This window comes from Bacillus cihuensis (assembly GCF_000504145.1).
GTDB classification, from domain to species: Bacteria; Bacillota; Bacilli; order Bacillales; family DSM-1321; genus Peribacillus; species Peribacillus huizhouensis.
Genome location: NZ_KI632497.1, coordinates 435,928 through 493,598, shown reverse-complemented (window position 1 = coordinate 493,598; position 57,671 = coordinate 435,928). Strand labels below are relative to the sequence as shown.

57 protein-coding genes and 1 tRNA gene (2 of these 58 only partly in view) are annotated in these 57,671 nt (G+C 36.9%); 37 read left to right on the top strand and 21 right to left on the bottom strand.

Going from position 1 to position 57,671, the window contains the following annotated elements; all coding sequences use genetic code 11:
* From fabF to V179_RS0120565, 3 genes are all read left to right on the top strand, one after another.
* A protein-coding gene (fabF, locus tag V179_RS0120575) for a beta-ketoacyl-ACP synthase II (protein WP_028393146.1) crosses the window boundary here: on the top strand, positions 1-732 show its 3' portion. The gene continues 510 nt to the left of window position 1, outside the view; only the last 732 of its 1,242 coding nucleotides appear in the window; its start codon lies beyond the left edge, outside the window; the stop codon is at positions 730-732.
* Between the two features lie 695 nt (positions 733-1,427).
* A complete protein-coding gene (locus tag V179_RS0120570) occupies positions 1,428-2,192 on the top strand; it encodes a DUF2268 domain-containing protein (protein ID WP_051405061.1) in 765 nt (254 codons plus the stop codon).
* 200 nt (positions 2,193-2,392) lie between these two features.
* Positions 2,393-3,148 carry a YjbA family protein gene (locus tag V179_RS0120565; protein WP_028393144.1) on the top strand — a complete coding sequence of 252 codons (756 nt, stop codon included), beginning with the start codon at positions 2,393-2,395 and terminating at the stop codon, positions 3,146-3,148.
* A 227-nt stretch (positions 3,149-3,375) separates the two neighbouring features.
* On the opposite strand, the gene trpS is transcribed toward V179_RS0120565, so the two are convergent.
* Both trpS and V179_RS0120555 read right to left on the bottom strand, forming a co-directional pair.
* Positions 3,376-4,365 (bottom strand): tryptophan--tRNA ligase, encoded by a 990-nt coding sequence (gene trpS / locus V179_RS0120560; protein ID WP_028393143.1) that lies wholly within the window; start codon positions 4,363-4,365, stop codon positions 3,376-3,378.
* 119 nt (positions 4,366-4,484) lie between these two features.
* Positions 4,485-4,832 (bottom strand): DUF3899 domain-containing protein, encoded by a 348-nt coding sequence (locus tag V179_RS0120555; protein ID WP_028393142.1) that lies wholly within the window; start codon positions 4,830-4,832, stop codon positions 4,485-4,487.
* 340 nt (positions 4,833-5,172) lie between these two features.
* On the opposite strand from V179_RS0120555, the gene V179_RS0120550 reads away from it, so the two are divergent.
* The 9 genes from V179_RS0120550 to pepF all read left to right on the top strand — a co-directional run bounded on the left by V179_RS0120550 (position 5,173) and on the right by pepF (position 16,623).
* Complete coding sequence (locus V179_RS0120550) at positions 5,173-6,858, top strand: peptide ABC transporter substrate-binding protein (protein ID WP_028393141.1); 1,686 nt, start codon at positions 5,173-5,175, stop codon at positions 6,856-6,858.
* A 213-nt stretch (positions 6,859-7,071) separates the two neighbouring features.
* Positions 7,072-8,001 carry an oligopeptide ABC transporter permease gene (gene opp3b, locus V179_RS0120545; protein ID WP_028393140.1) on the top strand — a complete coding sequence of 310 codons (930 nt, stop codon included), beginning with the start codon at positions 7,072-7,074 and terminating at the stop codon, positions 7,999-8,001.
* Complete coding sequence (gene opp3C / locus V179_RS0120540) at positions 8,001-9,029, top strand: oligopeptide ABC transporter permease (RefSeq protein ID WP_028393139.1); 1,029 nt, start codon at positions 8,001-8,003, stop codon at positions 9,027-9,029. Before opp3b ends, opp3C begins: the two co-directional genes overlap by 1 nt.
* Before the next feature lie 16 nt (positions 9,030-9,045).
* Positions 9,046-10,089 carry an ABC transporter ATP-binding protein gene (locus tag V179_RS0120535; RefSeq protein ID WP_028393138.1) on the top strand — a complete coding sequence of 348 codons (1,044 nt, stop codon included), beginning with the start codon at positions 9,046-9,048 and terminating at the stop codon, positions 10,087-10,089.
* Positions 10,089-11,030, top strand: a complete 942-nt coding sequence (locus tag V179_RS0120530) for an ABC transporter ATP-binding protein (RefSeq protein WP_028393137.1) — start codon at positions 10,089-10,091, stop codon at positions 11,028-11,030. Before V179_RS0120535 ends, V179_RS0120530 begins: the two co-directional genes overlap by 1 nt.
* 381 nt (positions 11,031-11,411) lie before the next feature.
* Entirely contained in the window at positions 11,412-11,807 is a 396-nt protein-coding gene (gene spxA / locus V179_RS0120525; protein ID WP_028393136.1) for a transcriptional regulator SpxA, read from the top strand.
* 380 nt (positions 11,808-12,187) lie between these two features.
* Positions 12,188-12,859, top strand: coding sequence for an adaptor protein MecA (mecA, locus tag V179_RS0120520; protein ID WP_028393135.1), 672 nt, complete (start codon positions 12,188-12,190; stop codon positions 12,857-12,859).
* Between the two features lie 332 nt (positions 12,860-13,191).
* Positions 13,192-14,376, top strand: a complete 1,185-nt coding sequence (locus V179_RS0120515) for a competence protein CoiA (protein WP_028393134.1) — start codon at positions 13,192-13,194, stop codon at positions 14,374-14,376.
* 432 nt (positions 14,377-14,808) lie between these two features.
* Positions 14,809-16,623, top strand: coding sequence for an oligoendopeptidase F (gene pepF / locus V179_RS0120510; protein WP_028393133.1), 1,815 nt, complete (start codon positions 14,809-14,811; stop codon positions 16,621-16,623).
* A 1,448-nt stretch (positions 16,624-18,071) separates the two neighbouring features.
* On the opposite strand, the gene V179_RS0120505 is transcribed toward pepF, so the two are convergent.
* From V179_RS0120505 to V179_RS0120490, 4 genes are all read right to left on the bottom strand, one after another.
* Positions 18,072-18,977 (bottom strand): ClpXP adapter SpxH family protein, encoded by a 906-nt coding sequence (locus tag V179_RS0120505; protein WP_084552449.1) that lies wholly within the window; start codon positions 18,975-18,977, stop codon positions 18,072-18,074.
* A complete protein-coding gene (locus V179_RS0120500) occupies positions 18,974-19,378 on the bottom strand; it encodes a globin domain-containing protein (RefSeq protein ID WP_028393131.1) in 405 nt (134 codons plus the stop codon). Before V179_RS0120500 ends, V179_RS0120505 begins: the two co-directional genes overlap by 4 nt.
* A gap of 228 nt (positions 19,379-19,606) precedes the next feature.
* Positions 19,607-20,269, bottom strand: coding sequence for a lytic transglycosylase domain-containing protein (locus V179_RS0120495; protein ID WP_326929558.1), 663 nt, complete (start codon positions 20,267-20,269; stop codon positions 19,607-19,609).
* Between the two features lie 18 nt (positions 20,270-20,287).
* Positions 20,288-20,866, bottom strand: a complete 579-nt coding sequence (locus V179_RS0120490; RefSeq protein ID WP_028393129.1) for a CYTH domain-containing protein — start codon at positions 20,864-20,866, stop codon at positions 20,288-20,290.
* Between the two features lie 434 nt (positions 20,867-21,300).
* Here V179_RS0120490 and V179_RS0120485 point away from each other — a divergent pair, with 434 nt between their 5' ends.
* From V179_RS0120485 to V179_RS0120470, 4 genes are all read left to right on the top strand, one after another.
* On the top strand, positions 21,301-21,672 hold the full coding sequence (locus V179_RS0120485; RefSeq protein WP_028393128.1) for a UPF0738 family protein: 372 nt from the start codon (positions 21,301-21,303) through the stop codon (positions 21,670-21,672).
* Positions 21,673-21,948: 276 nt separating this feature from the next.
* Complete coding sequence (locus V179_RS0120480; protein ID WP_028393127.1) at positions 21,949-22,578, top strand: GTP pyrophosphokinase; 630 nt, start codon at positions 21,949-21,951, stop codon at positions 22,576-22,578.
* Between the two features lie 27 nt (positions 22,579-22,605).
* On the top strand, positions 22,606-23,400 hold the full coding sequence (locus V179_RS0120475) for an NAD kinase (RefSeq protein WP_028393126.1): 795 nt from the start codon (positions 22,606-22,608) through the stop codon (positions 23,398-23,400).
* A 15-nt stretch (positions 23,401-23,415) separates the two neighbouring features.
* Positions 23,416-24,327, top strand: a complete 912-nt coding sequence (locus tag V179_RS0120470) for an RluA family pseudouridine synthase (protein WP_034302101.1) — start codon at positions 23,416-23,418, stop codon at positions 24,325-24,327.
* A gap of 138 nt (positions 24,328-24,465) precedes the next feature.
* Here V179_RS0120470 and prpE read toward each other — a convergent pair whose 3' ends face one another.
* Complete coding sequence (prpE, locus tag V179_RS0120465; RefSeq protein ID WP_028393124.1) at positions 24,466-25,215, bottom strand: bis(5'-nucleosyl)-tetraphosphatase PrpE; 750 nt, start codon at positions 25,213-25,215, stop codon at positions 24,466-24,468.
* Positions 25,216-25,350: 135 nt separating this feature from the next.
* Here prpE and mgtE point away from each other — a divergent pair, with 135 nt between their 5' ends.
* The gene (gene mgtE / locus V179_RS0120460) at positions 25,351-26,730 is read left to right on the top strand and encodes a magnesium transporter (RefSeq protein ID WP_028393123.1); all 1,380 of its coding nucleotides are present in this window, start codon (positions 25,351-25,353) and stop codon (positions 26,728-26,730) included.
* A gap of 221 nt (positions 26,731-26,951) precedes the next feature.
* Here the strand turns inward: mgtE and V179_RS0120455 are convergent, their stop codons facing one another.
* The gene (locus V179_RS0120455) at positions 26,952-27,845 is read right to left on the bottom strand and encodes a cation diffusion facilitator family transporter (RefSeq protein ID WP_034302097.1); all 894 of its coding nucleotides are present in this window, start codon (positions 27,843-27,845) and stop codon (positions 26,952-26,954) included.
* Positions 27,846-28,123: 278 nt separating this feature from the next.
* On the opposite strand from V179_RS0120455, the gene fabI reads away from it, so the two are divergent.
* From fabI to V179_RS0120405, 10 genes are all read left to right on the top strand, one after another.
* Positions 28,124-28,897, top strand: coding sequence for an enoyl-ACP reductase FabI (gene fabI / locus V179_RS0120450; RefSeq protein ID WP_028393121.1), 774 nt, complete (start codon positions 28,124-28,126; stop codon positions 28,895-28,897).
* Between the two features lie 465 nt (positions 28,898-29,362).
* The gene (locus V179_RS0120445) at positions 29,363-29,650 is read left to right on the top strand and encodes a hypothetical protein (RefSeq protein WP_028393120.1); all 288 of its coding nucleotides are present in this window, start codon (positions 29,363-29,365) and stop codon (positions 29,648-29,650) included.
* Between the two features lie 14 nt (positions 29,651-29,664).
* Positions 29,665-30,264, top strand: a complete 600-nt coding sequence (locus V179_RS0120440; protein WP_028393119.1) for a hypothetical protein — start codon at positions 29,665-29,667, stop codon at positions 30,262-30,264.
* Position 30,265: 1 nt separating this feature from the next.
* Positions 30,266-30,631, top strand: coding sequence for a DUF1360 domain-containing protein (locus V179_RS0120435; RefSeq protein WP_034302094.1), 366 nt, complete (start codon positions 30,266-30,268; stop codon positions 30,629-30,631).
* 350 nt (positions 30,632-30,981) lie between these two features.
* On the top strand, positions 30,982-31,458 hold the full coding sequence (locus V179_RS0120430) for a hypothetical protein (RefSeq protein WP_051405060.1): 477 nt from the start codon (positions 30,982-30,984) through the stop codon (positions 31,456-31,458).
* 16 nt (positions 31,459-31,474) lie between these two features.
* Entirely contained in the window at positions 31,475-31,951 is a 477-nt protein-coding gene (spoVAC, locus tag V179_RS0120425; protein ID WP_028393116.1) for a stage V sporulation protein AC, read from the top strand.
* 2 nt (positions 31,952-31,953) lie between these two features.
* On the top strand, positions 31,954-32,991 hold the full coding sequence (gene spoVAD, locus V179_RS0120420) for a stage V sporulation protein AD (RefSeq protein ID WP_028393115.1): 1,038 nt from the start codon (positions 31,954-31,956) through the stop codon (positions 32,989-32,991).
* A gap of 18 nt (positions 32,992-33,009) precedes the next feature.
* Positions 33,010-33,366, top strand: coding sequence for a stage V sporulation protein AE (gene spoVAE, locus V179_RS0120415; RefSeq protein WP_028393114.1), 357 nt, complete (start codon positions 33,010-33,012; stop codon positions 33,364-33,366).
* Positions 33,367-33,479: 113 nt separating this feature from the next.
* Positions 33,480-33,614, top strand: a complete 135-nt coding sequence (locus V179_RS30235) for a YjcZ family sporulation protein (protein ID WP_084552448.1) — start codon at positions 33,480-33,482, stop codon at positions 33,612-33,614.
* A 262-nt stretch (positions 33,615-33,876) separates the two neighbouring features.
* A complete protein-coding gene (locus tag V179_RS0120405; protein ID WP_028393113.1) occupies positions 33,877-34,134 on the top strand; it encodes a stage VI sporulation protein F in 258 nt (85 codons plus the stop codon).
* A gap of 156 nt (positions 34,135-34,290) precedes the next feature.
* On the opposite strand, the gene V179_RS0120400 is transcribed toward V179_RS0120405, so the two are convergent.
* Complete coding sequence (locus tag V179_RS0120400; protein ID WP_028393112.1) at positions 34,291-36,573, bottom strand: ATP-dependent helicase; 2,283 nt, start codon at positions 36,571-36,573, stop codon at positions 34,291-34,293.
* Between the two features lie 252 nt (positions 36,574-36,825).
* On the opposite strand from V179_RS0120400, the gene V179_RS0120395 reads away from it, so the two are divergent.
* Entirely contained in the window at positions 36,826-37,092 is a 267-nt protein-coding gene (locus tag V179_RS0120395) for a hypothetical protein (protein ID WP_152534790.1), read from the top strand.
* A 55-nt stretch (positions 37,093-37,147) separates the two neighbouring features.
* Here V179_RS0120395 and V179_RS0120390 read toward each other — a convergent pair whose 3' ends face one another.
* The 5 genes from V179_RS0120390 to V179_RS0120370 all read right to left on the bottom strand — a co-directional run bounded on the left by V179_RS0120390 (position 37,148) and on the right by V179_RS0120370 (position 39,955).
* Positions 37,148-37,633, bottom strand: coding sequence for a spore coat protein (locus tag V179_RS0120390; RefSeq protein WP_028393110.1), 486 nt, complete (start codon positions 37,631-37,633; stop codon positions 37,148-37,150).
* A 138-nt stretch (positions 37,634-37,771) separates the two neighbouring features.
* On the bottom strand, positions 37,772-38,017 hold the full coding sequence (locus V179_RS0120385) for a hypothetical protein (RefSeq protein WP_028393109.1): 246 nt from the start codon (positions 38,015-38,017) through the stop codon (positions 37,772-37,774).
* A 156-nt stretch (positions 38,018-38,173) separates the two neighbouring features.
* Positions 38,174-38,599 (bottom strand): GNAT family N-acetyltransferase, encoded by a 426-nt coding sequence (locus V179_RS0120380; RefSeq protein WP_028393108.1) that lies wholly within the window; start codon positions 38,597-38,599, stop codon positions 38,174-38,176.
* Between the two features lie 2 nt (positions 38,600-38,601).
* The gene (locus V179_RS0120375; protein ID WP_028393107.1) at positions 38,602-39,123 is read right to left on the bottom strand and encodes a YjcG family protein; all 522 of its coding nucleotides are present in this window, start codon (positions 39,121-39,123) and stop codon (positions 38,602-38,604) included.
* A gap of 106 nt (positions 39,124-39,229) precedes the next feature.
* Positions 39,230-39,955: an alpha/beta hydrolase gene (locus tag V179_RS0120370; RefSeq protein ID WP_028393106.1), complete on the bottom strand. Its 726-nt coding sequence runs from the start codon at positions 39,953-39,955 to the stop codon at positions 39,230-39,232.
* Positions 39,956-40,436: 481 nt separating this feature from the next.
* Between V179_RS0120370 and V179_RS0120365 the strand changes: the two genes are divergently transcribed.
* Positions 40,437-40,508 (top strand) — tRNA-Val (locus tag V179_RS0120365).
* 196 nt (positions 40,509-40,704) lie between these two features.
* On the opposite strand, the gene V179_RS0120360 is transcribed toward V179_RS0120365, so the two are convergent.
* From V179_RS0120360 to V179_RS30820, 4 genes are all read right to left on the bottom strand, one after another.
* Positions 40,705-41,430, bottom strand: a complete 726-nt coding sequence (locus V179_RS0120360; protein ID WP_028393105.1) for a GntR family transcriptional regulator — start codon at positions 41,428-41,430, stop codon at positions 40,705-40,707.
* The gene (gene nagB / locus V179_RS0120355) at positions 41,423-42,178 is read right to left on the bottom strand and encodes a glucosamine-6-phosphate deaminase (RefSeq protein ID WP_028393104.1); all 756 of its coding nucleotides are present in this window, start codon (positions 42,176-42,178) and stop codon (positions 41,423-41,425) included. Before nagB ends, V179_RS0120360 begins: the two co-directional genes overlap by 8 nt.
* Positions 42,175-43,362 (bottom strand): N-acetylglucosamine-6-phosphate deacetylase, encoded by a 1,188-nt coding sequence (gene nagA, locus V179_RS0120350; RefSeq protein ID WP_407637260.1) that lies wholly within the window; start codon positions 43,360-43,362, stop codon positions 42,175-42,177. Before nagA ends, nagB begins: the two co-directional genes overlap by 4 nt.
* A gap of 324 nt (positions 43,363-43,686) precedes the next feature.
* Complete coding sequence (locus V179_RS30820; RefSeq protein ID WP_152534789.1) at positions 43,687-44,079, bottom strand: hypothetical protein; 393 nt, start codon at positions 44,077-44,079, stop codon at positions 43,687-43,689.
* 269 nt (positions 44,080-44,348) lie between these two features.
* Between V179_RS30820 and V179_RS0120345 the strand changes: the two genes are divergently transcribed.
* Together V179_RS0120345 and glpK are read left to right on the top strand one after the other, a co-directional pair.
* Positions 44,349-45,683, top strand: a complete 1,335-nt coding sequence (locus V179_RS0120345; RefSeq protein WP_028393102.1) for an FAD-dependent oxidoreductase — start codon at positions 44,349-44,351, stop codon at positions 45,681-45,683.
* Positions 45,684-46,041: 358 nt separating this feature from the next.
* Positions 46,042-47,532: a glycerol kinase GlpK gene (gene glpK / locus V179_RS0120340; protein WP_028393101.1), complete on the top strand. Its 1,491-nt coding sequence runs from the start codon at positions 46,042-46,044 to the stop codon at positions 47,530-47,532.
* 136 nt (positions 47,533-47,668) lie between these two features.
* On the opposite strand, the gene V179_RS0120335 is transcribed toward glpK, so the two are convergent.
* Entirely contained in the window at positions 47,669-48,649 is a 981-nt protein-coding gene (locus V179_RS0120335; protein ID WP_028393100.1) for a DMT family transporter, read from the bottom strand.
* Positions 48,650-49,088: 439 nt separating this feature from the next.
* Complete coding sequence (locus V179_RS0120330) at positions 49,089-49,541, bottom strand: RrF2 family transcriptional regulator (RefSeq protein WP_028393099.1); 453 nt, start codon at positions 49,539-49,541, stop codon at positions 49,089-49,091.
* Positions 49,542-49,713: 172 nt separating this feature from the next.
* Between V179_RS0120330 and hmpA the strand changes: the two genes are divergently transcribed.
* From hmpA to V179_RS0120305, 5 genes are all read left to right on the top strand, one after another.
* A complete protein-coding gene (gene hmpA, locus V179_RS0120325; protein ID WP_028393098.1) occupies positions 49,714-50,928 on the top strand; it encodes an NO-inducible flavohemoprotein in 1,215 nt (404 codons plus the stop codon).
* Positions 50,929-51,391: 463 nt separating this feature from the next.
* Entirely contained in the window at positions 51,392-51,790 is a 399-nt protein-coding gene (locus tag V179_RS0120320; protein ID WP_034302089.1) for a cytidine deaminase, read from the top strand.
* 162 nt (positions 51,791-51,952) lie between these two features.
* Positions 51,953-52,357, top strand: a complete 405-nt coding sequence (locus V179_RS0120315; RefSeq protein WP_028393096.1) for a GNAT family N-acetyltransferase — start codon at positions 51,953-51,955, stop codon at positions 52,355-52,357.
* Between the two features lie 478 nt (positions 52,358-52,835).
* On the top strand, positions 52,836-54,383 hold the full coding sequence (gene pruA, locus V179_RS0120310) for an L-glutamate gamma-semialdehyde dehydrogenase (RefSeq protein WP_028393095.1): 1,548 nt from the start codon (positions 52,836-52,838) through the stop codon (positions 54,381-54,383).
* Between the two features lie 386 nt (positions 54,384-54,769).
* A complete protein-coding gene (locus V179_RS0120305; protein ID WP_028393094.1) occupies positions 54,770-55,684 on the top strand; it encodes a proline dehydrogenase family protein in 915 nt (304 codons plus the stop codon).
* A gap of 83 nt (positions 55,685-55,767) precedes the next feature.
* On the opposite strand, the gene V179_RS0120300 is transcribed toward V179_RS0120305, so the two are convergent.
* Positions 55,768-56,553, bottom strand: a complete 786-nt coding sequence (locus V179_RS0120300; protein WP_200868690.1) for an SDR family oxidoreductase — start codon at positions 56,551-56,553, stop codon at positions 55,768-55,770.
* Between the two features lie 214 nt (positions 56,554-56,767).
* Here V179_RS0120300 and V179_RS0120295 point away from each other — a divergent pair, with 214 nt between their 5' ends.
* On the top strand, positions 56,768-57,671 hold the 5' portion of the coding sequence (locus tag V179_RS0120295; RefSeq protein WP_028393092.1) for a Gfo/Idh/MocA family protein. Its footprint extends 77 nt past the window's final position; the window shows 904 of its 981 coding nt (coding positions 1-904); the start codon lies at positions 56,768-56,770; the stop codon falls past the right edge of the window.

Genomic DNA, 57,671 nt, shown 5'->3' with positions numbered 1-57,671 from the left:
ATCGGTGATGCATTCAAGGCGATTCAACGAGGTGACGCTGATGCTATGATTACGGGTGGAGCAGAAGCCCCGATCACGAAGATGGCAGTTGCTGGCTTTTGCGCGAATACTGCCTTATCTACAAATCCTGATCCAAGTACTGCGAGCCGTCCTTTCGATGCAAATCGTGATGGCTTTGTAATTGGAGAAGGTGCCGGTATTATCATTTTGGAAGATTTAGAGTTTGCACAAAAACGCGGCGCCACTATTTACTGTGAAATTGTCGGATACGGATCAACTGGAGATGCATACCATATAACTGCTCCAGCTCCTGGCGGTGAGGGTGGAGCAAGAGCAATGAAACAAGCGATTTCTGATGCGGGCCTTTCACCGGAAGAGATTCAGTATATTAATGCGCATGGCACGAGTACAGCTTATAATGATAAATACGAAACAATGGCAATAAAAGAAGTTTTTGGCCAACATGCAAATAACTTGGCGATAAGCTCGACTAAATCGATGACTGGTCATTTGTTAGGAGCAGCAGGCGGTGTTGAAGCAATTTTTACCGCTCTGGCTATTCGTGATTGCATCTTGCCACCGACGATTAACTTGGAAAATCCAGACCCAGACTGTGACTTAGATTATGTTGCTAATACAGCTCGTAAAGCTGAGGTTACGGCGGCGCTAAGCAACTCATTGGGCTTCGGTGGTCATAATGCAACAATTGTTTTAAAGAAATATGAAGAATAATAAGTGAAACTTCAATCAGTGGGGGCTTTAACCCCACTGATTTTTAGTCCAGTTTGACAGTCGCTAAGATCTTTGCTTTCGCTTCGATCAACCGACAGTCAAACCATTTCAATGAGCTCAGACTAAGTAGCAAGTGTCCTATAGTCTTTCGTCTGAGTGACTCACATCCTGTGGCCTCAACTAAACGGCTGAAGTTCACAGCGTTAAGTCTTGACTTTTCCGTTAATACGGGATAAATAATCGATAGATTCTCTGATACATTTTAGGATGTCCGAAGGCTAAAGGCTGCACATTACTTCTAGATCATAGTGTTATATACACTTCATTTGAACGATTTAGTAGTTATGTTGTCTTATCCTTTGATTTCGGCATCCAAATGTGAAGAGAATCTTTTTTGCGTGTAGGACATGGGAACGGGATTTCGCAGCTTTCCCTAAAGCCAATTTTCTTAGGAGATATACTTATTTTTTTTAGTGAATATCTCAAAATCCGGTCCGTATCACCGCTATTGTGTATGAAGAAACGAAAAGAAGTTCGCAGCAATAAATCTAAAACTTCGATAACCACTACTCTTAATCATTCCTATGTATAGATGTTTGGAAAATCTATAAAACTATTTAGTGGAAATATCATACTTCGTCTGTCTCATCATATGCTTCCTAGCATATGATGGAAAAAACAGGGGCGAGGTGAGGATGATGGGAATTGTTGAGACGAATAGATGGCTGATGGATAATAATAACCCAATCGAAATATGTAAACAGTTAGCAAAAGAGTTCCCTAAAATGAGTCCTAATCACATTTACCAAATGTTATTGCAACATGGGATGTATAGAGATCCTTCGCAAGCTAAAAAAGATGCAGAAGTTCTAGTTTCAGATGATATTTGGCGGGAAATGAAGGTTATTTATCAGCGCTTTCAAAGATTATGGCAAGGTCCAGATATTCCGATATATATTTTTCCAATGAATGCTGGAGGATTATTTAATCGTGTGACCGATAAGAAATCTGGTTTAGCCTTTCGAAATCATATATTCCTCTTTGTCCGACCAGATATTAGTTTGAAGGAACTTACTGCAGTGTTTATTCATGAATATCATCATGTATGCAGGATAGCTGCAGTTAAGAAACATGAAAATGATTTCACTTTGCTTGATCGAATGGTAATGGAGGGTTTAGCGGAACATGCTGTCATGACCTATCTAGGAAAAGATTACTTAGCGAATTGGACCGACTTATATTCGGATGAGCAGCTTCAGCATTTTTGGAAGAAATATCTTAAAGAAAATATTCATCTGAAACGTATTGAGAGAAAACATGACCAACTTTTGCTTGGGAAATCACCATATCCGAAAATGCTTGGGTACACTGCGGGTTATTTTTTAGTAAGACAGAAAAAAGACCTTACAGTAAAAAAAACATTCGCGATATCATCTGAAGATTTTAGGTTGAAGGAATAGGAACGGGCTTTGGAGAAAGAGGGGGCAAAACTCTATAAACCAATGATTTGTATGAGGGGAAAACCTGTAAAGTAATGTAATTCAAGTTACCTTTGTTACTTAAAAAAGAAAAATAATCAACTACCTAAATAAGGAATAATATCTCTCAAATCTGCCTATACTGATGGACAAATAGAACTAAGTAAGCGAGGGGGCAAATGATGTTATATCTTCATGATGTTTGGGTGAATTGGTTTGAAGGAGAAGAAAACGGCTACAATATTTGCCATTTTCATGAATGGAGAAAAGATGACGGAATTGAACTACTCGATCAAGTTCCGCTTTTGAAAATTTCGTCTACACTTTTTCATTACATAGAAAATGATCTGTCTGAATTACCGAAAGCGCTTCTCAATGATATTTATCAAAAAGCCTATGCAAGAAAGAATCATGAAAGAATCCAATTGGATTATTGTTTTGTCATTACAGACGGAAGTGGAATACTGGCTATTGATACTATTGGGTATCACATTCCCATTCGGAAAAGTAGGCTAATTCCACGCCAAGAACAAATTGTATATGACATGATTGAAAACCATCCTGCTTTAGAATACACATTTAATGAAAATGAGCCATCTGAAAAAGAATATCATATTTTATCTCCATCACCGAATTATATGAAAGGTCTCACTCGCAAAGAACGCCAATTAAAGCAACTTTTATTTATGGCTATGGATCAACTATTTACTGCGAAACATACAGCTGAAATTCGCTACTGGTTTACAGAGTGGTCACCAGAAAAATATGAAAGTATACAGGAGATGAACTTCGAAGAAGCCTGGCTTGGGTTATATGAAGAAATGAAAACAGGCTGGTCGGATCAACATCTACACATGTGTGAGCATCTAGTAAAAGGCCAACCATTCTTTGAAAAGTTATGGGAAATGGAAGTCGGCGATAGTCAGTCAATGTTATAAAGTGACACTCAATTAGAATGGGGCCTCCCTAAATAATTGTTAGTTCTGTTCTAACACCTACGTTTCTTCGATTGGCCATAGTCTAGAAATGGAAGATAAAGACGTCGCAAGTGAGGGCGTCTTTATTTGTGTGTACAAACAAAGATATAAAGTTGCACCACAAATAAATGATTGCCACTGTAATTAAAAAAGACAGTTTACATGATATGCAAACTGTCATTGCGCCTTTATTTTTTTTTACGTCCTAACCCTATGCCATTTTCCATTTTGCGGAGCATTTTATTGGCCTCGCGATTTGCTTTTTCAGCACCACGATCTAGAATTTCATCTAACTCTGTAGAATCAAGTAGGTTATAGTATCGATCTTGAATCGGTTTGATTTCTGCAAGAACGACTTCCACTAATCCAGACTTAAAGTCTCCATATCCTTTACCCTCATACATCGCTTCGATTTCAGCGATAGATTTACCACTAAAGATACTATAAATGGAAAGAAGGTTAGATACACCAGGCTTATTTTCTTTGTCGTATTTGACAATACCTTCTGAATCGGTAACTGCACTTTTAATTTTCTTTTCAATTTGCTTGGGATCATCTAATAAGGAAATCGTCGCTTTTTTGTTTGGATCAGATTTACTCATTTTCTTTTCAGGTTCTTGTAGAGACATAATTCTAGCGCCAGCTTTTGGCAGGCTGATTTCAGGAATCGTAAAGATCTCCCCATATTTTCGATTGAAACGTTCAGCTAAATCACGTGTTAATTCAATATGTTGCTTTTGATCCTCGCCTACTGGTACGAGATCAGTATTATATAGAAGGATGTCTGCGACCATCAATGGTGGATATGTTAGTAAACCTGCTGATACGCCATCCTTTCCAGCAGATTTGTCTTTAAATTGAGTCATTCTTTCTAGCTCGCCAATATAGACATTGCATGTCATCATCCAGCCTGCTTGGGCATGTGCAGGTACTTCAGATTGGATAAAGATCGTATTCTTTTCTGGATCTAAACCAATTGCCAGATATAATGCTGCAAGATTTCGGATGTTTTTTCTTAATTCTAATCGATCTTGTGGCACGGTAATTGCGTGCTGATCAACGATGCAGAAGTAGCAGTCATATTCATGTTGAAGTTCGATGAATTGCTTCATCGCACCAATATAATTTCCTAATGTTATGGAACCGGTAGGCTGTATGCCTGAGAAAATCCTTTTCACCTATTGTCACTCCCTGTATAAACTTAAAAAATAATAGTTTGTTTACTTCTTTCATTGTAGAGATATTTACTGTTGAAATCTACATATTTTCCTTACAGCATCGCCATTTTTACAAAATATCATAAGTAATAAACATATAAACCAATAATTAAAATGAGTAAAAGAGTGAATCCAGTTGAGAATGGGACACTAAGGTTAAATGTTATTAATTCAGAAAGCTTGCGGATTTCACTTTTTTCTTCTGTTTCTGTACTCTTACTAGGCAGTACTTTGCGAAAGCTGTAATGGATTACGTCAAAAAAACCTTTTTGTAGTACAAACGTAAATAAGGAGAAAGTTAATAACAAGCCAGCTATATAAAAGATCATATCAAGAAATGAACGTAACGTGATCTCATGATAAAAGACTAGCGATAAAATTAAAGAAAGCAAAACCATTGCGCCTGTCCAAATCATCGTTTTTTTCATATTCCAAAATCCTTTCTAAATGTTACTAAAAAAAGTATACCAAAACATAAAGAGGTGCATGCAATAAGTTACTATTATTTAAATATAATAATTAATTGTTTAAAAAAGATGATTAAAAAATGTTGAGAAAAATACTTATGTAAAAATTTAACAATGAAAAGGCTTAATTTTACGAAAATTGCAATTAATGTTATAATTCTTTGGCGAAAAAACTAAATATACATATTTATTAAATAATGACTACTAGATATTAAATTATTTTTAAATATTTATATACAAATTCTAAATTATTTGTATAATAGTAAATGTTACACAAAAAATAGGGAAGGGTGTCGAAATTTTGAAAAAATCTAAATATTCACTGCTTTTGATCTTGACATTAGTTCTCAGTGTTTTCTTGGCAGCATGTGGTGGCGGGAACAGTGCAGACAAAGGCGATAAAAAGTCTGACGGTGCAAAAACATCTAATGTAGCACAAGAAATTAAAGTCCTAAGTAGATCTGAAATTCCAACATTGGATTCTGTTAAGACGACAGACGAAATTGGTTTTAACGTATTAAATAGTATTAACGAAGGTCTTTACACAGCAGACAAAGATGGTAGTTCTGTTCCGGCTTTAGTAGACGGAGAGCCAAAAGTAAGTGAAGACGGGAAGACTGTAACATTTAAGCTTGTAGACGCAAAATGGTCTAATGGAGACCCAGTGACAGCAAATGATTTCGTATACGCTTGGCAGCGTGCGATTGATCCTGCTACTGCTTCAGAGTATGGCCCATATATGATGAATGGAAAAATTGCAGGCGCTCAAGAAATTACTGATGCTGCAGTTGCCAAAAAAGAATTTGATTTAAATACTTTAGGTATTAAAGCTTTAGATGAAAAAACTTTAGAAGTTAAATTTGAGAAAGTTCTTCCTTACTGGAAAGACTTAATGGCATTCCCAACATTCTATCCACAAAATGAAAAGTTTGTTAAAGAAAAAGGCGATGCTTATGCAAGTAATGCAGAAAACCTATTATCAAATGGTGCTTTCAAAATAACTTCTTGGAACGGTCCTACAGCTACTGAATGGACTCTTGAAAAGAACGATAATTACCGAGAAGCAAAGGCGGTTACCCTTAAGAAAATTACCTTTAACGTAGTTAAAGATAATAATGCACAAGTGAATGCATTTGAAGGTGGAGAAGCAGATATCACAGATATTTTAGCATCTGATCTTGTTCCACAATATCAAGGTGATGAAAGAATGGTTAGTTCACTTCAACCATCTGTATTTTGGGTGAAAATGAACTATAAAAATGCAGCACTTGCGAATGTTCACATCCGTGAAGCAATCGCGAAAGCTTTCAATAAAGAAGATATCGCAGCAAGCATTTTGAACAACGGTTCAATTGCAGCGAATTATTTTGTACCAAAACAATTTGTTTCGACTCCAGACGGTAAAGATTTCCGTGAGAAAAATGGCGATTTGATTGTGTTCAATGCTAAAGAAGCAAAAGCAGCATGGGAAAAAGGGTTGGCTGATCTTGGAATTGACAAACTTGAGCTTAGATATCTCGGCGGAGACACTGATTCAGCAAAAAAAGTGGACGAGTATATTAAGAACCAATTAGAAACGAACTTACCTGGTTTAAAAGTGAATCTTGAGAGTGTTCCATTTGCAATTCGTCTTGATCGTGCAAAAGCTGGAAACTATGATTTGCTTCACTCTGGATGGGGTCCTGACTATCCAGATGCAATGACATTTGCGGATCTTTGGTTAACAGATGGCCCGAATAATGAAATGTCCTATTCAAGCGCTAAATATGACGGGTTAATTAAAAAGGCAGAAGAAGTTGCAGCGAATCAAGAAGAGTACGTTTCAACACTTCAAGAAGCAGAACGTGTATTCTTAGCTGAAGATTACGGCGTGGCACCAACTTATCAAAAAGCAGATAACATTCTTATTAACACTAAAGTTAAAGGATTAGTTGCTTTACCATTTGGTCCTAACTATTCTTATAAATGGATCACAGTTGAAGAATAGAATACTATAATAAAACGATTTAAAAGCTGAAGAGAGGCTGTCTCAAAGCCAGGGTCAAACCCCGCAACTTCTATTATCTTGTATGTAAGGATATTTCTTTTCCTTTCAACAGTATGAAAAATGCGAGGTAAGACCCTTCTGGGACATCCTCTTTTCCCTATTAAAAAAATTGTCGAATTATAGAGAAAATTTGAATATGCAGGAGGTGTGCAAATGGCTAGATATATTACAAAAAGGTTTATCTATATGTTAATAACCTTATTTGTTATTGCAAGCCTTACCTTCTTCTTGATGAAATTGATACCAGGAACACCTTTTTCCGCTGCGGGAAAATTATCACCTGATCAGTTACAAATCATGAAGGATAAATATGGATTAGATCAGCCTGTAGCTGTACAGTACGCACAATATATAGGTGGTTTATTCAAAGGTGATTTAGGAATTTCGTTCCAGTTTAATAATGTTCCAGTAACACAATTATTGATTGAACGCATTCAGCCATCCCTACAATTAGGATTTCAAGCCATCTTTTTCGGTACGATTATCGGGATTGTACTTGGTGTAATCAGCGCTTTAAGACAAAATACTTGGGTCGATTATGGAGCAACATTCATAGCTGTTCTTGGTAAATCGATTCCTAACTTTGTCTTTGCAGGAGTCATGCAATATTATATCGGTGTTAAACTAGGCTGGTTACCAGTTTTGTTCTGGAAGGGCTGGGACTATACCATTATGCCTACGATAGCTCTAGCAATGTTCCCTATCGCCATTACGGCTCGATTTATGAGAACAGAAATGATTGATGTATTAGGTTCGGATTATATTACCCTTGCGAAAGCGAAGGGGGCAAGTAGTTTAGAAGTGGCCTTTAAACATGGATTACGAAATGCGTTAATCCCAGTAATAACAGTGCTAGGACCTCTAGCGGTGTCCCTAATGACGGGTTCTCTCGTTATTGAGCAGATATTTGCCATCCCGGGAATCGGGGAACAATTTGTTAAGTCTATAACGGTAAATGATTATTCCGTTATTATGGGAACGACTCTGTTATTCTCATTTATGTTTGTTGTCATTATCCTTGTAGTGGATATTCTTTATGGTGTTATTGATCCGCGTATTAGGTTGTCAGGGGGTAAAAAGTAATGGCAAAAGAAGATATGAAAATAAGTAAAGATAAGTTTGCTCCTGCCATTCTAGATGCTTCCTTAAGTGAGGCACTGGGTAAGCCTAGCTTAAATTTCTGGCAAGATTCATGGCTGAGAATAAGAAAAAATAAAGCAGCTCTTGTTAGTATCGTAGTCATGTTATTAGTCATTATTCTTGCCTTTGTAGGTCCTTTAATTAGCGGTCATGGAACAAATGACCAAAATTTAAAACGTACAAATCTGCCTGCCAAAATCCCAGTATTGGAAAATGTAAGCTGGTTACCCTTTGATGGGACTACTGTTCGAAATGATGGAACGGTTGTTGATGTTTATGAACAGAAGAATATTGACGAATACTTCTGGTTCGGGACAGATTCTTTAGGCCGTGATTTATTTACTCGTGTGGCAAAAGGAATTCAAATTTCCTTATATATCGCTTTCTTGGCTGCATTGCTTGATATGGTAATTGGCGTAACCTATGGAGCAATATCAGGTTACTTTGGTGGCAGACTGGATAGTATGATGCAGCGTGTAATTGAAGTCATTTCTGGAATACCAAACCTTGTTGTCGTGATTTTAATGATCCTCGTTTTCAAACCAGGGATTATGTCGATTACAATTGCACTAGCTATTACAGGCTGGACAACAATGGCGCGGGTTGTTCGAGCTCAAGTACTTAAGTTGAAAGAACAAGAGTATGTACTTGCTTCAAGAACACTTGGAAACTCTCATAGTAAAATCATTTTCAAACATTTATTGCCAAACTTAGCTGGTGTTATCATTATTAACACAATGTTTACGATTCCGAATGCGATATTCTTTGAAGCATTCTTAAGTTTCATCGGATTAGGGCTTCAATCTCCACTAGCTTCATTAGGTACATTAATTGATGATGGATTTAAAACATTGAGATTGTATCCACACTTAATGATTTTCCCAGCAGTATTTATCAGTATCATCATGATTTGCTTTAACATGATTGCAGACGGAATCCGTGATGCATTGGATCCGAAAATGCGCGATTAATAGGTAGGTGAAAAAGATGGATAACATATTAGAAGTTAAGGATTTGAATATATCGTTTCATACCTTCTCAGGAGAAGTTCAAGCGATTCGTGGCGTGAATTTTGAGTTGAAAAAAGGTGAAACACTTGCAATAGTAGGAGAATCGGGATCAGGTAAATCGGTAACAACAAAAGCGATTATGCGCCTTTTGCCACCGCAAAACTCGGAAATAAAGAGTGGGGAAATTCTTTTCGATGGGAATGATTTAGCTCATTTAAGTGAAAAAAAGATGCAAAAAGTTCGTGGGAAAGACATTTCATTGATCTTCCAAGATCCAATGACATCTTTAAACCCGACAATTAAAGTTGGTAAGCAAATCATGGAACCGATTATTAAGCATCAGAATGCTAGTAAGAGTGAAGCAAAAAAACGGGCTCTTGAATTGCTGAGCATGGTTGGGATTCCGAATCCTGAGCAACGCTTTGATCAATATCCACATCAATTTTCTGGTGGGATGAGACAGCGTGTCGTTATTGCAATTGCTCTTGCATGTAATCCAAAGGTTTTGATTGCAGACGAGCCAACAACAGCGCTTGATGTAACGATTCAAGCCCAAATTCTTGAATTAATGAAAGAATTGCAGAAGAAAATTGATACTTCAATTATCTTCATTACGCATGACCTTGGTGTTGTTGCCAATGTTGCTGATCGGGTAGCGGTTATGTATGCCGGTAAAATTGTTGAAATTGGAACGGTAGACGAAATTTTCTATAATCCTAAACATCCATATACATGGGGATTAATTAGCTCAATGCCGAGCTTGGATTCGACAGAGGAAGCCTTATATGCGATTCCAGGAACTCCGCCAAATCTTTTGCATCCGCCAGTAGGTGACGCATTTGCTCCACGTAATGAATATGCAATGCAAATAGATTTAGAAGAACAACCGCCTATGTTTAAAGTCTCTGACACACATTATGCGGCAACTTGGTTATTGCACCCTGATGCACCGAAAGTCGATCCGCCAGCAGCTGTAGTCAAACGGATGAAACAATTCCAAGCTGGACAGGAGGGGCAATGATGGCTGAACGTGAGAAATTACTGGAAATAAAAAATCTAAAGCAATACTTCAATGTTGGAAAGCCAAATATGGTTAAAGCTATTGATGGTATTTCTTTCGATATTTACAAAGGTGAAACATTAGGACTTGTCGGTGAATCAGGTTGCGGCAAATCAACGACTGGTCGAACAATCATTCGCCTATACGATGCAACCGATGGCGAAGTTATTTTTGATGGCGAAAATGTTCATGGGTCTAAAAATAAAAATCAATTAAAGGATTTTAACCGGAAAATGCAAATGATTTTCCAAGATCCATACGCATCTTTAAACCCGCGGATGAAGGTCATTGATATTATCGCTGAAGGAATTGATATTCATGGTTTGGCGAAATCATCAAAAGAGAGAGCTGAACGAGTATACAGTTTGCTTGAAACAGTAGGGTTAAACCGGGAACACGCCAATCGATACCCACATGAATTCTCCGGTGGACAACGTCAACGTATCGGAATAGCCCGTGCATTAGCTGTGAAACCGGAATTCATCATTGCGGATGAACCGATTTCAGCATTGGATGTATCCATTCAGGCACAAGTCGTGAATCTATTAAAAAAATTACAAATTGAACATGGTTTAACATACCTCTTTATCGCACACGATCTCTCCATGGTTAAATACATCAGTGATCGAATCGGAGTTATGTATTTTGGGAAATTAGTTGAACTTGCACCAAGTGATGATTTGTATAACAATCCAATTCACCCATATACTCAATCTCTGCTTTCGGCAATCCCACTTCCAGATCCTGAAAGTGAACGTCTGAGACAACGTATAGTTTACAACCCGAATATTCACAATTATAGTGAAACCGATGATGTGAAAATGCGTGAAGTAAGGCCAGGGCACTTTGTGAATTGCTCGGAAAAGGAATTTAAACAATATCAACAAATGTATAAGCAATAACCAAAAAACGATCTCAAAAAATGAGATCGTTTTTTAGTCATAATAGGAACAAGAATGGAAATACAAAAGTGAGAGATCCTAACTAATATGTTTATAAGCAAGTAAACTGGGTATTTTATATAGTATATGAAAAAAAGTAATTGAGAATGGCTTGTGAAAATTTTCAATTAAAAGAAGAATGATTAGATTGTAAAATTAATGTTGGACTTTGAAAGCGGATCAATCTTTGTGAAAAGAGTATGATTTTTGCTAATTCTAGTGTATAATATTAATATGAATTACTATTTTATAGTTATTTCAATCTAGACTTGAAACTGTTGTGAATAATAAGTTTCCCATCATAGATCGTCGATTCTATACTTAGGGAGTGTGAGTGTTAACATGGTAACTTTATATACATCACCTAGCTGTACTTCTTGTCGCAAAGCAAAAGCATGGCTTGAGGAGCATGATATTGCTTTTTCAGAAAGAAATATTTTTTCTGAACCACTTACAATTGAAGAGATTAAAGAAATCCTTCGTATGACAGAAGATGGTACAGATGAAATTATTTCGACAAGATCGAAGACGTTCCAGAAACTTAACGTAAATGTGGAGTCTCTTCCACTTCAAGAATTGTATACAATAATCAAAGATAATCCAGGACTATTAAGAAGGCCAATTATCCTTGATGAAAAAAGATTACAGGTTGGATATAACGAAGATGAGATTCGCAGATTCCTACCACGTAAAGTCCGATCGTTCCAACTACGTGAAGCTCAGCGAATGGTCAACTAATTTATAGCATCGACCCTGTCTAAGCACTGACAGGGTTTTTCATGCATCTATTTTGTGAATAAAGTTAAAATATATGTCTAAGTAGAAGCTGACCAGTGAGAGTGTTTTGTTTCTTTATTCCAAAAATATTTCCTATTTAACAGTTGCATATCCTGTAAGGATTTTGTAAAATATATGGAACATTAGGCAATAGTTTGTTTTTAATTGATTAAGCGATTTTATTTCCATTATGAAGAGTTTTATCATAAAATAAATTATGACAACATATTTCCTGATCTACCTGATGTTTAAAAGGGTATGGTGGGTAGAGATTAAAGAAAGAGCATTAATTGCTCGGGGGTAAATCCCTTCAAAACATGTACAGAAGGGAGAGGATTTTTGTGGAGATCGAACGTATTAATGAAGATACAGTGAAGTTTTACATTTCTTATATAGATATTGAAGATCGCGGCTTTAATAGGGAAGATATTTGGTATAGTCGAGAACGAAGTGAGGAACTTTTCTGGGAGATGATGGATGAAGTACATCAAGAAGAAGAGTTTATGATTGAAGGTCCATTATGGATTCAAGTTCAAGCGTTGGAAAAGGGTCTTGAGATATTAGTCACGAAGGCACAATTGACGAAAGATGGTCAAAAGCTAGAACTGCCGATTACCGATGAAAGATTTAGTGAGCTTCATGTCGATGATAAGCTTGAATCCTTGTTAGATGAACAATATCAAGGCAGAAACGATGGCCATGAACCAATTCAGTTTGAGGATGGTATCATTGAGTTTATTACGGAGTTCAAAGACTTTGAAGATGTCATTTCACTCAGTAAGCGCAGTGGTCTTGATCACTTCAAGACACAATTATATGCCTATGAGAATAGATATTTTCTCTATATTGAATTTGAGGAAGAGGAAATTGAAGAAGACGAAATTGATGATGTTTTAAGTCTTTTACTTGAATATAGTCAAGAATCTTCAATTACGATCCATATGCTTGAAGAGTATGGAAGACTGGTAATGGATGAACATGTTTTTGAAACAGTCCACAAATATTTCTCATAACTAATTCGCCGATTTCATGAAAGATTATGAAATCGGCGTTTTTGTATTCAGGACATGGGGACGGGGCTTAGCGGCATACTAATTTAGCCAATTTACTTTGCAGATATACATACCTTATTAAGAAAGTACTTCAAAATCCGGCTCCGCACATCCACCATTGTGATTAGGCGAGTGTAGCGTGCTACAGGACGGATTCTTCATGGTAAATGGTGCCGTTTTACACCATAAGAGTTTTGTATGATAATATGTCTAAGAATTTTAGAAAATACCTCCCCAAAAAGAGGATTTAGTGAATTAATGAAGAATAATCTTGAAAAGAAGGGGGAAATTAGATGTTAACTGCACGAGATGTTAATGGGAATATCATTACAATTCCTGAAAATATCCCGAAAGAACGGCTAGTTGAATGGCAAGCGAATAATTATTATTGTCCTTGCTGTGCAGAAGAATTAATCCTAAAGGCTGGTCAAATCAAGATTCCGCATTTTGCCCACAAAAAAACATCCGCGTGTACAGGCTTTTCTGAACCAGAAACGGAATATCATCTTTTAGGAAAGCGGCAACTATTCCAATGGTTTGTTGACAATCGTATGGAAGCAGAGATGGAACCATATCTTTCTAAAATAAATAAGCGACCTGATATCCTCATCCACTATAAGCAACAATCCTATGCGATTGAATTTCAATGCTCTCCCATTTCAGAGGAGTTATTTCTATCCCGTACAAAATCTTATCAAGATTTTGGAATTAATCCAATTTGGATATTGGCAGAGAAGCGAATTAAGCGTAAAAAGACTCGTCAGTATTCATTATCAGCTTTTCAATGGCTATTTACCGTGAATACGATTCACTCCCCGATGATCCTAACGTTTTCTCCTGATCAACATAAGCTTTACATATTAGAGCCCTTAACTCCATTCTCCTCACGTACAACCTTTTCACAGTTTACTGTTGTACCTCTTAGCAACACCCATCCAAACATCCTTTTTTCCGTTAATAAAACTTGGGAATTTCACTTTATTGAAGAATGGCGAATAAAAAGAAAGGCTTGGGCTGTTCATAGTGTAAAAACAGCAAATCATACGAATCCTTTTTTTAATGAATTGTATAAAAGTGGTTGGTCACCTGCATGGTTACCGAGCGAAATAGGGCTTCCTGTGGAAGGGATGGTAATCATTGAAACATCTGCAGTTGAATGGCAAGGATGGATCTTCATGGATTGTTTGCAGCATAAGAAAATAGGCAGTCGTATTTATCTTAGTCAAATTTATCAAGCTTTTCAAAAGAGGATGGCTAACGGGCAGATTCGACTAAGAACACTGCCTTTGCTTCCTGGGGAAAATCCTTTTTTCCCAGTGGATGCCTATTTAACTTTATTGACTAAACTTAAGATTTTGGAATTTGGAGGAAAAGGGATATATATCATTAAAAATAAGCTTGTTCCACCTACTAGTAGTGTTGAATATATGCAATTAGAAAATGATCTCTATTCCAAGCTTTCGGAAATGATTTTATGATAAAAGGTAAAGTACAATAGAATAAAGTGAGACTTCCGGGACTGACTTTTCGCAAACGGTTAGTCGTACACCACATCCTGTGGGTGCAAACTTACCTTAGATAACCACAAAGGTAAGTTTCACTGTATCTCACCAATCGGGCTTTTATGGACAGTTTACATTGTTCAACTTCTTCATATTTCTTCAATAATATCTTATCATGGAGTTGTTAGTGTCCGTTAATGCTGGATACTATGTTTGAGCGATTGTTTCTTAATTTGTATCGAAGTAGAAGGATTTTTTCGAGCAATAGAGAAATAATATGGTAACGAGAAACTTCTATTAATAGAGGTTGGACCATATGACTTAGAATCATATATTGTTACCACGTAGTTTTTTTAGTTGGGTTAATAAATCGGGATTACGTTGTATTTAGAATGGAGGAATAGATGTATGGGACAAGAAAATGCAGTAAAAGCATTACCTGCTAGAAGTGAATCGGCAGTTGAGGATACATGGAAATTGGAGGATATCTACGCTACTGAAGAGGATTGGGAAACTGCTTTTCAAGAAGTGAAAGAAGACTTATTAAAGGCAGAGGCATATAAAGGCACCCTTGGCGAAAGTGCTGAAAAGCTTTTTGCCGTATTACAATATCAAAATCAAGTATGGGAAAAGTTAGGGAAAGCCTATACATATGCACATATGCGTTATGATCAAGATACAACCAATTCATTTTACCAAGGGATGGATTCACGGATAAAAAGTTTAGTTGCTGAAGCAAGCAGTGCACTTTCTTATATTGTTCCAGAAATTCTTAGTATTGAAGAAAGCAAAATTAGCGATTTTCTTCAGGAAAAAGAAGAACTTAAATTATATGCTCATGCTCTTGAACAAATTAACCTACAAAGACCACATATTTTATCAGCAGAGAAGGAAGCATTACTTGCACAAGCTTCGGAGATTTTTGATGCTTCAAGTAATACATTCGGGATGCTAAACAATGCGGATCTCACTTTTCCAACGATTAAAGATGAAAACGGGGAAGATGTAGAAATTACTCATGGCCGTTATATTCGTTTTCTTGAAAGTGAAGATCGGCGTGTGCGCGAGGAAGCATTTAAAGGTGTTTATGAGACATATGGAACGTTCCGTAATACATTTGCTAGTACGCTTGCAGGTCAAGTTAAGAGCGATAATTTCAATGCTTCTGTGCACAACTATGAATCTGCTCGCCATGCAGCATTAAGCGAGAATAATATTCCTGAAACTGTATATGACAATCTTGTTCAGACTGTAAATGAGAATCTGCATTTGATTCACCGTTATATTGATTTGCGTAAAAAAGTACTTGGCCTAGACGAACTTCATATGTACGACCTTTTCACACCGCTTGTTAAAGAAGTAAAAATGGATGTAACATATGCTGAAGCGAAAGAATATATTCTAAAAGGTCTCGCTCCACTAGGAGAAGACTATCTTAACGTATTAAAAGAAGGCTTTGAAAATCGCTGGGTGGATGTTCATGAAAATAAAGGGAAACGTAGCGGCGCATACTCATCTGGAGCATATGGAACGAACCCCTATATACTAATGAATTGGCAGGATAATGTTAATAATTTATTTACCCTTGCCCATGAATTTGGTCATTCTGTTCATAGTTATTACACAAGAAAGCATCAACCATATCCATATGGAAATTATTCGATATTCGTTGCGGAAGTTGCTTCAACTTGTAATGAAAACTTATTGAATGAATATCTTCTTCATACAATTGAAGATGAGAAAAAGCGGATCTATTTATTAAATCATCAATTGGAAGGATTCCGGGGCACCCTTTTCCGCCAGACAATGTTTGCTGAATTCGAGCATACGATCCATAAAAAAGCACAAGATGGGGAAGCGTTAACGGCTGAAGTATTAACAAAAGAGTATTATGAGTTGAATAAAAAATACTTTGGTTCAAACATTATTATCGATGAGGAAATTGGTCTTGAATGGGCCAGAATACCACATTTCTATTATAATTATTATGTGTATCAGTATGCTACTGGAATCAGTGCGGCAACAGCTCTAAGTAAACAAATCCTTACCGAAGGAGAGCCAGCCGTCTGTCGCTACCTAGAATTCCTGAAATCAGGAAGCTCGGATTACCCGATTGAGGTTTTGAAAAAAGCAGGCGTCGATATGACAAAAGCAGAACCTATTCAAGAAGCATTAAAAGTGTTTGAAGAAAAACTAATTGAACTGGAATCTTTATTAGCTTAAAGATAGAGAGGATGACTTAAGGCGTATTCCGCTTACGAGTCATCCTTTTAGGACATGGGGCGGGTCTTCGCCACTTATTCAAATAGCCAAACTATAGAAGGTATCCTTCTTTTATTTAGGCTATGTTAAAGCTTGTTGTTATTGACACTATGTTGATTGAGCGGTAGGCGTGAGACCCCTGCGGAAAGCGAATGCCTTACGTTCCAATCAACAGGCAAGTTTAACAGAAAGAACTCCAAAATGTGGCTTCCGCACCTCCACCATTGGATGAGATGAGAGTAGCGTGCTATAGGATTGATTCTTCATGGTAAATGGTGGCGTTATTTACGATATACAGGTTTTTGTATTATGAAAACGTAATAGTACTTCTAATAACCTTTGAATCGATTTTTCTGACTGATGGTAAAGACAATAATAAAGAGGGAAAGAAAAAGAATCGAAGAACTGATGTATAAAGGGAAGAGGTCTAGAAAAGCTAATAAATGCAGAAAAAGTGATATTAGAATTAATAACAAAAACAAAATAATTTTCACGTTATTTACCTCCAGGAGTATTCTTACTTTAAACTATATATCAGAATTCTAAAAATATGACAATTTTGTGAAGAGGGTCATAATATGTTGAAAAATGTCGTAAAACTTGTTATATTATAGTTGTGAAATAAATCACAAACAAACTTATACCCCTTTGTTTGACCGTGAAGAATTTCTCCCATCCCCTTTGTTCGTATATTATAGATAGAAAATCCCAACAAATTCGCGATTTGTTGGGATTTTCTTATTTTATCCCGCATTAACGGGCAGTAAAACTCTCACCAAGGCTTAGAATAATCGAAGAAGCGTAGGTGGGGGATAACTGCCTAATCTAGTTGCGGCTCCTAGCCCCTCGAGGTCATAAGCTGTAATACTCTGTGGCAAACTACGCCACGCCGTATTCCATCTTATGCTTGTCGGGGCTGGGCAGTCGCCTCACTTTTTGAAGTAAAAGCCCGATTGGTGAGATACAGTGAAACTTACCGATGCGTGAGTCGAAGTGGAGCGGAGATATTAGCGACTCTAGAACGGGACTAACAATCAGTAGGGGATGGAGAAAACCTCTACAGATTGAAGTTTCACTTTATGACGGTTACCAAATATTACTTGTGAATTTAATCACATAGTTATTGCTTAGAAGTTTAAATCGTGTTATATTATAGTTGTGAAGTTAATCACAAACAAACTTATACCCCTTTGTTTGATCGTGAAAAATTTCTCCCATCCCCTTTGTTCGTATAAATAGATAAAAAACCTAGCAAATTCGCGATTTGCTAGGTTTTTTGTATAATAGGAGCCTGTCAAGACAGGCTCTCGTTTAAAGATAAATTTTTTTAGGGATTTTGATATTTAGCTTCACATCTATTTACTTTCAAAAGGTTTCGTTTTTTGTATTAATGAGATATTAGAGTTTTTCTACTCAAATGTTTCATTTTCATTTTCGATATATCTCCAAAAGGTTCCGTATTTAGCAGGGATTTTTTCTACAAATTGCTTGAGGATAAGTTTTTTCATTTCTTTTTCGACTTCTTGTTTATTCATATTATAAACTACTTCAATTTCTTTCGTTGCAACAAATTTATAACAACGTATAAATGCTTCAAGGGACGGTGGAGTAGAGGGAGTAGGAAGTTTTTCAAGCATTTCTTCAAGAATATTTACATACACCTCATATGCATACAAGCCCGATACTTTGATTCCTTCTTCTTCGATATTTTCATTGAAGAAAACGAGGGAAGGAATTTCATTTACTTCCATCTCAGATGTAATCTTTAAATCACATTGAAAACCCTTTGCTGCGCTTGTAGAAGTGATATCATTAAGGAATTCATCTACATCTAATCCAACTTCTTGTGCACATTGGGTGAGGACTTCAAGTCTGGAAATGTCCTGTTTGTCAAGAAACAGCAGCTCTTGCAATCTCCTAATGAAACGAGCTGATAGCTTTCTGCTTTGTAATTCAGCTGCTTTAATAGCAATTGAAGCAGCATAAGGAGAAGAAATTGGATTCTCAAGCCACAAATTTCCGTCACACGACATGCCAGAGCGGCTGGCTGTCCTTTCCCAAGTTTGCGCTATATTTTCATAATTCTTGGTTTTGGTATTATGAAGGGAAGATAGCTTTCCACTTACAACATGCTTGATACTGAATAATTGCCCATACTCAATATGGAGTTTTTTAATAATCGGCTCAAGTGCCCAACATTCAGGACATATTGGGTCAATAAACACATAGATTTCAATCGGCTTTTTTCCGATTCCATAGCAATGCTGCGATTTAATCCAATTAGAGATATTGAAAATCGGTTTCTGAGCGCTCAATTTTCTTCTCCTTTCTCGTCTTGATCTGTAGTATTTATCATATGTTGTGCGGTCAACCGAAGACGATGGTAGTAAAACTCTCTAATATCTCCAGCGAGGCCGACAGTATCCATAGCTTGCCTCATACAGGATAGCCATGCTTCGGCACGACTTGGTGTGATTTCAAACGGAAGATGCCGGGCCCTTAGCATAGGATGACCATGCTCCTCTGTGTAAAGAGAAGGGCCTCCTAGATATTGAGTCATGAATTGTTTTTGCCGACGGACTGTTTCAGTTAAATCTTCAGGGAAAATCGGCTTTAACTCTGGATGGTGACTCACATTTTCATAGAAGACATCAATTAATTTATATAAAAGCGCCTCTCCAATTACATCGTATGGTGTAGGGTTCGCTTGTGTCATGATGATTACTCCCTTTAAAAGAATAAGTATATTTACATTTTAACAACGCCATTGCAATATAACAAATATCTAGCTTAAGGAAATTAGATATTCTGTACTACTACACATTGTAATAGAACATATTATATTGTTAAGACTTCCTAGACCAATTAAAAAGCACCTAAAAAGATTTATCATCTTTTAGGTGCTTCTAATATTCATCATAAAATACTGATATTAGGATCGTTATTAGCTTAAATATGATTTCATGACTTTTTGAACGTAGTTTTGTGTTTCTTTAAATGGTGGGATACCATTATGTTTGTCTACATTTCCGGGGCCAGCATTATAGGCAGCGAGTGCGAGTTTTGTATCTCCGTTATAACGGTTTAGCATATTACTTAAGTATTTACTTCCAGCCATAATGTTTTGAATAGGGTCGAAAATATTTGTCACGCCAAGATCTTTTGCTGTTGTGGGCATAAGTTGCATAAGTCCGGATGCCCCTGCATGGCTCTTAGCTAAAGTGTTAAAATTAGACTCTTGCAAAATGACGGACTTAATCAGCTTTTCTGGGATATTATATCGCAAAGCTGCTTCACGTATTATATGATCATAATCTGTTTTTTCTATAGCGCCAGTGTTAAAGGTCGTCGGTAAACTTGGTGAAATGTTGATCGGCAGCTGATTTGATAAGCCATTTAATGAAGATCCTTCGCTAATTTTGTCATACACAGTTCCTAGTGTTTGCATATCAGATTGTACACTAGGGTCCTTTGTTATGAATTCCGATAAAAGCTGTTGAAACATGCCATTTGAAGTTGATTCTTCTGTACTAGTCTTTGCATTTAATCCTTGAAGAGCTTGAAGTTCTATTAAAGTTTTAAAATCTTCTATTTTCAATATATACACCTCTGAATACGGTAGTGATTAATTTTGCTTCTGCTTAGCATTGTAAAATCGTCTAACCTTATTTTCGTTTTTTCGGATAGGAATTTGAAGGGATTTTAGTAATTTTTCAAAAATTTCTTTGCCTTCCAATGTATTCGTCACTTCAAATTCTACTTCAAAATCCTCGGTATTTAAATAAAGGCTATGATCAAGGACAAGCAGACCGCCTTGATAAGGAAACTCAGCACGATTCGTCGCGAGCGTGCCGAAAAATTGTACGTCCGAATGAATTCCCATTTCACCAATTAAAGTGGCAATATCCCCATTGGGAATGCGACTTCCTTGAAGTAGTGAATGAGCTTCTTCTTTTGACAGGAGCTGATTTGTTTCAAGTAAACCTTCTTTCGCTGGCTGTTTTAATGTTAGCTCATAATTTCCTTTTTTATGGCGAATTCTGAGTGCTGATTCGTTTTCTTTTAGTGAAAATTGTGGAGTGTCAAAATAGTGATTTTCCTGATAGGTAAAATCTGTTTTTTTAACAGAAAAATTTTGTACCAATAGTTGAAATTCTTCTTTAGTTAGTATGTTTTTGAATTCAATTTCAAGATGCTGGTTCATTAGGTACTTCCTTTCTAGGCAATCTTTTTTTAAAAAGGTTAATAGGCAGTAAAACCTACCTTTAGATTTGTAAATCGAATAAGAAAAAAATAGATAGGGAGGTGGATAAAGACTCCTGATGAAAGTAATACTTTATCCCGGACTAACGGGCAGTATGAACTCCGCCTTATGGATTTGAAGGAATTGAAGAAGCGGAGGCGGAGTATATGCTCGAAATAGCCCGATTGGATTATCTAATTATCAGAGGGAACTACACCCCACTGTAGAAAGTTTCACTTTATCCGTATCATATACGTTTTTGTAATAATTCATCAACAAGAACTTGTAATAAAATGTGATCTTTTTGAAAATTTGCTATTACAACCCTGAATATTTAGGAATACCTTGTAGGATGTGATAAAATATAATCGTTAAAATGGGAGGTTGAGGGGTTCATGAGAGAGAATATACAAATTAAAGAAGCGGTTATTGAAGTTGGAAATCTGGTTTTGATTCCTGAGAAAGTAATAGAGATTGCTCATCTATTACCGAAAGAGCAAGTAATCGTAGATTCAGATAACGCTTCATTCATTTATTTAGCAGAAAATGCTGAAAGTTATACATATATTTTCTTGCCTGAAGCAATATGGGCATCTTTGAAACAAGCCATGGCAGAAAGATTGCCAGTCATCCTGAAGTCTGGGGATAAAACGCTAGAATTATCGGGTATTTATGAAGAACTTACTTATTTAATTGACAATATTGAGGGAAATGGAAATTACGGGGAAGAGTTTGTAGCAAAAGTGGAACGCATGTTTATTTCTTAATCCTCTATTTGCACTGAATATATGTAAAGTTTGAACGTTGCTACTCATTGGTTATTTTAACCAATGAGTAGCAGCAGTTTTTTTAGGGTATGCGAATTTAATAAATTTTGGCGCTAGCGTAAGAAGCCTAAAGACTTTATTTGTCTGTCTAGTTAAAGCGCCTTGATTGCGGACTTGTACAGAATGTAATAACTTGATTCAAAAACAGGCTTAGCAGACCATAATTGAAGTTCTTTAATAGGCGCTTGCGCTTTTCTATGAACAGGTGGTGTGGCAATGGAACATTGGGATGACTTTTTGGCTCCATACAAACAAGCGGTTGAAGAACTAAAGGTAAAGTTAAAAGGATTACGAAATGAATTCGAACGCGACCATGTACATTCACCAATCGAATTTGTGACTGGTCGAGTAAAGCCGATTGTAAGTATTTTGGATAAAGCAGCACAGAAGAATATCCCGCTAGATAAATTGGCAACCGAAATGCAAGATATTGCAGGATTACGGATGATGTGTCAATTTGTGGATGATATAACAAAAGTAGTGGAATTACTAAGGGCCCGAAATGATTTTGAAATCGTTGAGGAACGAAATTATATCTCTCATAAAAAAGTGAGTGGTTATCGTTCCTATCATGTCGTTCTTCGATACCCAGTCCAAACGATCCATGGTGAAAAAAAGATTCTCATTGAAATTCAGATCCGGACACTCGCTATGAATTTTTGGGCAACGATTGAGCATTCTCTAAATTATAAATATCGCGGGGATTTTCCGGAAGATATACGTGTACGCCTGCAGCGAGCAGCTGAAGCTGCTTTCTTGTTGGACGAGGAAATGTCGCAGATACGACTCGAGATACAGGAAGCTCAGCGTGTTTTTTCACGAAAAAAAGATAAATCAAAAGATTGAGCAGTAGAAAACATGAGGTGGAATTGTATGAAATTTGCCATAACTTCAAAGGGAGATTCGAAGTCAAATAATTTAAAGCAACGTATGAGGACGTATCTCCAAGATTTTAATTTAGAGTATGACGAAGACCAGCCAGATATAGTCATTTCAGTTGGGGGAGACGGTACGTTACTATATGCTTTTCATCGCTATAAAAACCGCCTTGATAAAACCGCATTTGTTGGCGTTCATACAGGCCACCTTGGTTTTTATGCAGATTGGACTCCTGAAGAAATCGAAAAGCTAGTGATTGCTTTGGCGAAAACGCCATTTCAAGTCGTTGAATACCCCCTTCTCGAAGTGATCATCAGGTATCAGCATGGCGGGAGGGAGTCTCGTTTTTTAGCACTGAATGAATCAACTGTTAAAAGTGTGGAAGGTACTCTCGTAATGGATGTGGAAATGCGCGGTGAGCATTTTGAAACATTTAGGGGAGATGGACTTTGTGTATCAACACCTTCAGGTAGTACGGCATACAATAAGGCACTCGGTGGAGCGCTAATTCATCCGTCCATTCCGTCTATTCAACTTGCAGAAATGGCTTCGATTAATAACCGTGTGTTTCGGACGGTAGGATCACCACTAGTCTTGCCTGCTCATCATACATGCATGTTAAAGCCAGTTAACAATGTTGATTTTCAAATTACCATTGATCACCTTTCATTGCTTCATGAAGATGTAAAATCGATACAATTTAGAGTTGCAGATGAGAAAATTCGGTTTGCTCGATTTAGACCGTTTCCGTTCTGGAAGCGAGTGCATGATTCGTTCATTGCGAATTAAGGAGTTATGGGTGTTATGTCAAACAAAATTGGAACGCCATTTCGATTAAATTGGAATGTCGGAAAGAGTGATGCGGGAAAGTTATTAAGAATTTTTCTTGAGGAACAAGGTATTTCAAAACGCGCGTTAACCGCTATTAAATTTGACGGTGGAAAGTTGAGTGTCAATAAAGAAGAAGTGACGGTCCGTTACGTACTTAAAATGGGAGATCGTGTGACGGCAGAATTTCCGCTTGAAGCTGGAAGTAAAGGATTGCTTCCAGAAAAAATGCCCCTTCAGATTATTTTTGAAGATGAATATGTAATGGTTTTAGTTAAATCTGCTAATATGAATACTATTCCATCAAGAGAACATCCAACAGGGAGCCTTGCTAATGGCTTACTATCGTATTATCAGAAACATAAGATTGCTGCGACTGTTCATGTCGTTACGAGATTGGATCGTGATACTTCGGGGTTGATTTTAGTAGCGAAACATCGTCATATCCATCATCTCCTAAGTGAACAGCAGAAAGCAGGAAGAGTCTGTCGATCGTATGAAGCGATTGTTGAAGGAGATTTTCAAGAAAAGCAAGGAAATATAGAAGCTCCAATTGGGAGGAAAGAAACGAGTATTATCGAACGCGAGGTAAGAGAAGACGGTCAATATGCCTGTACGAAATTCAAGGTATTGCAGTCGGGAGAGAATTATACTCATTTATCATTACAACTGTTAACGGGTAGAACACATCAAATCCGTGTTCACATGGCCTATATCGGTCATCCTCTTTGTGGAGATGATTTATATGGCGGACAGCTTGATAGAATATCAAGACAAGCGTTGCATTGCTGCCATTTAACGTTTATTCATCCAGTTACTGGAATAACTCTCACGTTTCATGAGAAACCGCCTGCGGATTTTCAACAACTTTTAACGCATATTTATTAGATGAAATAGAGGCTGTTAAGGGTCAGACCGAGATTACTCTACATACAGTTTAAAGTATTACATTTACGTGTAAATGACTGTATATAGTGTTTGTGAGGTCTGACCCTTTGTCATATAAATAGACTTAATAAAGTAACTTCATGATTCATCAAATCTTGTCTTGAATTTTTCTGCAAAAAAAGGCAGAGTAGATGGTACAGAAATCATTTTTAACTCAGGGTAACGCAGTGCAGTTAGTTTTCCTCCAAATACACATCCTGTATCGATATTATAGGTTCTGTTTACATTTCTTGGTTCTAAAACTGGGGTATGGCCATAAACGATTATAGCCTGACCTTGATAATATGGAGCCCAATCTCGTCGAATAGGAGAACCATCAGGATGTTTTGCACCCGAAACATCGCCATATAGGACAAATGACTTCACTTTATCATTCATTTTTCCAATATAATCAGACCGTATACCTGCGTGAGCTATTACTAGCTTTTCATTGTCAGTTACTTGGTAGAGCGGAGATTGCTCGTATAAGTCCATGAATTTCTTACGAATTATTTTTTGATGGCGCTCAGGCAGCTGTTTATACTCAGCTACTGTCGTTTCAAGTCCATGCGTAATCTGTACTTTGTTTCCAGAAAAATAACGATACAGTTTATTGCAATGATTTCCAGGAGCATATAGAGCTAATTTATGAACAATAGCAAGTTCATACACGATTTCAATGACTTTTAATGATTGTGGACCTCTATCCGTAAGATCACCTACAAAACCTAGGATTCGACCATCGTGATGAACTGGATACCCTTTTTCCCATGAATAGCCTAATACTTCGGTTAATTGGGTAAATTCTTCATAACAGCCATGGATATCACCAATAATGTCAATTTTCATTCTTTCACCTGCAAACTTGTTAGAATAATAATAATGTATATCTACTTGTATGTTATCACTAAGATGTACGATTACTAATAAGAATATGTATGACATATCTGATCATGAAGTATTAAAGAAAGGAGGAGGTATAAAATGGGAACTGTTGATTCTCAAAAAAAGCAAAATAATCAAATAAATGAACAATTGCTTATTCAAGCATTAATAGATGACCAAATTGATGTATTTAGGACTGAATTCATAGAGTCTCACCCGTACGATCAAGCGAATTTTTTTACAAGTCTGAATGAAGAACTACGTCCCAAAGTCTACCACTATTTATCTCCAGAAGAAATGGCTACATTGTTTGAAATCATGGAAATTGACGAAACGGAATATGAAGGACTATTAGCTGAAATGTCTCCTATTTATGCGGCTGATATGCTATCGCTTATGTACGCAGATGATGCCGCTGATGTTCTCAATGAAATTGATAAAGAACAAGCAGGTAGTTATTTAACGATCATGAATGATGAATCGGCTAGAGAGATTAAAGAGCTATTAAGCTATGAGGAATATACAGCAGGTAGTATTATGACGACTGAATTCGTAGCGATTGAAGCAAACCAAACCGTTCGATCCGCCATGTATATTTTGAAAAAAGTAGCTCCAAAAGCTGAAACGATTTACTATATATTTGTTGTGGACGATAATAAAAAACTAGCAGGTGTTCTTTCATTACGGACATTAATTGTTAGTGACGATGATACGATGATTTCTGAAATTATGGATGATCGGGTAGTCTCTGTTTCTGTCACAGAAGATCAGGAGGAAGTAGCCCGACAAATACGTGATTATAATTTTCTTGCGATGCCGGTTGTTGATTTTCAGAATCGATTACTAGGTATTATTACAGTCGATGATATTATTGATGTCATTGATGAAGAAGCATCCGATGATTATTCTAAACTTGCTGGTGTATCCAATCTGGATACTGTTGATAAGAGCCCAATATCTGCGGCAAGGAAGCGCCTGCCTTGGCTTGTTATACTATTATTTCTCGGGATGATGACAGCGAGCTTAATTGGCCAATTCGAGGAGACATTAAGCCAAAAGGCAATTCTAGCTGTCTTTATTCCACTAATTGGCGGGATGGCAGGAAACACGGGGACACAAGCACTTGCCGTGGCAGTTCGGGGGATTGCAACAGGTGATTTAGAACATGAGAGTAAATGGAAACTTATTATCAGAGAAGCAGGAACGGGGCTTATTACAGGTTTTGTATGTGGTGTCGTTGTTACTATTGTTGTTTTTATTTGGCAGCGTGATCTACTCCTTGGAGGCTTAGTTGGAATTTCTATTTTTACAACATTAATTTTCGCTACTCTTGCAGGATCACTCGTACCACTTATTATGCATAAAATGAAAATTGACCCTGCGGTAGCTTCAGGGCCATTTATTACAACGATCAATGACATTATCAGTATTTTAGTTTATTTCGGAATGGCTACCGTATTCATGAAATATTTAATTTAAAGGCTATATTAAAGCTCATTGTTGATTGGTGCGGAAGGCGTGAGACCCCTGAGGGAAAAGCGAATCAAAGGGAGACCCCACAGGCGCACAGCGCCGAGGAGACTCCCGGACCGCCCGCGGAAAGCGAACGCCTTAAGTTCCAATCAACAGGCAAGAGCCAATTTAAAAAAGACGGGAATTACTCCGTCTTTTTTTTTGATTTAATTTTGTCTAGATCATTACTATTCGGGAAAATATGGATTCAGGTGTATCAGAACTTCTTGAACATTGTCAAATTTTTTCATTATCGCATATTTAATTTCTCTAGACAGGTCGTGTCCTTCTTTAATGCTTTTAGTATAATCTATTGAAATTCTTAAATCGACAATAATATAATGTCCCAGTTCTCTAGCTCGAATTTTATCGATTCTTTTTACTTCTTGGAAATTAGAAATGATTGAAATATAAGCATTTATAGTATCCGTATCTACACTACGTTCTAGAAGAATATCGAAGGCTTCAGTAAGCATTTCCTTAGCTATTTTGAAAATTAAATAAGCAACAAACAAACTTGCTACTTTATCGCCATACATTAAATAAATAATTTGCAGATGCTCTCCAATAATCGATAGTAAGACACCAACTGCAGCAGCAATTGATGCGACTATGTCAGCTTTGTGATCTAAGGCGATTGCTTCGATGGCTTTACTGTTTTGCTGTTTTGCAATCTTTAATGAATACCTATATAAATATTCTTTTAGTCCATATGAAAGAAGGGCAATCCATAAAGCAAGAATATTCGGAGCCTCGATTGGGTGGAAAAACCCACTAATCGATTCGAAGACTATGTAAATTGAAACGAGAGTTAATAAGATCCCGATGATTCCTGATACGATAATTTCCGCTTTTCCATGACCATATGGATGTTCTTTATCTGCTGGTTTATTAGAAATTTTAAGGACTAGTAGTACAATAATAGATGCGAAAACATCTGCAGCTGAATGAATCCCATCTGCAAATACAGCATCACTATTTGCTGTCCAGCCGATAAACATTTTTCCTAAGGTTAATGTAATATTACTCCATAAACTTATCCAAGCAACTTTTTTGGCAATGGTTTCTCTTTTTCCCAAAATCTATCCACCTCAATTCTCAAAAGCCTCTTGAAATAGTAACAAACCTAAAGCGGGTGGGTCTATAGCAATCTTCTTTTACTCATTCATGTTAATGGTAGCTAACAAAGAATGTTGGTTAAGGGAAAATACAACGTCCATTTAGTATTGCGCAAATAATGAGCAGGAATACTAAAAAGTATGATAGCAAGTTCGGAGAAATTTGAGTTATTGTTAACTATTTGCTATACTATTTTATTATCTGGTACTAATAACTTGTATCAATTCAGGGGGACTTTATTATGACTTTTTCTTTAAAAGGAAAAACATTTATTATTATGGGTGTAGCAAATAAGCGAAGTATCGCTTGGGGAGTGGCTAGATCTCTCCATGGAGCTGGCGCAAAGTTAATCTTTACATATGGACAAGACCGAACGGAAAGAAGTGTTAGAGAGCTTGCGGGTACGTTAGAAGGTGAACCATCACTCATACTTCAATGTGATGTAACCAATGATGAACAGATTACAGCATGCTTTGCCAAAATTAAAGAAGAAGTTGGTATGATACATGGGATTGCTCATTGTATTGCCTTTGCGAACAAAGAGGAATTGGGTGGAGAGTTTGTGGAAACGTCGCGTGATGGATTCTTACTTGCGCATAATATTAGTTCCTTCTCTTTAACAGCCGTTGCAAAAGCAGCTAAAGATTTAATGGCTGAGGGTGGAAGCATTGTTGCAATGTCATATCTAGGCGGGGAAAGGGTTATGCCGAATTATAACATTATGGGTGTAGCAAAAGCGTCACTAGAAGCAAATGTACGCTATCTCGCTTATGATCTTGGTAAATACGGCATACGAGTGAATAGTATTTCAGCAGGTCCGATTCGTACACTTTCTGCAAAAGGAGTTAGTGACTTTAACTCAATTTTGAGAAAAATTGAGGAAGAATCACCATTGAAGAGAACGACAACTCCTGAAGAAGTTGGCGATACAGCAGCCTTCTTATTTAGTGACATGTCACGAGGAATTACAGGAGAAAACATTCATGTTGATTCTGGCTATCATATAATGGGATAAAATTTGCGTTTACTTCTTTGGTTTGTCATAAAGACAAAAAGAAGCAGGGTTTATTGGACTAAGTAGTTCCGTTCTTGTGAACAAACATCCTTAATAGCATATTACTTAGCAGACCAAATCACATAGAGATTTGGTCTGTTCCAGCCCTTATTGCTACGATGCATAGCCAATAACAGTGTGACAATAACTATTGTCACACTGTTATTTTTGTTGTTATTGGCATTGTTTTATATTTTATATATAAACGCTTGGATACAAATTCAAGCGTTTTTTTATGTTAAAGATAACTGTTAAATAATATTCCGGGCACCCACTTCTTTTTGTTTAAGAGGAAGTATTGTGAAAAATCAAATGTCATAAATAGAAAAAGAAACCGTATAAATGATACATAGACGGAAAAATTTCTTGATTATGATCAGTAAGAGTTTCGATATACCTGTTTTCACGTATACGAGGAGGTTCTTTATGAATGGAAAATTAAAGAGTAAAGAGGCAACTTTGTCTGTGAAACAGATTCGGATAAAAACGCAGAATCGTCGATATAAAGAAGCGATCGTACAGCTTGAAATACTAGCTAGACTTCCTATTTACGGTCCGAAGCCACTTTGCCGTTTTACACATAATGGAATGACTTTCATTGGCAGGTTTGAAAGTACGAAAAATGATTTTGTTTATATCAGGCATAAGTATGGAAAGAGGATAGTCCGATATACGATTAAAGAACTAGAATCATTTGCGGTCATTTCAATTTAAAGGAGGTATTCGAAATGTCAGAAGAAAATAATTCTAAACCACTATTCTATATTGTACAACCGAAAATTACTGAACCAAAAAAACCTGAGATGCAAGAAATATACCGCACCAAAACGAAGAAAAACAAGGAGAAAGATCATGTTCAAGCACCAGAAGACAGTTTAACCACAGAAACAGAAAATGAAGAAGAGCGCATAATACAGGAAGCCAAAGAAGCTAAATTCGATCAAATTAAACGCGAATTTGGTGTATATGATGCACTAGGTGAAATTGAAACGGAACTGAACTCCATTCAAAAGATAAAGAACGAACTTCATGAACCCGGTGGATCTGTTCGTGTTATTTCGGATGTAAATCAAGAGAATCAAGAGAATCAGGTAAAAGAACAAAAAAAAGATTCACCAGAAGTAGAAAAGATGAGACGTGTTCTTACAGGGTTAATTCGCCAGGATCCGAAGCCATTTTGTGAAGCTTCGATAGGCGGCCAAACCGTACGTTTTCAAGTGATAGGTAAACGAAATGATATGATTAAAATTAAAGTAGGTAGCCATACCCAAAGTATCTCCATTCATGAACTTTCTGATTTAACGATTCTCAATTCGATGGAGGAATAAAATGATAGTGCAAGAAATACCATTTGCAACGATTCTTATTCTAGGTCTTGCATCATTTAGATTGACGAGGCTGATTGTATACGACAAAATTACTGAATTTCTTAGAAGCCCTTTTTTTAATGAGGTAGAAGAAACAAATGAGGATGGTACGAAAGATATTTTCCTGTTACCAAAAGAAAAAGGGTTGAGAAAATGGGTTGGTGAATTATTAAGCTGTTTTTGGTGCACTGGGATTTGGGTTAGTATGGGGATTACTTTGTTATTTCTTACAGGTGTTAAGACAGGGGACTTTATCATTCTTATATTAGCTGTAGCTGCAATTGGTTCCATTATTGAGGTATTAATTAGCAAATGGATAGGCAACTAATATATACAATTTTAAAATAATATCATATATTACCATATATCACTTTAAATGGAAGAAGGTGTATTATGAATAAAAAAATTAGTGTACCCTATACAAAGCCAATAAAAAAAAGTTCATATAATAAGCTAAAAAAAGGTTGTGGCTGTAATAAAAATAATTGATAGGAATTCGCGAGTGTAGTGCCTGATCCACGAATTTAGGGTCAGGTTATTTTTTGTTAGCTAAGTATTACATAGGAAGTAGGACAGTGCTTATATGTAATCGATTTCCTTATCCTACCATTCATAAAAAGGTTGGTGATTAAAGACAATAATAGATAAAGATACGACCTAAAGGTAGGAAGTGAAATTATGATGATACGTATATGCTTACAACTCCTTTTTATTTTTACTCTTTTTCTAAGTGGCTGTGCATCGAAGGATGATGGTAAAACAGAAAGGCTTGCTCTGTTAAAGCAAACGGATCCAAAGCCGATTGATATTATTGATACAACAGATCGTAATATTGGTGATGAAGAAGCTGTAAAAAAGGAAGTTAAGAAGAATGACCATATTTATGATGTTGTCATTGTAAAGAATGGAAAAGATATGCTTGTTGCTTATAAAATAAAACATCTGCACAGATTTAAAATGAAGCAGGTGGAGAAAAAACTAACGAAAGATCTTAATAAAAAATTTGAAGGAATACACTTCATTGTTTCAAGTGATTATAAAATTTTTCTTGAAGCGGTCAGATTAAATAAACTACTGCGTGAGAATGAAATTCCTAGGGAAAAAGCCAAAAAGGAATTTAAACAACTTGTTGAATTGAAGGAAGAAAAAACATAAGAAAGAGGGGCCATGGATGCCGAAACAACAAGAGAAAAACAAAACCATTGAACAAAAGAATTACGAAAAACTACAAGCAAAACATGAATTAAAGCGACCAATTGCAAAAAATTGTGTTAAAGCATTTTTAGTAGGCGGCCTTTTTTGTACGGTAGGACAAGCGATTTCATACATCTATATTTATTTTTTTAATTTTACTGAACAAACGGTTGGGAATCCTACAAGTGCAACAATGGTCTTTATTGCTTTACTACTCACAGGTTTTGGTATTTATGATCGAATCGGGCAATTTGCAGGTGCAGGCAGTGCTGTTCCGGTTACTGGATTTGGAAATGCAATTATTTCAGCTGCAATCGAGCATAGAACAGAAGGATTTGTACTTGGGGTTGGAAGCAATATGTTTAAGCTTGCAGGATCAGTGATTGTATTCGGTGTTTTTTCAGCATTCGTTGTCGCCATTATAAAAACACTCTTTGGCATGGTAGGAGGGTAAATATGCTAATTGGAAAGCAATCATGGATATTTGCCAACCAACCTGTCATAACTTCTACAGGTGTAACTGGGGGGCCTTTTGAAGCGAGCGGTCATTTGGCTGCCGATTTTGATCTTCTTCATGAAGATTTATGGATGGGACAAGATTCCTATGAAAAGGCGCATAGGCTTTTGATTGAAGAAGCAGTACAGATTGCACTTGAAAAAGGAACGGTAAAAAAAGAGGATGTACAATTTTTTCTGGCTGGTGATTTAGTTAACCAAATTACACCGACGAGCTTCGCGGCTAGAACGAATGCTATTCCTTACTTTGGCTTGTTTGGTGCATGCTCGACATCGATGGAGGGGCTCGCCCTTGCAGCTTTTATTGTAAATTATTCGGGTGCATACCATGTATTGACAGGAGCTTCTAGTCATAATGCAGCAATTGAAAAGCAATTTCGATACCCGACTGAATATGGAGGTCAGAAGCCGCCAACTGCACAATGGACCATTACAGGAGCAGGGGTTGCGCTTGTCTCACAAGCTAAAAGCGGGGCAGGTCCAGCTCCACATATTCAGTCTGCTACAATTGGAAAGGTTATTGATATGGGGATCAATGATCCATTCAATATGGGCGGGGCGATGGCCCCAGCTGCAGTTGATACGATATTGGCCCACTTCCGAGATTTTAAACTAACAAGCGATGCATATGATGCAATTATTACAGGAGACCTTGGCTATGTCGGCAGGGAAACAGCTTATGATTTATTAAGTCAAAAAGGGTTTGATTTGGCGAAAGACAAGTTTCGGGATTGTGGTTTAATGATATACAAAAGCAATCAACCAGTTCTATCAGGAGGTAGTGGAGCGGGCTGTTCAGCGACCGTTCTCTATGGTCATATACTAAATCAAATGAAGATAGGAAAATTGAAACGGATTTTGTTTGTTGCAACGGGGGCCTTACTGTCACCACTTTCTGTACAACAAAATGAAAGTATTCCATGTATAGCACATGCAGTAGCGATTGAATATGGAACAGTACAATTTAATAAAATTTAATGAAGGTAGGGAAGCTTCATGCTACCAATGTTTTTTTGGGCATTTGTTATAGGAGGGCTGATTTGTGTAATCGGCCAACTATTATTTGATGTTGCAAAGTTAACACCTGGTCATACCTTAAGCATACTCGTAGTAGCAGGTGCAATATTAAGCGGATTTGGCTTATATGATTACTTAATTGATTTTGCTGGAGCCGGTGCAAGCATACCGATCACATCTTTTGGGAATTCTCTCGTTCATGGAGCTATGCAAGAAGCCGAACAACATGGAATCATTGGTGTATTAACAGGAATGTTTGAAATTACAAGTTCAGGTATTTCAGCCGCAATTATCTTTGGCTTTATCGGAGCACTCGTGTTCAAACCAAAAGGATGACCATGCATCTTACTTTTTCGAATTAGGCGTCACTATTAGGAAAAGACCTATACACACTTGTCATTTTCTACATATGTTAAAAGTGAGCTAGTCGAAAAGTGAGGTGAAGCATAATGTTCGGTTTCGGTTATGGAGGAGGCTGTTGTGGTGGTGGCTACGGCTACGGCGGTTTTTCTGGCGGTTCTGGGTTTGTATTAATCGTCGTATTGTTCATTTTATTAATTATTGTCGGAGCTTCTTTCTGCTAATCAATATACTAAAAATGGAATAGGCAACATTGGCCTGTTCCGTTTTTTCTGACTTGATAAATTTACAACGAAGAAAATAGAAGCGGTATTTATTTATTTTTCTACCATGAGATCAAACTAAATGTCATTATCACTGTAATACTGTTACATAAATGTTTACCGGAACGGAGCCAATTATTATCACTTATTCGCTGTATTCAATCCAATTAGGCACATAACTCTCAGAACTGCATAATATAGTTGCAGAGAAGGAGGGCTTTTTATGGAAAACCAATTTTTTAAAAACATTGAAAGCAAAACGGGTGTAAGTATGAAGGATGTATTTGAATTGGCAAACTCCCTACAAGGTGCGAATTTTAAGGATGAAGCGACAGTACGCAATGTGATAAAACGGGTTTCTCAAATTGCTAATAAGCAAGTAAATCAAGAAACGGAAGATAAAATTGTAGAATCCATCATTAAAGATGGCAAAAATCTTGATTTTAGTACATTAGCGAATATGTTAAATGGAAAAAAATAATGAATAATGAAAAGGACAGTGGTGTAATACCCACTGTCCTTTATTATTCGTACGATAAGTTCCAAAACTATTTTAAATAGCCGTTGATATAAGATCCTCTTCACTTTAACTTTTCTTGTCATTTAATGATGATAAAGAAATCGCCAATTAGCGGGTTCAAAATCTTAAGAATCTGGAAGGATATGCGGTTTTACCTCTTCGTGTTTGAGGTATAGATAGGAATAGACCGTCTTTTGCTCTTGTCATTGCAACATACAGTAATCTGCGTTCCTCTTCCAGTGGTTCAGTGTCACCTTGACGATGTGACTCCAGTGCGAAGTCATGGGGAAGACTGCCATCTACAGCACCTAGTACATACACATATTTATACTCAAGACCTTTAGAGCGATGTATCGTTGTTAACTGGACTGCATCATGGAAATGCTTTGCTAGTTGTTTCACTTCATGAACCATAGCGGTCATATGGTCTACATGTTCAAGAAACTCAGGCACAGAATGGAAACGTTTAGCTGCTACTTTTAGATCACGAATATCATCAGAGCCTTTCTCAATATTGCCTTCATTACCTCGTTTTTTCACAAAGTCTGCGAACCCTATTTCCTTTTCAATGACTAAAAGAGCGGCAGCAGGTGTCATCCCTTTCAAACTACGGATTATTTTAGGTAATGATTTAAGTTTACGTTCTTGAAAAGGATGCGCAGTTTTTACGAAAGCAAGAGCTTCAATAAAATCACAATCCTGTAGAATCGTTTGAGCTTTCATGTCTTGTAGAACGCTTTGTTTTAAAAATAAAGATGATAAGACGTCTCCAACTGGGTTAGCTTCTTCAGGGTGGCTGCTTAATCGTAAATAAGCAAGCATGCTTTTAACAATTCTTCGTTCATAAAAACTATCCGCATCTTTTTCAATAATAAAAGGGAGATTGGACGTGGCTAATCTTTCGAAAATGGCTCGTGACATCGCATGAGTTCGATAAAGAATCGCAAAATCACTTGGATTCGCACCTTCTGTAATTCTCTCCTGGATGTCATGAACAATCATCGTTGCTTCAGTTTCCTCGTCATATGGATAAAAGAATAGGGTGGGGTTGCCATTATTATATTGAGCTTTCATCGTTTTCGGGTGCCTGTTCTGATTTTTTTTGATCATCCGATTGGCGCTGGCAACAATTTCATGCGACGATCGATAATTTTCTGTCAGTTTTATAACTGTGGCTCCTGGAAAATCTCGTTCAAAATGTAAAATAAATGACGGATCACTGCCGCGAAATGCGTAGATTGCCTGATCGTCATCACCGACAACACAAACATTTTTTGTTCGTGCGGACAGGAATTGGATTAATTCGTATTGAACTTTATTAATATCCTGAAACTCATCAATGAGAAAATAGTCAAAACGTTTCTGATATTTTGCTAGTACATCTGGATTATTTTTAAAAAATGAATAACAGCCTATCAACATATCATCAAAATCATAGCTTCCTGTCTGTAATTTATACTCTTCATAGCTTTTATAAAGAGACAAACAAGATGTTTCCCATTCGTCTTTGGCTTTAATTTCATTAGGGAATAATAAGGAATTTTTCCATAGACCAATTTGTTGGAGTGCTTGATCATATGCAAAATCCTTTTCATCAAGCCCAATTTCTTTGCCTGCTATTTTAAGAATTCTTGTGCGTTCCCATTCCCATTTCATTAACAAATCACGTCGCCACTTATCTGGTTCATGGAAGAGAAGGATTTTATAAAAAATACTATGAAAAGTACCAGTTACTAATTGATTGACAAGCATGGGCGTCATTTCAGGATAAGAGAGCAGTCTTTCCTTCATTTCTTTTGCCGCCTTGGCTGTAAATGTAACGAGCATTATCGATTTTGGATTGATATTTTTTGCAGTGAGCATATAGGCTGTTCGGACAGTTAATACTCTTGTTTTGCCGCTACCAGCACCCGAAAGAACAAGGAGGGGACCATCAATTGTGGTTGCTGCTGCTGTTTGTTCCTTGTCCAAACTCACTCCATGATTGTACAGTTTATCAAAGTACGGATCTTCAATCAGAAGGGGACTTTGCTTTACTTTTGTGAATTCGGGATTTCCTGTTATAGATGTACTTCTTTTAAACGGTACATGTGTAGGCTGTTCTTTTGTAATGGTTCGACTCTTAGGAATCTTAAATCCATTTTCTTCTTTATAGTCTATTAAAATAGGATTATATTGTTCTATTGTCACATCAAGGGCGGGGACCGAACAATCCGCGATTCCAGGTGAAACATGACTGAAATGAGGTGGATGACTAATACCTAACAATAACTTCACGGGAAGGCCACATGATGGACAAGATAGTTCTCCGCGCTTGCCTTGATCATATAATTCCTGCAACTGTTCAGCAGAGATATTTGTTAAATTGATTATTTCATTTTTTATTTTTGCAGCTTGCATACTAAAAAACCTCAAATCTCATTCAATAGTTGTTATCTGAATGCTTTATGGTAAATGGTGGCGTTTTGATTGCCATATTTGTTTGTATGATTCATGATACCAGAACATAGGCTAAAGTGAAACTAACATAATATAGTCTTTAATAGTAGAAAATAAGTGATATGCACTTCTTTAAACGATGGAAGTGTGGAGTGGGGCATGAAAGAAATCGAATAATAAAAAAGATAAGAGGTGAGTAGGATGGGGTACATCATGCCAATTACACAATTTGAATATATTCAATATACAAATAGAATGGTTACAGCGAAAAAAGAAGCGGTAAAATCCGTTGGGGGAATTAGTCCAATCTTGCCCCTCTCTTTATTTCAGCAGCTTGATCAAGAGGAAGTAAAGCAGATTGAAAACATTAATCCGACTAAATATTCCTCCTCTTATAAAATACAAGTACCTCAATATATAGTAGAGCAAATAACAGCTGATTTAACAGGTAGAGGAGGACTATTTAATCAAAGAATCTAGGGAACAAAAAAAAGGACACGACTGTGTCCTTTTTTGTATTTCGATTATTTGATTCTTATAATACGTCTACTTCAACGATTAGAGCAAGCAATAATTGAAGCAATAGCTGAATGTTAACGGCAACTTGAGCATCAGTCGTTACAACTTCAACGTCACGAGAGTTCTCAATAATCGTTTTTTGGCGTGAAATTTGGCTGATTTTAGAAGATTGAAGCAATTCTTGTGTAATTCTTTCGGCACTTTCGCTGCTGCCAACAGTGATGCTAACAATTACAGCAATAGCAGCTTGTAAGGCGGCTTGGAGAGATAGAGCTGCTTTTACATCAGTTGAAGTTACTCGAACATCACATGAGTCCTTGATATATACAAGCTCTTCGGACAGTTGGTACTCCACATTCTCTTGTCTTCCTTCTTGCTCTTCGCCTCCGCGACGAAGCCCGCAAAACTCTGCCAATGGATGATCAGAACGAGAATCTAAAGCTGACCATCTGTTTTCGCTATGTTCGCAAGAATTGCTTGTGCGAAATTCATTTTGATTCATTTCTTTATCCTCCTTTTATTTGGGTCCCTATTAAAATATGCGGTTCGAGAAACGATGTTTGGACGAATATATCAATGCAAACGTCTATTTTTGAGAATTTTTTGTTTGTGAAATTTGCAAGAACTTAAGGGAGGCTGCTCACTTTTCCCCATCATATACATTCGTGATTGGATTAACGTCTTCTTCGGTAATCTGATTCTGGTTGTTAATAAAAGTCTGCGATTGTTTCTGAAGCAATTCGACGGTTTCCTTTAGATTTTTCTTCTCTTTTTCAGAAAGATCGATGGAATCTTTTTTGAAACCGTATTTACGTAAAGTCCTTGATACTAATAATTCCATTAATTTTTTATGGGAATCGTCCAAATTCAGTTCTTTTTCACTCACAAAAATTCCTCCTTTTCGTTTCATACAATACATTATGAAAAAAAGGGCGAAATGGCAGTGTTAAATGTGGAATTTTTTAAAAAAGTTTTTGGGGGATGTGGAGGAAGATTTTGACATATTAAGAAAACCCCGGAATGTCAGTATCCGGGGGGAGGTTTATATATCTTTGATCATAGTTCGGTGAGGAATGCCTGCATCCATAAATTCCTCAGATGCTACATGGTATCCCAAACGTTCATAAAAAGGAATGGCTTGCGTCTGAGCGTCCAGTTTTAATTTTGAAAGATCTTGCATTTTTGCATAGTCTTCAATCGCATTCATAATCGTTTGTCCAGCGCCGTTCCCTCTGAACTCAGAGAGAACACAGATCCTCTGTACCTTCCCAATACCGTCTATAATACGGAAACGGCCGTTGCCGATAGGTGTATCCCCTTCATTAAAGAGGAGAAAATGGGCACATTCATCTTCATATTGATCAATTTCCTCTTCAAGTGGAACATTTTGTTCCTCTACAAATACTTTTTTACGTATAGAATAAGCAAGTTCTCTCTCTTCGGTGTTAGTAACCATTTTTACATTCATTATTATTTTTCCTCTTCTCCAAGCCTAAAAGTTTCATATACAGTCCATGAACCATTCTCTAACTGATAAAGAAGATGGAATCTGTCTACTTCTTCCTCGTGTGTAACGTCAAGCATTCTAATCTGACCTAATACATCGGAATGTTCATCATCTGAAAGTTTTTGGCCAATTGTAATATGTGGAACAAAAGCATATGGAGATGGACCTCCGAAGAAATCAGCATGGTTCATTTCATTATGCAAACTTTCAAGTTCAGTGTTTAATTCAACTTTAAAAAAAATCGTGTTGTTGACGGGTTGAAAGGTACTTGGTTTCACTACATTTAATTTAAATGGCTTATGGGATTTGGCGATGTTTTTTAATTGATCTGCTATTGTTTCAATTTCTGCTTCAGTTGCTTCAAAATTGTACTTAAGCGTAATGTGAGGTGGAATTAGCGCATAGTTTGGGTCGTAGCGTTTACGGTACGAGTTTACTTTATCTTGAAGTTGTTTAGATGGAAAAATAGCGACGCCATAGTTCATAAAGATACCTCCCAGATTGACACTGAATTTTTTAAAAAATCACGTTATGAAATCATTATAACAAATATTTATAAACTTCGTCATCTTCAAAAAAGGTTGATTAAGTTTAGAGCATTTCCATTAAAGCTCGTTTTAAATCAACTTGCCAATACTTCCACGTATGTTTACCATCAAATTCGTCGTAGAAGAAAGTAAATCCTTTATTCTTGATAAGAGTATTTAACTCACGGTTCGGTTCAATGAAGTTGGTTATGTTTCCGTCAGTAGTTGGAACTTCTGTTTCTCCTTTGCCGATTACGTGGTAAAGCTCAACTAATTGCGGCTCTTTAAACTCTCTAACAGCATTCATCACATCATCATTTACAAAAGGTGATTGGAGAATACACTTTCCAAAAGTGTGAGGATACTTTAATGCTGTTAGCAAAGAAATAGTTGCTCCAAGTGAATCGCCAATCAAAACTCTCCCTGAACCAATTTGATATGTAGGGAACTCTTCATCTAAATACGGAGCTAACTCATGTGCGAGAAACCGTATATAAGCTGCATGCAGTTCGCCATCAGGGTGATATTTTTTTCTTCGGTCTTGTACATCGCGATACGGGATCCCTACAATAATGAGATTTTCGATGTCGCCGTTATGAAGTAATTCATCTGCTATTCGTCCAATTCGCCCCATTTGAAAATAGTCCCGGCCATCTTGGGCGATGACAATTGTATATTTATTTAACGGAGAATAGTTGGACGGGAAATAAATGAGCAGATCAAGCTCTTCATCCAATGCCTTGCTTGTAAACTTCCAATCCTTAATCGTTCCTTTTGGCTGATTGACCAAAATAACACCCCCTGAATAAAATAATTGAAAGGGTTTACCGAAATATTTTATCACAATTATCAATTAATATCTTCTTTAATGGTATGAAAATGAGATACAACGGTATTGGACATAGTTAATTAAAGGAAATCAGGAAGAGGCGTGATCATCATCTACATAATAGTTTATGGGAATAAACGTTTATTATGTCAGAAAAGCAACAATAATGAGTTGTTTATTAAAAGGCTCTGTTAAACTTACCTGTTGATTGAAACGGAAGGCGTTTATTTTCTGCGGGCAGTCTGTGCGCGAGTGAGGTCTTCCTTTGCCTCGCTTTTCCCGCAAGAGTCTCACGCCTTTCGCTCCAATCAACATAGTGCCAAAATCAACAATGACCTTTAACATAGATTATTAAAAAAAAACGATTGACTTATTCCCATAGAAACGTATAATAGAATATATACTTAATAATTAGTTTTTTATATAATCTTATCATTCTTACGATCTGATAGTTCAGCGGGAGAATACGTCCTTGACAGGGACGGGGTCGGGGGTTCGAATCCCTCTCAGGTCATCAAAATGGCGGGAGTGTTGCTTTGACAACGCTCCTGCCGTTTTTTTGTTTAATAAATTGATGATTGAAAAAAATAAGGGCTGTCCCCAATAGGGGCAGACCCGCAACTATAGGATAAACAAAATGAATAATACACTACATTTTGTTTTAGAGTGCGAGGTCTGATTCTGAAACTCACTACTTATTGAAAAGAATATCAGCGTCTATTAATTGTACAAGTGAATTTATACCGATCTGCTCGATAAGACGATTTTACGAATTCAAGCGGTCTGCCATCTTCTAAATAAGTCGTTCGTTCAATTAGTAAAATTGGCGAATGTTTAGCTATCGATAAAGATGCTATTTCTACATCTGTTGCAATAGTAGATTCTAACGATTGCGTTGCATAGCCGATTTTAAGTCCAAGATGGTTCTCGACATATTGATAGATGGAATGGTTGATAATCTCAGCTGTTAATCCTTTTATTAAATCGGCAGACATATAGGCAGTTTCAAGAGCCATGGGTACATTGTCCGCCAAACGAATTCGGATAATCTCATAAATTGGTGCATTCGTTGTTACGTGTAATTGACTTGCAATCTTCTCACTTGAGGGAATCGTATTGAGACTAAGCAGTTTGCTGCTTGGTGTCATGCCACGAGCTTTCATCTCTTCTGTAAAACCGGTTAAGCCTAAGAGTTGTTGTTCTAGCTTTTTTTCTGCGACAAATGTTCCGCGTCCCTTTTGGCGATATAAATATCCAGTATTAACCAAATTATTAATAGCCTGACGAACCGTCATTCTACTAATTTCCAATTGCTCTGCAAATTCACGTTCAGATGGAAGTACATTGTGCGGGAGTAAATCACCTGCATCTATTTGCCGTTTAATGCTTTCTTCAATTTGGTAATAAATTGGAATTGGAGAGCTTTTATCAATCACGAGAAGCTGATCCTCTTTGGACGTGTATTTTAGATAATGCATCTTGATCAGCAATAATCGTAACATTTTGATGATTTTTCAGGATAGAAGCTGGAAACTCCTCTGTTATATCTCCATCTATTAGTTGTTTAAGGGCCTCTGATTTTGCTACTCCAGATACTAGGAGGATAATTTCCTTACTTTTCATTATTGAGGCAATTCCCATTGTTACAGCCTGTGTTGGCACTTCATCAATTGAGTTGAAATAGCGAGCATTTGCTTCAATTGTCGATTGTGCAAGGTCAACAACTTGGGTTTTTGATGCAAAGGATGTACCAGGTTCATTGAAGCCGATATGCCCGTTTTGTCCGATGCCAAGGATTTGTAAATCGATTCCGCCCATTTTATCAATCATTTCATCATAACGACCACATTCTTCTTGAATGTTTTCTGCAGTACCATTTGGAAGGTTCGTGTCTTCTTGATTAATATCAATATGATTAAATAAAGTGTGAGCCATGTAGTAATGATAGCTATTCGGATTAGTAGAGCTTAAACCGATATATTCATCTAAATTAAATGATTTTACTTGTTCATACGATGTATGATTTTCTTTATGATCGGCAATCAATCGATCGTATAGCCCTTCAGGCGTCCCACCAGTTGCAAGGCCAAGCTGGATTTGGGGATTCGTTTTTACTTTTTCGATTACAATATCTGCTGCTTTTTGACTCATTTCTTGATAATCTTTTACTTGTATAAGTTTCATTGTGCATTCTCCTTTGTGTAAGCTAATTTTCCTCTGCAAAAAGTCATTTCTACATCTAAATCTTCGTTCAAAATAACTAAATCTGCATCTTTACCAACAGTAATACTCCCTTTTCTATTGAAGAGGTTAAGTTGTTTTGCCGGATTTGCAGCCGTCATTTTTATGATATCCTCCATTGTACAATTCGTGTACATCATCATATTTTTGATAGCATCATTCATTTTTAAAATACTACCTGCCAGCGTCCCGTCTGCAAGGGTTGCAGTTGTTTCGTTCACGTTCACTGGTTGACCACCTAAATCATAGGTTCCTTCTTTAAGCCATTTGGCACGAAGTGAATCAGTAATTAAAATCATGCGATCACTGGTAATTTGATTATAAGCGAGTTTTACCATTTCAGGGCGACTATGAATACCATCTACAATAATCTCAACAAATAGTTCATCCCGTAAATAGGCAGCACCTAACACACCTGGCTCGCGATGATGCAAACCACGCATCCCATTATAAAGATGAGTAATATGAGATGAACCAGCTTGAATGGCTTGGTCAACTTGTTCGTAAGTGGCATCTGAATGTCCAATTGAAGCTACTACTCCTGATTCTTTTAAAGCAGCCGTTAGTTCTAAGCCGTTTGGCTGTTCAGGTGCCAATGTGACAAGTTTAATTTGATTTTGTGCGATGTCTTGCCATTTTTCAAATAAGGATACGTCAGGATCAATAATATGAGAAAGCGGCTGTGCCCCTTTTCGAATCGGAGCAATAAAAGGACCCTCTAAGTGAATTCCTACCACTTCAGCTAAAAGATCCTCTTGATTTACTATATACTTGCCAGCATTACACAACGCTTGTTCGATGGCTTCTGTTGATTGCGTCATCGTTGTTGCTAGGAAACTGGTTGTTCCCTCTTTTGGAAGTGTCTGCGCCATGGTTGTCAAAGCAGTGCTCGTTGCATCCATTGCATCTGCATTAGCAGCACCGTGAATATGTAGATCAATAGCTCCGGGAATAACTTGATAAGAGGGAGAAAGCTTGATCACTTTGGTGCTGCCATCTTGTTTGTATTGGCTGAAAGGACCTACTTCTGCAATTTTTCCATCAACCACTCTGATATAACCATTTTTATACGTTTCGTTTTCACTATAAACGGTTAAGTTTACAATGGTGAATGTTGAATTTTCCATCATTCCAAATCTCCTCTGCGAAAGTCATTTAAATTTGTGTGGATTTTAAATCTTTCCGTCTTAGTGTACCGCTAATTAATATAGTTGTCTATACCAATTAAATGGAGTTATCTAAAAAAAATAAAACTTATGATTCGGTTATTCAAATTCATGATAAATAGCAAGGATAAACTTGAAAGTAGAAAAAGTAGCCATACTACGATAAGTATTAGGATAAAAAGATGGATAAATGAAAAGAGATGTGTTTAAAATGGCTAAAAAAACTGCCCGTTTCTAAGAGAAACGGGCAGCACGAAGAACCGTAGATTTATTAGATTTAGTGAATTAGAAGAAGAAAGGACAACATCTGCGTCTATTAAAACATCCAAATCTGTTGAAATCGCAATCGCGATCAAATCTGTTGAAATCGCAATCGCGCTCGCGATGGTGCTCGCGCTCGCGTTCGCGCTCGCGCTCGCGCTCGCGCTCTTGACGGTTATTATTAGTGTTTGTATTGTGAATATTAATATTTATATTCCCATTTTGTTTACGATGACGATTATTATGGGAAACCTCATTACCATAGCCATCGTCAGAATGTGAACGTTTGCCACCATTGTTATTAGTGTTTGTATTGCGAATGTTTATATCCACATTTCGATTACGTTGACGATTACGATTATTATGGGAACCCTCATAATCCGAACCGTAGCCACCATAGTTATTATTGTAACTCATTAAATTTCACTCCTTTGTTTTTTAGTACATGGTATCTTATGAATACTACGGACAAGATGTTTGGGTTATTCCCTATTATTACAGAAAAATATATTTTTAAAGGTACTGAATGGATCCTAATGTATTCGCTTCATTTTTTTGTGTTATTGTACAGTTAAAAAATATTTTGATCTCCTATGTTGCACTTTTTTAATATATTTTATATAATTGCATCATAAAGTTTGTGAAATATTTCACAAATAGGCTCATATTTCTGGGAGGCGTTAAATATGAAAGTAGCAGTAGTTGGATGTACTCATGCTGGAACAGCAGCAATTAAAAATATAGCAGCATTATATCCTGAAGTGGAAATTACAGTGTATGAGAAAAATGATAATGTATCATTTTTATCTTGCGGTATTGCTCTTTATGTCGGCGGAGTAGCGAAAGATCCAAATGGCTTATTCTATTCTTCTCCAAATGAACTCGCCAAGCTCGGAGCCAATATGAAGATGAAACATGAAGTATTGACTATTGATACAGATAAAAATATTTTAATCGCTAAAAATCTAGACACAGAAGAAATATTTGAAGACTCGTTTGATAAATTAGTTATGACTACAGGTTCTTGGCCGGTTATTCCGAACATTCCTGGAATTAATCAAGACAATATTGTATTATGTAAAAATTTTCATCATGCTAATCAAATCATTGAAAAAGCTAAACGAGCAGAGAAAATCGCTGTAATTGGCGCTGGGTATATCGGTGTTGAACTAGTCGAAGCATTTGAAGTATACGGGAAAGAAGTAACCTTTATCGACGGCGAGGATCGCATATTAAGCAAGTATTTAGACGCAGAATATACAGATATGATTGAAGCGGAATTAATCAATCACGGTGTGAACATGGCATTGAATCAAACTGTCACACATTTCGAAGGAAAAAGTGGAAAAGTAGCAAAAGTAGTCACTACAAAAGGAGAATACGAGGCAGACCTTGTGATTCTTTGCGTAGGTTTCCGACCGAATACTGATCTTTTAAAAGGGCAAGTGGATATGCTGCCAAACGGTGCGATAAAAGTTAATGAATACATGCAAGCAAGTAAAGAACAAGTGTTTGCAGCAGGAGATAGCTGTGCGATCATGTACAATCCGACTAAACAGCATGCTTATATCCCCCTCGCAACAAATGCTGTCCGTATGGGGGCTTTAGTGGCGAAAAATTTATTAAAACCAACAATTAAATATATGGGAACACAAGGAACTTCAGGCTTGCATATTTATGACTATAATATGGCTTCAACAGGGCTTACTGAAAGTGCTGCAAAACTTGTAAATATGAATGTGAAAAGTATCACAATTAAAGAAAACAATAGACCAGAATTTATGCCGACTTACGAAGAGGTCATGTTAAAAGTAGTTTATGAAGTAGGAACTAACCGTATCATCGGTGCCCAAGTCATTTCTAAAGCGGATATGACACAATCGATTAATACGATATCTGTTTGTATTCAAAATGAAATGACGATTGAAGAACTGGCCTATGTGGATTTCTTTTTCCAACCGCATTTCAATAAACCGGTGAACATTCTGAATCAAGCAGGCTTACAAGCCATGTCAAAGTAATAGAAAATTCAAGTTTGTATGCTTGTAGTAATAAGGAGCTTATGGAGAAATCAATTTCTCTATAGGCTTTTTTTCTTTTGTGGATAATTAAATAGGCTACCAGCATGTAGTATAGGAATTTGGTGTAATCCTTTATGAGTAGACAATGTAAAGTATTTTTAAGGTGTTTGCAACGATTAGTAGGATATTAGTTGTTGTTTTTCAAAAAGTTAGCAGTGAAAGTGAAATTTTAGAATTTTTTGATCTATGATTATTGTATGCTGGGTATGATTAGAATGAACAAATGCTTTTTTGAAAAAAGATAATTATAGGATCAATTTAAAGAAGTTGTAGGGAGAAATAAAGGGGGCGATCGTACATGGATAAGTTTATTTTATCTATAGACCAAGGTACAACAAGTTCAAGAGCGATGATATTTAATAAAAAAGGGGAGATCATTCATATTGCACAACAGGAATTTAAACAATATTTCCCGAAACCAGGTTGGGTTGAACATGATGCGAATGAAATTTGGGGATCCGTTCTTGCGGTCATTGCGAGTGTTTTATCTGAATCCGGCGTAAAACCAGAACAAATAGCTGGGATTGGGATTACGAACCAAAGAGAAACAACTGTAGTATGGGATAAAGAAACAGGAAAACCTATCTACCATGCAATAGTATGGCAGTCACGCCAAACAAGCGATATTTGCGATGAATTAAAAGTATTGGGACATGACGATTTAATTAGAGAAAAAACAGGTTTATTAATTGATGCTTATTTCTCCGGCACGAAAGTAAAGTGGATACTCGATCATGTCGAGGGGGCAAGAGAGAAAGCGCTAGCAGGAAATCTGTTATTTGGAACAATCGACACATGGCTGATTTGGAAATTGTCTGGTGGTAAGGCCCATGTGACAGATTATACGAATGCTTCACGTACTTTACTGTTCAATATATATGATTTGCAGTGGGATGATGAACTTCTTGAAATTTTAACGGTTCCTAAATCTATGCTTCCGGAAGTGAAGTCTTCGTCTGAAGTGTATGCCAATACATTGGATCATCATTTCTTCGGTCAGGAAATTCCGATTTCAGGTGTGGCAGGAGATCAGCAGGCAGCTTTATTCGGTCAGGCTTGTTTTGACAAGGGAATGGCGAAGAACACTTATGGAACTGGATGTTTTATGTTGATGAATACGGGAGAAAAGGCGGTTCGATCAGAAAACGGGCTCCTTACAACTATTGCATGGGGACTAGATGGAAAAATTAACTATGCCCTAGAAGGCAGTATATTTGTAGCAGGGTCTGCCATTCAATGGTTACGGGATGGTATGAGAATGTTAAAAAATGCTCAGGACAGTGAGTGTTATGCAAAACGAGTAGATAGTACAGATGGAGTATATATAGTCCCAGCATTTGTCGGTTTAGGAACACCCTATTGGGACAGTGATGTACGTGGAGCTGCATTTGGGATTACCCGAGGAACTCGAAAGGAGCATTTTATAAGAGCTACTTTAGAATCATTGGCCTATCAAACGAAGGATGTCCTTGAAGCGATGAAAGAAGATTCAGGCATTGAATTAAAGACACTGCGCGTCGATGGCGGTGTTGTGAAAAATAACTTCCTCATGGAGTTTCAAAGCGACTTGTTAAATGTTCCGGTTGAACGATCTATCATTAATGAAACAACCGCACTCGGAGCTGCATATTTGGCTGGTTTAGCAGTTGGGTATTGGGAAAATCAAGATGAAATTGCTAGACAGTGGGGGATAGATCAAGCATTTGAGCCATCAATGGATCATAAAAAAAGGGAAGAATTATACGAAGGCTGGAAAAAGGCAGTTCATGCTGCAATAGCGTTTAAATAATTTTCACAAAAAGCATCTATGATCGTCTGATCTAAAACTAAAGTATAAAATTCAGGGCCCTTAACTAGAATTGAAACTTGTCATTCTAGTAAGGGGCTCTTTTCTGAATGGAAATGAAAAGCCAATATAATATATATTAATGAATCATGCTATCGTTAATATTGACTGGCTTTGTGTCTTTTTTAGAATGAGAAGCAAAGCTATGAAGGACCATACCAACTACGACTATAATAATACCAATCCAAGACAAGTTGGAAGGTAGTGCAATGGATAAGAAAATTACTTCTCCAAGAAGTGTGAAAAGTACCTCCATTGATTGTGTTGCTTCAACAGCTGCTAACTTCTGCATATTGCCTCTAACTAAATCGGTTGCTTGAAAAAAGAGTACGGTTGCGATTACTCCAGATGTAACGGCAACTAAGACAGATTGAGTGGTCTGTGCTTTGCTAGGAACTCCGACAGTTATTAATCCGTAAATAGAAAGTAGTAGCCAAAATGGGAGACTGGCTAACGTCATACCTAAAACTCGCTGATAGGCATCGAGACGATTTTGACAGACATCCATCATTTTTCGGTTTCCGAGCGGATAGGCAAATGAAGCAACTAATACCGGAATGATACCTAGAATAAGTGTCGGTGTAGAAATTGTACTCGCTTGTTCCAGTTGAATAAGAATGATTCCTAGTAAAATAATGAATGAAAGCATCAACCCTTTTAAAGGGATTTTTCCCCGTGTTTGTACCATTCCATTCTTTGTTTGAAGCGTTTCTAAGAATAGGGGGCCAAGCAGCATTCCGGAAATGATGGTAATTTGCCAGGTTGCTGCGATTAACCAGCCTGGAGAATAGGCAGAAGCAAAGCATAGTGGCGCATAAAATAATCCAAAGCCGACGAAGCTCCACAACAGCCATGTTTTAGGCTGTTCTTTCATTGCCTTAAGAAGTGGTCGAAGATTTTTTCTAGAGATCACTATGATTAGGAGAAAGGGAACCATAAAGATGTAGCGTAGCGATGCACTCCAAATCCAGCTCCCACCAGACAATTCCATCGCATGATTTAGGACAAAAGTAAAGGCAAAAAAGAAAGCTGCAAAAATACCTAATAAAATCGGCTTCATGGTATTCACCTCATTTCAACGGTTTACTTGGCGGTTATCTTCTATTAAAAAGATAAGTGTTTGATAGATTATGTGGTATTTTTTATCTTAACATAAATATATTGAAGATTGAGGTGGTTTGCAATGCAATATTTCGTAGAGTAAAACGGATAAATAATAGTAAATTTTCGGTTTTACCCGTCATACATAACACCTATGGCGTTAAAACTCCACCCATTTACCATGAAGGATAAATCCTATTGCACGCTACACTCCGCTAAATACAATGGTGGCGGTGCGGAGCCAGGATTTGGATGCTTTCTCGATTAATTGAGTATACCCGATAAATAGTCTGGTTGTATTAGTAAGTCACGAAGCCCCGCCCCAAACCTTCATACGAAAAAAAGCAACACTTCTCTTTTGAAACATAAGAGTTGTTGCTTTAGAGGATTCGATTACATTAATCTTTATGATTTATTGCCTGATCAAAGTATTCTCTAAGGACTGGCTTATTCATGACCATGTCTGAAAGAGTATACTGATCAAGCACAGAAAAGAATGCTTGCAGGGCCTCATTAAGCATGTGTTTAAGTGAACAAACAGGTGAGATTACACAGTTATTTCCCTCACCATTAAAACATTCTACGAGATAAAAATCTTCCTCTGTTTTTCGTACAAGTGCCCCGATATTAATTTCTTCGGGGTTTTTGTCGAGCCGAATGCCCCCGTTCCGTCCTCGTACGGTTTCGACATACCCCATTTTCCCGAGATTATAAATAATTTTCATTAAATGGTTACTGGAAATCGAATAAGCTTCCGAAATTTCTTTAATGGTAACTAGTTGATCCGGTTTGTTTATTGCCAAATATAATAATACCCGTAACGAATAGTCAGAATAACTGGTTAATCGCATCTTGGTAATCCCTCACTAAAATATGATGTCTACATCTTAGCATAATTGTGACAAATTAATAAACATTTGAACTTTGGATGTGAAAAGAAGTATTTAAAGTATTGCTTTAGAAAGGTGCGCAATTTATTATAAAGATGTATTTATAATATTAGTTTTGAGAGGGGAACAAAATATGTTAACTCAACAGACAAAAGATATCGTAAAAGCAACAATCCCTGCATTAGAAATGAAAGGTGTCGAGATTACGACAATTTTTTATAAACATTTATTTGAAGATTATCCACAATTACTAAATATTTTTAATCAAACGAATCAAAAGAAAGGTCGCCAACAAACCGCATTAGCGAACACCGTGCTTGCAGCAGCCAAACATATTGACAATCTAGGAGCGATTATCCCGGTTGTAAAACAAATAGCTCACAAACATCGCAGCTTAACTGTAAAGCCTGAACATTATCCAATTGTAGGAAAATACTTATTAGCAGCAATTAAAGAAGTATTAGGCGATGCTGCAACTGACGAAATCTTACAAGCGTGGGGAGAAGCATATGGCGTTATTGCTCAAGTCTTTATCGACATAGAAAAAGAAATGTATGAAAACGCGACAAACCAAGAAGGTGGTTGGCTTGATTTTAAAGATTTTATTATTGTTGATAAAGTGAAAGAAAGTTCGGTTATTACTTCATTTTATTTGAAAGCTAGTGATGGTAAAGTTCTGCCGGAGTTTCAACCAGGACAGTATGTGACCATTCGAATCAAAATTGCTGGAGATGAATATTTAGTGAATCGTCAATACAGCTTATCTGCCGCACCTGGAAAAGATAGCTATCGAATTTCTGTCAAAAGAGAGTCTATGCCAAACACTCCAGAAGGAAGAACATCAAACTTCTTGCATGACCACATGAATGTTGGCGATCTAATTGAACTTACAGCACCAGCTGGAGGATTCACCCTTAATCTGGAACAAAATACACCAGTTGTTTTCTTAAGCGCAGGTGTTGGAATCACACCTTTTATGAGTATGGTACATGCGATTAGTGATAAACAGCCTGAGCGAAATGTAACATTTGTCCATGCCTCACAAAATGGAACAGCACAAGCATTTAAGGAAGAATTAAAAGCAATAAAAGAGTCTATTATCGACTACCGCTTATCTTTCGCTTATTCTGATCCAAGTGAAGAAGATATGAACGAAGAGTATTTTGAAAAAGCGGGCTATGTTGATGCTGAAATGTTAAACCGTCTTGAAGTGGACGATAAAGCCAATTATTATATTTGCGGACCAGTTCCGTTTTTACAAGCGATGTTAGGGTTATTGAAGGATCGTGGTATAGCAGAAGAACAATTCCATTTTGAATTTTTTGGACCAGCTATTCAGTTGGGATAATATATGAAGGATCAAGCCTCGAATTACTATGTAATAGTGACGAGGTTTGGCCTTTTTTTCACATATTATTTCACCACTTAACTTGTCTCTGATCGCTTTTTTTAGAGTTATTAAAGAGATAACAAGTTATCCAGTAGTAGGAATGAAATAAAGTAGCGATGTTTCGTCCTTTTGGATCTGTTTATAATGAAAAGTGAAAAGATAATGTAAACTGAAGTTGGATGAAGGAACTGTTAAGTGGTATAGAAGTTACACCACAAAAAGCAGATTAATCGAAAGGCAAGTTTAATAGAGTCAATTGAAAAAGAGTAAATTACTAATCATTGTTTAGAGTATAAAATTCTACATATTTTGATGTTGACAAACATTTTGCAAAAATATAATATTAATAGTCCTGCCAACTAAAAGTTGGCGTTAAGGGAACTGTGAAAAGTTCATTCTTATTTGAAAGAGGATGGATAATATGAATAAAGAGCTATTAATGGAAAGTGCACGTAAGATGAAAGCAGTAGCATATGTACCTTATTCCAAATTCCCAGTTGGAGTAGCATTATTACTAAAAGATGGTACTGTCATTAATGGAGTGAACGTGGAAAATGTTTCATTAGGTGCAACTAATTGTGCTGAGAGAACGGCCATTTTTACGGCAATAGCCAAAGGTTATAAAAAAGGTGATTTCCAGGCTATAGCTGTCGCAGGTGATACGGTAGATTTTCTTCCGCCTTGTAGCATTTGCAGACAAGTTTTAGCAGAATTCTGTTTACCTGAAATGCCAGTTTATTTAACTAACGAGAAGAAAGATATATTAGAATTGACCTTAAGGGAATTATTACCTTACGCATTCACAGATTTAGAAATGTAAAAATATTTTTTATTGAATTATAGGAATATTGTTAATTGATGGTTATTAGAGGATAATTAGTTCAATAGATGAGCTAATATCCTCTTTTTTTATGCTTAAGTTGAAGGGCAGGTTTCTGCCATAAGTGGAGCAATTCATAATAACTAGGAGGTTATCGTGAAAATTGAGATTACAAAAATAGATAAGGAAAAAGCATGGAAATTGAGGCATAAAGTCATGTGGCCGGATAAGTCCTTTGACTTTATAAAATTAGAAGATGATGATTTAGGTATCCATTTTGGTCTTTTTAAAGAAAACATATTAATTTCTGTCATCTCACTTTTTATAAATAATGAAGAAGGTCAATTTCGAAAATTTGCAACTCTTCAACAAGAACAAGGTAAGGGATACGGAAGTGCATTGTTAGATTTTGTCATAACGGAAGCAAAGTACCGTGGGTTAAAGAGAATCTGGTGTAATGCTAGAAAGAATAAGGTGGATTTTTATAAAAAATTTGGATTACAAGTTACCAACTCCAATTTTATAAAAGGAGGTAAATCCTACGTTATTATGGAAAAAGATTTGTAGTACAATATCGAGGCCATTTTTTCCCGCATTAACGGGCAGTAAAACTCCACCTCAAGAATTAGAGGAATCGAAGAAGCATAGGTGGGGTTACTGTCCGTAAAATCCCGATTGGTTCAACAAACAATCAGTAGTGGGAGATACCCCTACTGATTGAAGTTTCACTTAATAGAATGATCTTTGATGATAATAAGAGCATGTTTTGATTAATCATTTTCGAAACATGCTCTTTCTATTTGTTCATTTATAAAGGTTCCATGTACTAATTTAATCAATCCTTGTTTTCAAAGTTAAACGACTGAATGAATTGTATTTGGATCATATCTATATTTTATACATTTTTATAGCCAGTCCATCGTACATATATTAGTAGGGAAAGTAATCAAATGAATGATTAGTGCTGATTTTCCTGACATGACGAAGTTAGTGTGGAACGAAAAAGAGAATATAGAAGATTGATAATACAAGGAGGGAATTAGCTGTGTCAGCCAATTATAAGCATGAACCATTTACAGATTTCTCGATTGAAAAAAATAAGAAAGATTTTGAACAAGCATTAGCATTTGTCCAAACAGAACTAGGAAAGGAATACCCGGTAATTATTGGGGGGGAAAGGATTAAGACAGAAGAACAAATTATCTCATATAATCCTGCGGTTATCGATGAAGTAATTGGTACTGTTTCAAAAGCAAATCAAGCACTGGCTGAAAAAGCTATGCAGACTGCGCTCTCCTCTTTTAAATCATGGAGCAATCAAAATCCAAACGAACGTGCTACCATATTATTTCGTGCAGCCGCGATTATTCGCCGTCGCAAGCATGAATTTTCTAGCTATCTCGTAAAAGAAGCAGGAAAACCTTGGAGTGAGGCGGATGGAGATACTTCAGAAGCAATTGATTTCCTCGAATATTATGCACGGCAAATGATTGAACTTTGCAGCGGCAAAGAAGTACAGAGCCGAACGGGAGAAATCAATCAATATACCTATATTCCTTTAGGCGTCGGTGTGATTATTTCACCATTTAATTTCCCATTAGCCATCATGGCTGGAACGGCAGCCGCTGCAATTGTTTCTGGAAATACAATTTTATTAAAACCAGCGAATACAACGCCTGTGATTGCCGCGAAATTTGTAGAAGTGCTCGAAGAGGCTGGTTTGCCAACTGGTGTCATTAATTATATACCTGGAAACGGAAGTGAAATTGGTGATTATCTAATCGATCATCCTAAAACACGCTTCGTAAGCTTTACTGGCTCTCGTGAAATAGGTTGTCGGATTTATGAGCGTGCAGCAAAGGTTCAACCGGGACAAATTTGGTTGAAACGTGTAATCGCTGAAATGGGCGGGAAAGACACAGTTGTAGTAGATCGTGATGCAGATTTAGATCTTGCAGCTGATTCCATTGTCAAATCTGCATTCGGTTACTCTGGACAAAAATGTTCAGCAGGCTCACGGGCAGTCGTTCATCAAGATGTATATGATGAAGTGTTAGAAAAAGCAGTGGCATTAACAAAAGAAATAACAGTGGGCAATCCAGAAAAATTGAGTCATTATATGGGGCCAGTTATTGACCAAGCTTCATATAATAAAATTATGAAATATATCGAAATTGGTAAGCAAGAAGGGAAGCTAAGAGTTGGCGGTGAAGGAGACGATTCAAAGGGATACTTCATTCAACCTACCATTTTTTCTGATTTAGATGAAAAATCACGTTTAATGCAGGAAGAAATCTTCGGGCCTGTAGTTGGTTTTTGCAAAGCACGTGATTTCGATCATATGATGGAGATTGCGAATAATACAGATTATGGTTTAACAGGTGCATTGATCTCTAATAACCGTCACCATATCCAAAGAGCCAAAAAAGAATTTCATGTTGGAAATCTGTATTTTAATCGAGTTTGTACCGGTGCTATTGTTGGATATCAGCCATTTGGCGGTTTCAACATGTCAGGGACAGATTCAAAGGCTGGAGGTCCAGATTATTTGATTTTGCATATGCAAGCAAAAACAATGAGCGAAACGTTATAAAGTGAACCTTCCGTTAGTGACGGGTTTTTCGCTAACGGTTAGTTGAACCAATCGGGCATGTACGGCCAGTTTTCTCTAATCAAATTGCGCAAATATATCTACATAAAATCGTAGACTGGAGAAGTTACTGTCCGTTAATGCGGGATAAAGTGAAACTTCCGTTAGCGATGAGCTTTTCGCTAACGGTTAGTTGAACCAATCGGGCATGTACGGCCAGTTTTCTCTAATCAAATTGCGCAAATATATCTACATAAAATCGTAGAATGGAGAAGTTACTGGCCGTTAATGCGGGAAAAAATCGTCTATAAAGCAAATGGGTGGCACCGGGGCAAATTTGTTACCCATCTAGAACTTCTCAGTAACATAATGATTCAAGGAGGGGCGATATGCTGGCTAATTTTTCGAAAAATTTCTTCTTAGGGGTTTCTCGAAATGTATCCTTAAACAAGGCGGCGAAGAAATGGGGGCTCAGGTTCGGTGCATCACAAGTAGTCGCAGGTGTAACAATTGAGAGTGCCATTAAAAAAGTTCAAGAACTAAATGAAAAAGGTTTGGTATGTACTCTTGATCATTTAGGTGAATTTGTTTCAGATAGACAAGAGGCTATTCATGCAACAGAGAATAATGTGAAAACATTGGAAGCTATCTGTGCCACTGGAGTGAATAGCCATTTATCCGTAAAACTGACACAGTTGGGGTTGGAGATTGATCGAGAATTTTGTGTCCAAAATATGAAACGAATTTTGGATACTGCTAAGGCAACCAATAATTTTGTTCGAATCGACATGGAAGATTATACGCATTGCCAAATGACATTGGATATTTTGAAGGAACTTCGTGAACTATACGATAATGTTGGAACCGTAATCCAAGCTTATTTATATCGTGCTAATCAGGATGTAATGGATTTAAAAAGTGTCAATCTTAGGCTTGTAAAAGGAGCTTATAAAGAATCTCCTGAAGTAGCTTTCCAAAATAAGGGGGAAATAGATGCTAATTATTTGCAGATTATTAAAACCCATTTATTAAGTGGAAGTTATACGGCAATTGCTTCTCATGATCACGAGATTATTGCGAAAGTAAAACAATTTACCAATGAAAATAATATCCCGAAAGATCAATTTGAATTTCAAATGCTTTTTGGATTCAGAAAAGATATGCAATTGAGTTTGGCGCAGGAAGGATACACAATGCGTGTTTATATTCCGTTTGGCGATGACTGGTTTGCTTACTTTATGCGGAGAATGGCTGAGAGACCGCAGAATGTACTATTTGGCATTAAAGGTTTATTTTCGAAATAACGAAACAAAGCCTGTTAAAATCTATCTATTATAAACAGGCCTAATAGGAATCAATAATTATCGTGAAGTCGTAATTTCGGCGATTACAATAATGATTCTGCGCCGTCAATATAAATCTCTGTTCCGGTAATATGTGAAGATAGATCAGATGCCAAGAAAAGAACTAGTTCGCCAACTTGTTCTGGAGTCCCTGATTTTTGTTCTAAGGGTTGAGCCCCTTCTGGATACTCGATAGGAATTATGATATTTTTCAAGTTTTTCTCATCTGGATACGTATTGTCATCGATGTTTGTGTCAATGGCACCAGGGCAGATTATGTTAACTCGAATTTTATATTGTGCAAGCTCTAGTGCCGCCATTTTTCCGAACGCTACTTGTCCGGCTTTTGTTGTACTATATACTGAGAAGCCAAAATTTTTGAATGTCCGATTCCCATTAATTGAGCTTGTAATAATTATGCTACCGCCATTTTCTTTAAGATAAGGAATAGCGTATTTCACCGTCAAGAATGTTCCACGCAAATTCGTCTGAATTGTTTCATTCCAATCTTCTGGAGTAATATTTTCGATTGGTGCCTTCACACCATTAATGCCTGCATTCGCAAAAACAATATTAATTTTCCCCCAATTATCCATCACCTCTTTGAATGCAAGTTCCACTTGTTCAGGTTGAGATACATCTGTTTTGACAATGATCACCTCGTTGCCTTTTGATTCTATCTCTTTTTTTGCTTGAAGAGCATTTTCATACGTTCGGTCAAGCAGAGCAATTTTTGCACCTTGTTCTGCTAATCTTAAGGCTGCCCCTTTGCCGATTCCAGAGCTACCGCCTGTAATAACGGCTACTTGATTGTGCAAAATCTTTTCCATTATCATTTCACTCCTTTGATTATTTAAGAATATTGAATCGGTTGAAAAGTCGCGAGTTACACTATATTATTTTCCATTATGTTGATAGGAGAAACATTCTAAATTACATTTGCTGTAATGTTTTTCTTACGATTTATCTTAATAAATAGCTTCATTAGCAGTTTGAAGGTACTATAAAGTAGAGAGAAGCATATGAAATTAAAGGAGTGGGAATATGATTAGATTTGGAATTGTTGGTACAAACTGGATTACCGAACGATTGTTAGAAGCTGCAGGTAAACATGACGATTTTGTGTTAAAGGCTGTATTTTCACGTACGGAAGATCGTGCACGTGAATTTGCCGCTAAATACGATGCAGATTTAACGTTTACGGATTTAAATGAAATGGCAGCAAGTGAGGAGATTGATGCAGTTTATATTGCAACCCCAAACTCATACCATTCAGAGCAGTCCATCCTGTTTATGAAACATGGCAAGCATGTTCTGTGTGAAAAACCACTTGCAGCAAATGCTAAGGAAGTAAAAGCGATGATAGAGTCGGCGAAATTTAATAATGTCGTATTAATGGAAGCGATGAAGTCGACAGTCATGCCTAACTTCCAAGTGATTCAAGATAATTTGGACAAGCTTGGAAAGATTCGCACATTTTTTGCGAATTATTGCCAGTATTCATCGCGATATGATGCTTATAAAAATGGAACAGTCTTGAACGCATTTAACCCTGAATTTTCAACAGGTGCCTTGATGGATCTAGGTGTATATACAATCTATCCGCTTGTAGCGTTATTTGGAAAACCTAATACAATCAAGGCTCAAGGATATTTACTGGGCACAGGAACTGACGCACAAGGTAGTATTTTACTAGATTATGATGGGATGCAGGCAAACGTCATGTATTCCAAAATTACCGATACTACTCTTCCTTCAGAAATTCATGGGGAAGATGCTACGATGGTGATCCAGCATATCTCAAGCCCTGAGAAGATTGAAATTCGCTATCGGGACGGTTCTATCGAAGATGTCAGTATCCAACAAGAAATGGAACCGATGTATTACGAAGTTGCTGAATTTATTCAGTTGATTCAATCTAGGGAAAACGAATCAACCTTGAACGCAT

Coding starts and splice junctions, on each gene's coding strand:
- V179_RS0120570 (WP_051405061.1), top strand. CDS start 1,428: ATGATGGGAATTGTTGAGACGAATAGATGGCTGATGGATAATAATAAC.
- V179_RS0120565 (WP_028393144.1), top strand. CDS start 2,393: ATGTTATATCTTCATGATGTTTGGGTGAATTGGTTTGAAGGAGAAGAA.
- V179_RS0120555 (WP_028393142.1), bottom strand. CDS start 4,832: ATGAAAAAAACGATGATTTGGACAGGCGCAATGGTTTTGCTTTCTTTA.
- opp3b (WP_028393140.1), top strand. CDS start 7,072: ATGGCTAGATATATTACAAAAAGGTTTATCTATATGTTAATAACCTTA.
- opp3C (WP_028393139.1), top strand. CDS start 8,001: ATGGCAAAAGAAGATATGAAAATAAGTAAAGATAAGTTTGCTCCTGCC.
- V179_RS0120535 (WP_028393138.1), top strand. CDS start 9,046: ATGGATAACATATTAGAAGTTAAGGATTTGAATATATCGTTTCATACC.
- V179_RS0120530 (WP_028393137.1), top strand. CDS start 10,089: ATGGCTGAACGTGAGAAATTACTGGAAATAAAAAATCTAAAGCAATAC.
- spxA (WP_028393136.1), top strand. CDS start 11,412: ATGGTAACTTTATATACATCACCTAGCTGTACTTCTTGTCGCAAAGCA.
- V179_RS0120515 (WP_028393134.1), top strand. CDS start 13,192: ATGTTAACTGCACGAGATGTTAATGGGAATATCATTACAATTCCTGAA.
- pepF (WP_028393133.1), top strand. CDS start 14,809: ATGGGACAAGAAAATGCAGTAAAAGCATTACCTGCTAGAAGTGAATCG.
- V179_RS0120500 (WP_028393131.1), bottom strand. CDS start 19,378: ATGACACAAGCGAACCCTACACCATACGATGTAATTGGAGAGGCGCTT.
- V179_RS0120490 (WP_028393129.1), bottom strand. CDS start 20,866: ATGAACCAGCATCTTGAAATTGAATTCAAAAACATACTAACTAAAGAA.
- V179_RS0120485 (WP_028393128.1), top strand. CDS start 21,301: ATGAGAGAGAATATACAAATTAAAGAAGCGGTTATTGAAGTTGGAAAT.
- V179_RS0120480 (WP_028393127.1), top strand. CDS start 21,949: ATGGAACATTGGGATGACTTTTTGGCTCCATACAAACAAGCGGTTGAA.
- V179_RS0120475 (WP_028393126.1), top strand. CDS start 22,606: ATGAAATTTGCCATAACTTCAAAGGGAGATTCGAAGTCAAATAATTTA.
- V179_RS0120470 (WP_034302101.1), top strand. CDS start 23,416: ATGTCAAACAAAATTGGAACGCCATTTCGATTAAATTGGAATGTCGGA.
- prpE (WP_028393124.1), bottom strand. CDS start 25,215: ATGAAAATTGACATTATTGGTGATATCCATGGCTGTTATGAAGAATTT.
- mgtE (WP_028393123.1), top strand. CDS start 25,351: ATGGGAACTGTTGATTCTCAAAAAAAGCAAAATAATCAAATAAATGAA.
- fabI (WP_028393121.1), top strand. CDS start 28,124: ATGACTTTTTCTTTAAAAGGAAAAACATTTATTATTATGGGTGTAGCA.
- V179_RS0120445 (WP_028393120.1), top strand. CDS start 29,363: ATGAATGGAAAATTAAAGAGTAAAGAGGCAACTTTGTCTGTGAAACAG.
- V179_RS0120440 (WP_028393119.1), top strand. CDS start 29,665: ATGTCAGAAGAAAATAATTCTAAACCACTATTCTATATTGTACAACCG.
- V179_RS0120435 (WP_034302094.1), top strand. CDS start 30,266: ATGATAGTGCAAGAAATACCATTTGCAACGATTCTTATTCTAGGTCTT.
- V179_RS0120430 (WP_051405060.1), top strand. CDS start 30,982: ATGATGATACGTATATGCTTACAACTCCTTTTTATTTTTACTCTTTTT.
- spoVAC (WP_028393116.1), top strand. CDS start 31,475: ATGCCGAAACAACAAGAGAAAAACAAAACCATTGAACAAAAGAATTAC.
- spoVAD (WP_028393115.1), top strand. CDS start 31,954: ATGCTAATTGGAAAGCAATCATGGATATTTGCCAACCAACCTGTCATA.
- spoVAE (WP_028393114.1), top strand. CDS start 33,010: ATGCTACCAATGTTTTTTTGGGCATTTGTTATAGGAGGGCTGATTTGT.
- V179_RS30235 (WP_084552448.1), top strand. CDS start 33,480: ATGTTCGGTTTCGGTTATGGAGGAGGCTGTTGTGGTGGTGGCTACGGC.
- V179_RS0120405 (WP_028393113.1), top strand. CDS start 33,877: ATGGAAAACCAATTTTTTAAAAACATTGAAAGCAAAACGGGTGTAAGT.
- V179_RS0120400 (WP_028393112.1), bottom strand. CDS start 36,573: ATGCAAGCTGCAAAAATAAAAAATGAAATAATCAATTTAACAAATATC.
- V179_RS0120395 (WP_152534790.1), top strand. CDS start 36,826: ATGCCAATTACACAATTTGAATATATTCAATATACAAATAGAATGGTT.
- V179_RS0120390 (WP_028393110.1), bottom strand. CDS start 37,633: ATGAATCAAAATGAATTTCGCACAAGCAATTCTTGCGAACATAGCGAA.
- V179_RS0120380 (WP_028393108.1), bottom strand. CDS start 38,599: ATGAATGTAAAAATGGTTACTAACACCGAAGAGAGAGAACTTGCTTAT.
- V179_RS0120375 (WP_028393107.1), bottom strand. CDS start 39,123: ATGAACTATGGCGTCGCTATTTTTCCATCTAAACAACTTCAAGATAAA.
- nagB (WP_028393104.1), bottom strand. CDS start 42,178: ATGAAACTTATACAAGTAAAAGATTATCAAGAAATGAGTCAAAAAGCA.
- nagA (WP_407637260.1), bottom strand. CDS start 43,362: ATGGAAAATTCAACATTCACCATTGTAAACTTAACCGTTTATAGTGAA.
- V179_RS30820 (WP_152534789.1), bottom strand. CDS start 44,079: ATGAGTTACAATAATAACTATGGTGGCTACGGTTCGGATTATGAGGGT.
- V179_RS0120345 (WP_028393102.1), top strand. CDS start 44,349: ATGAAAGTAGCAGTAGTTGGATGTACTCATGCTGGAACAGCAGCAATT.
- glpK (WP_028393101.1), top strand. CDS start 46,042: ATGGATAAGTTTATTTTATCTATAGACCAAGGTACAACAAGTTCAAGA.
- V179_RS0120335 (WP_028393100.1), bottom strand. CDS start 48,649: ATGAAGCCGATTTTATTAGGTATTTTTGCAGCTTTCTTTTTTGCCTTT.
- V179_RS0120330 (WP_028393099.1), bottom strand. CDS start 49,541: ATGCGATTAACCAGTTATTCTGACTATTCGTTACGGGTATTATTATAT.
- hmpA (WP_028393098.1), top strand. CDS start 49,714: ATGTTAACTCAACAGACAAAAGATATCGTAAAAGCAACAATCCCTGCA.
- V179_RS0120320 (WP_034302089.1), top strand. CDS start 51,392: ATGAATAAAGAGCTATTAATGGAAAGTGCACGTAAGATGAAAGCAGTA.
- V179_RS0120305 (WP_028393094.1), top strand. CDS start 54,770: ATGCTGGCTAATTTTTCGAAAAATTTCTTCTTAGGGGTTTCTCGAAAT.
- V179_RS0120300 (WP_200868690.1), bottom strand. CDS start 56,553: ATGGAAAAGATTTTGCACAATCAAGTAGCCGTTATTACAGGCGGTAGC.